Consider the following 57,671-nt stretch of genomic DNA (forward strand, 5'->3'; position numbering starts at 1 on the left):
CTCTGTTCGTTGGCCATCAGTCGCATCACCGCCAACGCCACCAGCGTCAGTGCGACGTCGACCAGACTGTAGATGCCGTCGAACAGGATGGCCTGTGAGCGCGCCAGCATGCCGCCGGAGAAGCCGATCGCAGCGACAACGATGGTTGCCGCGATCGACAGTTGCAACACGCGTTGTTCTTGGCGGGTGCTGGTCATTGGTTGTATGGCAGGGCCTGGGCTGTTTGCTCAAGCCCCTCTCCCGCAAGCGGGAGAGGGGTTGGGGTGAGGGCGCTTCTTGGTGAATGAAGCAGGTATTGAGAAGAGCGGAGCCAAAACCGACAGATCCCCTCATCCGCTCGTTCGGGGCACCTCGCTCCGCAGGCGGGAGCAGCGAAGGCCTGAGTTGCCTTTGCTTCGCGGTCAGAGCTTCAACACCTCCACCTTGTAAGTCGGCTTGTCACCGCTGTTGTCGATGATCAGGCCATGCACATCCGATTCGAAACCGGGGAAGCGTGCGTTCTGCTCGCGGGCGATGCGCAGCGACTGGATGATGGGCTCATCCTGTGCGCCGAAGCGTTCGCCCGGCATGATCGTCGGAATGCCCGGCGGGTAGGGCACCAGCATCGTGCCGGCGACACGGCCGCTGATCTGGTCGATGTCCACGCGCTCGATCTCACCGCGCACCAGATGGTTGTAAGCCTCGGCCGGGGTCATCACCGGTTCGGGCAGGTCCACGTACATCTCGCGCATCACCTCGGCGACGCGGAACTCGCGATTGAAACCATGCAGTGCGTCGCACAGGTCACGCAGGCCCCACTGTGCGTATGCCGCCGGATGGTCCTGGACCAGGCTGGGTAGCGCCTGGCTCAGTGGTGCGTTGGCGTCATACAGATCCTTGAACGCCATCAGCTCGGTGACCAGGGTGCTCCACTTGCCCTTGGTGATGCCCATCGAGAATAGGAACAGCACAGAGTACAGATTGGTCTTCTCCACGGTGATGCCGCGTGACCACAGGAACTTGCTCAGCACGGCGGCGGGGATGCCGAGCTTGCCCATGTCGCCGTCCATCGACAGGCCGGGCGTAAGCAGCGTCACCTTGATCGGATCGATCAGCACGTACTCATCGGCAAGGTTGTCGAAACCATGCCAGCGTGCATCCGGGCGCAGGTACCAGTCCGGGCGCGAGGTGACCAATGGCTTGGCGTCGGTGCCGCCATTGACGAGCGTGCGTTCCACGCCATCAGGCTGCCATACCTTGAACCACCATTCGTCGCGGCCCAGGTCTTCGCTGACATGCAGCATCGCGCGACGGAAGGCGACGGCTTCGTCATGCATTTCCTGCACCAGCGATCTTCCAGCGTCGCCTTCCATCATCTTCGAGGCCACATCGCACGCGGCGATGATGCCGTAGTGCGGGCTGGTCGAGGTATGCATCATGAACGATTCGTTGAACCGCTCCGCATCCAGCTCGCGCGTGGAGGCATTGCGCACGTGGATCATCGAGGCTTGCGAGAACGCGGCCAGCAACTTGTGTGTGGAGTGGGTGGTGAAAATGATCGCGTCCTGCTCGCGCGGTTTGCCCTTGGCCATACCGTAATGATTCTCGTAGAACGGGTGGAACGCGGCGTAGGCGTACCAGGCTTCGTCAAAATGCAGGAAGTCCACCGCCGTGCCGAGGTTGTCGGCAATCTTCTCGGCGTTGTAGCAGAGGCCGTCATAGGTGGAATTGGTGACCACCGCGATGCGCGGTTTGACGCCCGGCTTGGCCGCCTTGCTGGCCAACGGGTTGGCCTGGATCATCTTCTGCATCGCCTGTTCGGAGAACTGCTCCAGGCTGATCGGGCCGATGATGCCGTGCGCGTTGCGGCTGGGAGTGAAGTACACCGGAATGCCGCCGGTCATGATCAGTGAATGCAGCAGCGACTTGTGACAGTTGCGGTCGACGAAGACGATGTCGCCCCGCGCCACGGTGCCATGCCACACGATCTTGTTGGCGGTGGAGGTGCCATTGGTGACGAAGAACGTGTGGTCCGCACCAAAGTTGCGGGCGGCTTCGGCTTCGGCATCACGGATGGGGCCGGTGTGATCGAGCAGAGAACCCAGTTCGGGCACCGAGATCGACAGATCGCTGCGCAGCGTGTTTTCGCCGTAGAACTGGTGCAGCGCACGGCCTACCGGCGATTTGGTGAACGCCACGCCACCGGCATGGCCTGGTGTATGCCAGGAGTAGTTCGACTCGGCCGCATGGTGGATCAGTGCCTTGAAGAATGGCGGTAGCAGATTGGCCATGTAGTCTTCGGCCGCGCGCATCACCTGGCGTGCGATGAAGCTCTTGGTGTCCTCGAACAGGAAGATGTAGCCGTGCACGTATCTGAGCAGTTTGGCCGGCACTTTTTCGATGGTGCGGCGGTCGCCGTACAGGAATACGGGCAGATTCGCACGACGCTGGCTCTGCTCGCGCAGGAAGGCGAGCAGCTGCTGGAACTGGCCGTCGCCCTCTTCAGTCCCGTCGATGGAGATCAGTACCGCCGAGGCGGCGACATAGGTACGTGCTCCGGCGCGGGCATCGTCCAGGGTCAGGCCCGACAGCACGCGCTGGTCATTCTTGCGAAGCTCTTCGGCCAGGGCGCGGATCAGGATGCCGTTGATGCGCGGCGAGTCGTAGTCGGCATCAATGATGACTAGTGGGTAATCCAGGGATTTGAAGTACATGGGCTTTTCCTTCTCTACCGAGCGGGGGAGTCAGTTCGTGGTGGCACGCGCGGTGCCCGAGGGATTGAATTTGGCAAGGCGCTGCTTGCGGCGCTCGTCGCTGAAGAACGGATAGAAGACCGTGATGAACAGGACGAACAGGAAGGCGTACTGGACGATGCTGCCGGACGAGCCAAAGATCGCCCACAGGCAGTAGACGACGGTGATGCTGGTCAGTGCCCAGAACGCACCGGTATGCGCCAGCGTGTGCGAGCGCTCCACGACGAAATAGCAGGCCACGCAGGAGTAGATGTAGGGCAGCAGGGTCAGCACCACGGCGGCCGAGGTGATGATGTCGAACTGTGCCGATGCGGTGGCCGAGGTCGAGGTGACCAACACCGCCAGGGTCATCAGCACCGCGACGATAAGTACCCCCTTGACCGGCACTTCGTCCTTGTTGATCTTGCTGAAAATGCTGGGGAACAGGCCGTCATCCGAGGCGGCCTTGGCGCTCTGCGCGGTCAACAGGATCCAGCCGCCCAGCGAGCCGGCCGCGCCGATGAAGGCACACAGGCTGACCAGTGCGCCGCCCCAGCCGCCGACCGCGTTGGCGGCTGCCAGTGCGAACGGGGCATCGGAGACCTGCAGGTCCGCGTTGGGCACCATGCCCATGATCACCGACGAACTGGCGATGTAGGCGATGGCTGCCAGAAACACGCCGGCCAGCGTGGCACGGGCCACGTTCTTCTCCGGGTTCTCCACCACGCCGGCGGTGACCGATGCCGATTCCACGCCGATGAATGCCCACAGCGTCAAAGCGGCTGCGCTGGACACTGCGCCGAAGTTCGATTCGCCCGACACGTTGTACGCACCCTTGAAGATGGCTGGGTCAAAGAAGAACCAGCCGAAGATGGCGATGCCCAGGATCGGGATCAGCGCGAAGCTGGTGGTCACCGTCTGCACCTTGCTGACGAATGCCGGGCCGATCACGTTGGCGAAACTCAATGCCCATACCAGTGCCAGCACCGCGATGCAGCGCGGCAGCGGATCGGACAGGATCGGGAAGAAGTAACTGAAATAGCCCACCGCTGCGATTGGAATGGCGACGTTGCCGATCCAGTTGGCGAACCAGTAGATGGTGTTGGTCTGGAAGCCCATGTAAGGGCCGAACCAGTCACGCGCGTATGCATATGGACCACCGGCCTGAGGCGAGAGCTTGCCGAGCTTGGCAAATACGAATGCCAGCAACAGCGCGCCAGCGGTAGTGATCAGCCAGCCCCAGATGGATGCGGTACCGATCTTGGCCAGGCTGGAAGGCAGCAGAAACACGCCCGAGCCCATCATGTTGCCGGCCACCAGGAAGGTGGCTCCGACTACACCGATTTTCTTTTGACCTGCCATGGAAGTCTCCTGTCACCGGCAACGCCGGTGCATCGTCGAGGGGAAAGACGTTGCCTGTGCCTCTGCCGTTGCAGGTTGTGGTGCAACGCAGGGGCATTGGGTTACTTGATGAAGCTGTACTGGAGGCTGCCCTGCAGCCGCAACGCATCTGCGCTGCGGCCATCCTGGAGTTCCTGTTGGCCGTAGAGCACTTCCATGCCCATCGTCCATGAGGGCGCGGGGCTCCAGATAAGGTTCAATGCGCCGTAGCGGCTGCGCCGGAACGCATCGCTGGCCAATGCATTGGCATCGTCGACATGCAGCTCGCCGTAGATCAGGTTGGAGCGCCACATCTCCGACCAGTAGTGGGTGTAGCCGAAGAACCCGCCGTACAGCGGCAGTGCTTTGAGTTTTCCGTTGGCGTCGATGGCGGCATCCAGCCCCGAACCGGTCAGGTCGGCGGTGTAACGGCCGATGCCCTTGCCGCCGACCAGCCCGAACAGCAACAAGTCGCGTTCGGCCACGGTGTACGAACCACTCAACTGCGCGCCGCCGCCGAAGGTGCGGTCACTGCGGCCGTCGCCGTCGTATCCCAGGCTGCGTGCCACCGCGCCCAGCTGGAGGTGGCCCCAGCTGCGCTCCATGCGTGCGATCAGGCTGACATCGGGCAGGCGCTCGGTGCTGATGTCCGAGTCGCCGATGTTGGCCAACTGTGAATCCGGGTCCTCGGCAGCGATGGTCAGGCTGTTGCCTTTGCCCAGTGCGAAGCTGTGGTGGATGCCCGCCACCAACAGGTAACCGGCAGCGCCGGGACCGGCGAAATCCAGTGTATCCGGCAGCGAGTCGGCATCCATGAAGGTGGAGTAGCCGTAGCCCGCGTAAGTGTTTCCCAACTGACCATAGGCGTGACGAAGGCGATACTGATAGCTGTCGCTGCTGCCGAAGAAGTCATTCTCCATGTAGAAGCGCAGGTTGCCGTGGGTCGTGGGGCGGCGCGCCTCAAAACTGAAGCGTGTCTGCTTGGCGTGCATGCCGAAGTGCGAGACATCGTGATGGGGGCCGCCGACCGGAATCGATGACGGTATGAACTGTTCGGTATCACCAGCGGCACGGTTGTCGGCGATCGCATCGAGCTTGGCGTAGCCACCCAGACGGATCATGGTTTCGGTGCCGGGGATGGCGAAGAAGCCCTTCAGTTCCGGGTCGGTGGGCGAGGGTGCGTTGTCGGGTCGTGATGCGGCGATGGAAGGATCAGCCACCGAGTCGCGATAAGGGAGAACGGACGGCGAAGACGCCGCAGAGCGAGTGGGCGGGAGTGAGTGTGTCGACGCTGTGTCCTGAGCGAGCGCCGGGTGCTGCGGTGTGGATGCCGGCGTCTGTGCGGCTGCGGGCGGGGTGCTGCCCTGTCCACGCTCCAGCGCGTTCAATCGCTCGGTGAGTGCCTGCAGGTGGCTCTGCACCTGGGTGATCTCCTGACGGAGAGAGGCCACCGAATCCTGTGCACTGGCCCATCCGGGGACCGCTGCCAAGGACAACGCAACAGCAATGTTTCGTGGTTTCATCGCCCGTTCCAACGAGAAAAAGTCCCACGCGCAACCGGCACGAAACCGGTCACGGTGTCTGCATTCGCCTGTCAGTAGTGCGTATCGCCCACCGTTTCCTGAGGTGGACGATGCGACCGGGTTACGTTGTCCGAAAAGTGATGACGGATGTGTGAATCAATCGCTATGCACTGCGAAACAGGCGTGCGGGATCGCGATTTTCATGAGGCCTTGATACAAACGGCGTGATCGGCGTTCGCAACTGTGAGCGTGAGTGATATGTGACGATTGCGGGCCCGGTGCGTGGTCGGGCCACTGTCGCAAATTGCAACACAGGGAACGGGGGCTCAGTCGTCCGCCGCGACCACACCGTCAGCCAACGCTACCCGCGAGCCGTCGAGCAAGCCGCGACTGACCTTTCCGTCCTCGATGAACAGCAACTCGCCGTTCTCGCCGTTCTTGATGCTGCTGTCGATGGCGATGACGCGGCCGCCATGGAAGCTGCTGACATGTTGCATCGAGGTATGGCCCACGACGATGCGCTGCAGGCCCAACTGGTCCAGTACCGACTGCACGCCGGCCGTATCCAACCGGCCGTCGAAATAGCCGCGGTACCAGATCGGGCTGGTCTTGCCGTCATACAGCGGCGCGGTGGCGGGATCCGCCTTCACCTCGGCTTTGGGGGTTCCCAGTGAAGCCTGGTACGCGGCATTGGTGGACGCTGGATCGAGCGCCAGCTGCAACGCTTCCGGTGAAATACCGCCATGCAGGAACAGGGTGTCACCGATGCGCAGCAGCACCGGGCGGGTGCGCAGCCATTGGCCGATCACCGAATCGGCGCCATACAGCTGCGGGTAACTGCGGCCAAGCAGCTGTGCGCTGCGCAGGTATTTGGGATTGACGTAGCGCAGGTCGTCATACAGCACCATCGTCTCGTGATTGCCGAGGACGAAATGCACCGCACCGCCGGCCTCTGCCGCCTGGCGCTGCAGGCTGTACAGCAACCAGAATGCTTCGGTGACCTGCGGGCCACGGTCGAAGACATCGCCCGCGATCACCAGTGTGTCTCCGCCCCGCATCCACCGGTCCTGCGTGTCGATCACCTTGTTGGCACGCAGCAGCTTTCGCAACAGCTCGTACTGCCCGTGGATGTCGGACACCGCAACGATGCGCGGCACTGCCGGCAAGGTGGACGTGGTCACAGCGGCTGGCGGCTGCAATGCCAGTGCATGCGGATAGCCGCATTCGGCGGGGAGCGTGGTGGGTGTTTCCAACAGCTTGTACGCATAGACCTTGTCATCGCAGATCCAGCGTGCCAGCAGTGTGTCGCCGTTGCGGAACACGTAAGGGCCGTCGCTATCGACGTATTCGGCCGGCGCAGGGACTTCCTTGGCCGACGCCACCAATGACAGCACGGACAGGATGCAGATCGAAACGGTACGCAGCAGCGGAAGGCCATGCATCGGAATTGGGTACTCGGTGTAGGTGAGCGAAGCGCGGTCATGGAGCATGCAGCGGACGCCGCCATTGTCCAAGTGCATTGGACCAAGTCATCTGATGTGGCAATGGGAGAGGGAACTCAGCGCAGGTCGCTATCGAGTTTCTGCACGCGGCTGTTGGATGCTTCGAGCGGTTCGCCGTGGCTGCCATGTGGCTGCATGTAAGGCACTGGTCGCCCGGTGGCGCGTTCAAGCAGCGTTGAATGCGCTTCGTCAGCAGCGAAGCAGTGCCGTTCACCCCATTGCCGCAATGCCACCAGCAGTGGGAACAGCTCCTGTCCTGCCTCGCTCAGTACGTATTCCTGGTAGGCCGAGCCATCCGAGGCTGGTTGCTGGAGAAGGATGCCGGCCTCGACCAGGCGTTTGAGTCGATTGCTGAGGATGTTGCGCGCGGCGCCGACGCTGCGCTGGAAGTCGCTGAAGCGACGGACACCGTCGAATGCGTCGCGGATCAGCAACAGTGACCAATGATCACCAAGCAATGCAGCGCTGCGCGCGACGGGGCAGGGGGAGGAGGTCGGCATGGGAAGGTATCCGGGGATTCTGGTTGCATTTTAAGACCGGCTCAGTCATTCTTCATCTAGTTTCGTTTTGAAACCACTTAAGATGCCTTTGCCCCTTCCGTTTTCCCTTTCACTGCGATTGCTGCTGGCCGTAACCGCAGGAGCCGCCGTTGCCAACGTGTATTACGCGCAACCATTGCTGGACCGGCTGGTGGTTGTGTTTGGCATGGGCAGAGCGAGCGCCGGAACGGTGACGTCGGCCACCCAGTTGGGCAGTGTGCTGGCGCTGCTGGTGCTGCTGCCATTGCTGGATGGCCGCGATCGGCGGCACCTGCTGCGACTGCAGTTGCTGGCGCTGGTGATCTCGTTGCTGCTGCTGGCTCTGGCTCAGGGCGTGATGTGGCTGCTGATGGGAATGCTGCTGGCAGGCCTGTTCGGCACCGCGCTTACCCAGGGGCTCATCGCATATACCGCGTCGCTGGCGCCGGCCGCGCAGCGGGGGCAGTGGGTAGGCATGGTGCAGGGCGGGGTATTCATCGGCCTGTTGCTGGCGCGCGTGTTCTCCGGCGTGATCGCACAGGCTTTCGATTGGCAGGCCGTTTACCTCGCCTCGGCGCTGTTGATGGCGGTACTGGCGGGCCTGTTGTGGCGGCGCCTGCCGCCCACCCTGTCAGCGCCGGCGGCTGCATACCCCCGGCTGCTTGCTTCGATGGCCGGCTTGTTGCGATCTGATCGGCAGTTGATCGAGCGCGGTGTGCTGGCGTTGCTGCTGTTTGCTGCACTCAACATGTTCTGGGCAGCGTCACCACTGTTGCTATCCGCGCAACCATTGGCTTGGTCCACTGCTGCAATTGGCAGTTTGGGCTTTGCCGGTGTCGTCGGTGCGCTGCTCGCATCCCGTGTGGGCTACTGGGCTGATCAGGGCTATGTGCAACGGGTAAGCCTGTGCGCATTGATGCTGATGCTGTTTGCCTGGTGGCCGCTGTCCGCGTTGCCGTTCGCAGTGCTGATGCCGCTGTTCGGCATCGTGCTGCTTGATCTGGGCGGGCAGGCATTGCATGTCGGCAATCAGAGTGTGTTGCTGCGACGAAGCCCGGAACTGCATGGCCGTTTGATTGCCTTGTACATGCTGTTCTATGCGGTTGGCAGCGGTCTTGGCGCAGCCATTGGCGTCTGGGTGCAGGCACGCTCCGGCTGGCTTGGACTGTGCCAGCTGGGAGCCGGCACCAGTCTGCTGGCATTGCTGTGGTGGGCGGGTTGGCGCCTGCACGAAGCGCGTTCGCAGCCCACATCGAGCGAATGTCGCAGGTAGCTCAGCGTCGCTGCAGCGGGGACAGACCCGGTGCCGGCGGTAGTGAGTCAGTGCCCAGAATCACGCGGTTGCGGCCCTGCTTCTTGGCCTGGTACATGGCCGCGTCGGCACGCGCCATCACCCGCTCATAGTCGGGATGGCCGTCGTACAGCGCCACGCCGATGCTGGCGGTGATGGACAGGCGTTGCTCGTCGGAGAGTGGTACCGGTGCGTCATGGATGCGTCGGCACAGGCCTTCGGCGATCACCAATGCCTGTTGCTCTTCCACCGCCACCAGCACCACCACGAACTCCTCGCCGCCGTAGCGGAACACGTAATCGCTGCCACGGGTGAACTGGTTGAGGATGCTGGCCACATGCTGCAAGGCGCGGTCGCCAGCTTCGTGGCCGTGTTCGTCGTTGATGGCCTTGAAATGGTCCAGGTCCAGCAGCAGCACCGCGAAGCTGCCGTTGGACTTGTGCGCCAGATCGATCTCACGACGCAGCACCGTTGGCAGGAAGCGGCGGTTGAGCAGGTTGGTGAGCGCATCGCAGCCGGCGTCCAGTTCGCCGATGCGTTCAAACAACATGCCCAGCAGATTACGGATCTGGCTGACCTTCGTGCGCACTTCCTGCAGCTGCAGGGCGCGGCTGCTGGGCTCGCTGTCCCGGTTTAGCGTGTGCTGCAACAGCTGATCGACGCCGCTGACCAAGGCGTTGATCTGCTGGGTCTCGGAACTTTCGCCAAAGCTGGGGATGCCCTTGTGGGTGAACCACAGGCCGAACTCGGATTGCGCCAGCGGCTGGAAACCGGCTACCTCGCCTTGGCTGGCCAAGGCGTAAAGCAGGGTGTTTTCCCAGTCCAGCAGCAGGGCGCGCTGGCGCTCACGCTCGGTGCTGACGTTCTGCACCAGCGAGAACAGGCGGTAAGCCGCATCGGTGCGTGAGGAACGATCGCGTGCGTTGGAGTAGGCCAGTGTCATGCCTTCCAGTGCGATATCGAACGAGGCGGTCAGGCTGGCAATGGCTGCATGCGCGGCTTTGCCGTGCCCGGCGCTTTCGGCGATCAAGGTGAACATGCGTTGCTTCAGCACGCGGGTACCCCGGGTGACCAGATCAACCGGTATGCCCACACGTGCATGGACGTCGCCGACCACGCGCTGGGCGGCGATCAAGCTTTCCACGTTGTCAGGGTTTGCGCGCAGCAGATCGCCCACCCAGCGCTGCATGGCGGGTTGCAGGCGCCCGCGTACCTGATCGTGAGACAGCGAGCGCGATGCGCGCGTGTCGTTCATCATCACTTTGTAGAAGTGCGCGGCCAGCTCGGCGGCATGCTGATCGCCCAGATCAGCCAGCACCTGGCTGGCCTGCGGGCCCGCTGCGGCAAGGCTGTTCTTCCAGTCGATGACGAGCGCAGAGCTTTCTGCATCTGCGTTGTGGGAGGTTACGTTGTTCATGCGTAGGATTGGCCGGCTGCCATGGGGCAGAGGGTGATTATCGGCAAGTATCGTCGTTGTTTGAGGAGAAACTGTGCGGAACATTGTGTTGTCTGTCCCCCTGATTGCTTGTGGGATCGCTGATGCGGGGTGTTGCCGATGATCAGCGCCGGTCCGTTTCCGTTGATGGCATTGGTGGCATTGCTCGCGTTGGGGCTGGGCTGGGGCTTCGCACGCGCGCTGACTCCCGCCGCAGACGGATTGCGCAGCCGTGTTGGCGCGGTGGTGCTGGATGCCTTTCTGCTGGGCCTGTTGGGCGCGCGTCTGGCACATGTGGCCCTGCATTGGCGTGACTATCTGGCGCAGCCGTTGTCGATCATCCGGCTGGGTGATGGCGGTTACTCGATTTGGGCGGGCCTGCTGGTGGCCGTCGGCTATGCGCTGTGGAAAACCCGCAAGCAAGCGCCGCGCAAGCCGGTACTGCTGGGTCTTGCTGCCGGTGCAGCGCTGTGGGCCGTGGGTGGCATGGCATTGTTCGCGGTGCAGCGTTCGGCGATTCCGCTCCCCGACGCGGTACTGGTGGACATGCAGGGCCAGCCGGCGCCGCTGGCCGCCTTTACCGGCAAGCCGGTGGTGATCAACCTGTGGGCCACCTGGTGCGGGCCCTGCCGTCGCGAAATGCCCGTGCTGGCGGCGGCTCAGCAAGCACATCCGCAAGTGCAGTTCGTGTTTGCCAATCAAGGCGAAACCGGCGAAGAAGTCGCCGCCTATCTGGCATCCGAGCGGATGCTGCTGGATAACGTGTTGTTGGACGACGCCTCCAAAGTGATGCAACAAACCGGCGCCAGAGCACTGCCCACTACGTTGTTTTTTGGCGCCGATGGTCGCCTGCGCAACGTGCACATGGGTGAACTTTCACGCGCGACGCTGGAAACGCGTTTGCGCGAACTGCAGTGAATCCGTTTTTTCTGAAGAGGTAAGCAATGATTCGATCGCATTCCATGCTGCTCCTGTTGGCCACCGTCGTGTTGGCTCCGACCGCCTGTGCCCGAGATGGCGAGCAGGCCAAGCCGGCACCCGCTGCAACAACAGCGTCGGCGACCGCCAAGCCCGCCGACGCCAACGAACCAGCGGTGGTGAAAACCCTGCGCACGCAGGGCGTGGAATTCATGGGCACCTTCGAAACGCCAATCGGCCTGACCGGCTATGCCGGCGTGGCCGGGCAGCGTCCGCTGGCGGTGTATGTATCCAAGGACGGCCAGTACGCCGTGGTCGGCACGTTGGTCAATGCCAAGGGCGAAGACGCCAGTGCGGACAAGCTCAAGGAACTGGTCTCCGGCCCGATGGGCGCCCAGGCGTGGACCAAGGTCGAAGCCAGCCATTGGGTGGCCGACGGCAAGGCGGATGCACCGCGCATCATCTACGCCTTCAGCGATCCCAACTGCCCGTACTGCAACCACTTCTGGGAAGCGGCACGGCCATGGGTGGAGTCGGGCAAGGTGCAGATCCGCGAGATCCTGGTCGGGGTGATCCGCGAAGACAGCGCCAACAAGGCCGCCGCGATCCTGGGTGCGGCCTCGCCGGAAGCGGCGTTGCTGGAGAACGAGCGCAACTTCGCCAAGGGCGGCATCAAGCCGCTGGCAACGGTGCCGGCGGATGTCCAGGCCAAGCTGCGCAGCAACGAAATGCTGATGCTGGAGCTTGGCTTCCAGGGCACCCCGGGCATCCTGTTCAAGGACGCCGACGGCACCGTGCAGATGCGCTCGGGCATGCCGCAGGGCAACGACCTGCAGACCGTGCTGGGGCCGCGCTGAACCCACTCCGGGCGTGTGCGGCGATGTAATAGTCTCCGCCGCACACGCCTGACTAAGCTGGCCCCGTTTTCCGGAGCCAGCCCATGAGCCACGACCACAATCATCTGCCCAGCGAAATCCGTCACGAGAAGCCCCTATGGTGGGCACTGGGGCTGACCACTTCCTACCTGGTGGTGGAAGTGGTCGGTGCGTTCTGGACCAACAGCCTGGCGCTGTTGTCCGATGCCGCACACATGGCCACCGACGCACTGGGCCTGATGATCGCGCTGACCGCCGTGCGCCTGAGCCGGCGTCCGCCCGATGCGCGTCGCACCTACGGCTACGCACGACTGGAAGCGCTGGGCGCCGTAGCGAACGGCCTGTTGTTGTTCGGCGTCGGCATTTACATCCTGTGGGAGGCGGCGGAGCGTTTCCGCGAACCGCAGGCCATCGCTTCCACCGGCATGATGTGGGTGGCCGCATTCGGCCTGGTGGTCAACCTGATCGCGATGCGCCTGCTCAGTGCCGGCAGCGGCGAGAGCCTGAACGTCAAGGGCGCGTACCTGGAAGTGTGGAGCGACATGCTCGGCTCGGTGGCGGTGATTCTGGGCGGTTTGATCATCTACCTCACCGGCTGGACGCTGGTTGATCCCATCCTCGCGGTGCTGATCGGCTTGTGGGTGTTGCCGCGCACGTGGGTGCTGCTGCGCGAGGCCATCAACGTGCTGTTGGAAGGCGTGCCCAAGGGAGTGGTGCTGGCCGATATCGAGCAGGCATTGCGCGGTCATGCCGGCGTGGCCGGCATCCATGATCTGCATGTATGGGCACTGGCCTCGAGCACACCGGCGCTGACCGTGCATGTGGTGATGAACGACGGGCACGCGCCGGATGCATTGCGCCGGGAACTGGCCGACCTGCTGCACGAGCGCTTCGACATCGACCATGTGACGCTGCAGGTGGAAACGGATCACTGCGGTGATGACTGCGCGGAAGTGAAGTCGCACGATGGTCACGGTCACGATCACGATCACGATCACGAAGGGCATTCGCACGATTCGGATCGGCAGGGGCATCACGGGCATGTGCATCGTTGAGTAGCGCCAAGCGCTCCCTTCAACTCAAAAAAGCACACACGAATCAATCAAAGAAAAACGGAGCCTAAAGGCTCCGTTTCTCATTCAATCAATCACTAAAGCCCGCTTAAGCCACCGGCTCACGCAGAACTGCCATATCCCATCCCTGGCGCGGCGCAAAACGATCACCATGGCGCGCCTGCAAGGTCTTCAGCTTCTCCACCAGTGAATCAGCACCCGTAGCGCGGATGTGCTGGATCGGACCGCCACGGAACGGCGCAAAGCCGGTGCCGAAGATCACGCCGGCATCCAGCAGGTCGGCATCGGTCACCACGCCATCGTGCAGGCAGGCCACGGCTTCGTTGAGCAGCGGCAGAATCAGGCGATCCTCAAGATCCGACGGTGCCTGGTAGTCCTTGGCGACTTCCGGCTTCACCGCGCGGCCGTTCTCCCACTTGTAGATGCCCTGACCGTCCTTCTTGCCGCGCTTGCCCGGTTCCACGCTGGCCAGCGCCGCCGGGATCTGCAGGCCCAGGAACGGTGCCAGCTCCTTGCCCACGCCAGCGGCGACATCCAGCCCCACGGTATCGAGCAGCTCGATCGGGCCCATCGGCATGCCGAACTTCACCGCGGCCTTGTCGATCACCGGGCCGGGGATGCCCTCGGCATACGCGGTGGCCGCTTCCAGCATGTACGGGAACAGCACGCGGTTGACCAGGAAGCCCGGCGTACCGGCCACCGGCACCGGGAACTTGCCCAGCGCCTTGCAGAACGCCGCCAGGCGCTTCTCGGTCTCTGGCGCCATGCCGTCGTGGTGGATGATTTCCACCAGCGGCATCTGTGCGACCGGGTTGAAGTAATGCAGGCCGGCAAACTGCGCCGGGCGCTGGATGTGGTCACGCAGCTCCACCAGCGGAATCGACGAAGTATTGGTGGTCAGCAGCGCGTCGGCCTTCATCCTCGGCTCCAGCGTCTGGTACAGCTCGCGTTTGGCTTCCGGGTTCTCGATGATGGCTTCGATCACCAGGTCGGCCTGGGCCACGCCGTCACCGGCCAGGTCGGCTTTCAGCCGTGCAGCCACTTCGGGTCGCTTGGCCGGATCCTTCACCTTCTTGTCGAACAGCGCTTGGGCGCGGGTCATGGCCGGGTCGATGAAACGCTGCTCGCGGTCCTGCAGCGTCACGGTGAAGCCCTTGTAGGCCGCCCATGCGGCAATGTCGCCGCCCATCACGCCGGCACCGACCACATGCACATGCTGGATGCCGGAGTCCTTGCCGCCCAGGCCCTTGAGCCGCTCGGTCAGGAAGAAGATGCGGATCAGGTTGCGCGCGGTCGGGCTGCTGGCCAGCTTGACCACGGCACGACGCTCGGCGTCCAGGCGCTTCTGGATGGGGCTGCCGCCGGTGCGTTCCCAGGTGCTGATCAGTGCGTACGGTGCCGGGTACTGGTCCTTCTTGGCCTTGCGCGCGACCTGCTTGGCCATCTGCGGTGCCAGGATCTTGCGTGCCGGCCAGGTGTTGGTCGCCCAGGCGGTGGCGCGCTGCTTGAACGGCCGGGTGACGCCCGACTGCAGCAGCGACACCGCCGCATCCACCAGCACCGCCGGCGCGGCGACCTTGTCGACCAGGCCGATGCTGCGCGCGGCCGAGGCCGACAGGGTGCGGCCGGTCAGCATCATGTCCATCGCCGCCGGGGCGCCGACCAGCTGCGGCAGGCGCGAACTGCCACCCCAGCCGGGGAAGATGCCCAACTGGGTTTCCGGCAGGCCGATGCGGGTGGAGGCATCGTTGGAAGCCACGCGGTAGCGGCAGGCCAGCGCCAGCTCGGTGCCGCCGCCCAGGCAATGGCCGTGGATCGCGGCCACGGTCGGGCAGGGCAGTTCAGCCAGCTTCTGGTAAACATTCTGGCCGCGGCGGATGGCGTCATTGACGGTGCCGCGGCGGTCGAACTCCTGGAATTCCTTCAGGTCCGCGCCCGCAATGAAGCCGGCTGGCTTGGTCGAGCGCACCACCACGCCCTTGGGCGGGTCGATGGCCAGCCGCTCGACGATGTCGCCCAGTTCCAGCAGCACGTCCTGCGACATCGCATTGACGGGGCTGTCCTTGCGGTCGAGGCTGAGCACGGCAATGCCGTCCTCGCGCAGTTCGGAGTGCCAATGATTGAAGCGGAGCCCGTCGAAGCCTGAGAGCATGGGACGTTCCATCCGGTTGTGTATGGAGAAGATCGCTATGATCCAGAGGTTGTTTCCCCGGCGTCAAATCCCAATGCTTTGGAGTGTGATGCGTTCGCGCCGGCAACTGCTTCCCGACAGCCTAGCCGAACGGGAGTTAAAAGCCGGTGCGTCCCCCTCCGGCGAGGGGACTGAACTTTTTCCGCGAGCAGCGGTCTCATTGCCCGACGTCGGTTGGGCTGACAGGAGTGCGGCCCGTTATGGCCGAGGTTGAAACACCACAGGAGCTGGACCTGGAACTGGTCCGGCGAGTGCAGCACGGCGAGAGCGCAGCGTTCGATGTCCTGGTCCGCAAGTACCAGCATCGTGTCGTTGCCCTGGTCGGGCGCTACATCGCCGACTGGAGTGAATGTCAGGACGTGGCCCAGGACACTTTCATCCGCGCTTACCGCGCGATTGGAAACTTCCGTGGCGACGCCCAGTTCTATACCTGGTTGCATCGGATCGCAGTGAACACCGCAAAGAACTATCTGGCTGCACACAACCGGCGCCCGCCGACCGACGATGTCGACATCGGTGACGCCGAGCAGTTCGACAGCGGCATCCGGCTGCGCGACACCGACACGCCCGAGCGTGAGTTGATGCGCCAGGAGCTGGAACAAACCGTGATGAAGGCGGTCGAAGCGTTACCTGAAGAGTTGCGTTCGGCCATCACGTTGCGAGAGGTGGAAGGCATGAGTTACGAGGAAATCGCACAGAAGATGGGTTGTCCGATCGGCACGGTGCGTTCGCGGATATTCCGTGCACGCGAGGCCATCGACGTTCAACTGCGGCCCTTGCTGGATACCGCCAGTGCAACCCGTGAAAGGAGCCGCACATGAAAAGCACAGGTCGTACCCCGGAGAACATGAACAGCACTGCCGACAAGTTTGAACTCCACTACCGGCAGCAGCTGTCGGCATTGGTGGATGGTGAGCTGGCTGCCGACGAGGCACGCTTCATGCTGCGTCGTCTGGAGCACGATGCGGACCTGGCGGCCTGTCAGGAGCGCTGGCAGATGCTGGGCGATACGCTGCGCGGGCAGGCCTGTGCGCCGGCGCCATTGGATTTCAGTGCAAGGGTGCGCGCGGCCATCGCCGCCGACGTGCAGCAAAATGGCCCTGCGCAGGTGACGTTGCAGCGCCCGCCGCGTCGCGGTTGGATGCGTTGGAGTGGTGGCGCGGCGTTGGCCGCTTCGGTTGCCGCCGTGGCGTTGTTCATGGCCCGTGAGCAGTTGCCGGGTGAGGCGTTGCCCGATCCGGTGATCGCCACCACCGCCCAGGTTTCCAGCGCGCCCGTGCAGGCCGCGACCGATTCGGGCCAGGTGGTCGGCGATGCAGCTGCGCTGGTCGCCGCTGCGCCGGCTGTCGCGGTTGCCGTGGCCCGTCGTCAGGATGCCGCGCAGCGCCGTGGCAGCGCTACCCGCACCCAGCAGGCCGCGCGCGCTTCTTCTGTCGCCCGGGCCACCGAGCCGCAACGCGCGCTGGCCGTCGCGCCGGTCCTGCCTGCCGCACAAAATCTGCAGCGTGATCCGTTCGCTGCCGCCGGTGTCCTGCAGGCGCGGCCGTGGCCGCGTTCGACGCTGTCGCCAGCGCTTTCGCAGGGGGGCGCTTTGAATGCCAACTTCCCGGTGCGGGAGCAGGGTGGAGCGACGTTCTACCCGTTCGAGCCGCGCCTGCCAGCCCATGAGGCCGAAAACGCCGAGCTGCCCCGGCTGGCGCCGCGTCACTGAGTTTGCGGTGCCGGTCGGCGTCTGCTCACCGGCACCTCCCGCTGATCCTGCCAACATGCCATTGCCTGGCGTGGCCGCGCAGAACTTCCTTTCCGTATCCCGATGAACCGGAGGCTTGTTGCCGATGAATCACCGTATCCACTCCAAGATTTTTGGCCTGCTGGCGATGACCTTGCCATTGGCGGCGTGCGCCCAGACCACGGCGCCCAACCCCAGTGCACCGGCCGAGCAGGCTGCCGCCGCGCGACCGGCGGCGCCTGCGCCCCAGCTGGTCAGTGGCCTGCCTGATTTCACCCAGCTCGTCGACCAGGTCGGTCCGGGCGTGGTGAACGTGGAAACCATCATCGGTGCGCGCCGCGATCCACGCATGGCCAGTAATCCGGACATGGACCAGATGCCGGAGTTCTTCCGCCGCTTCTTCGGGCCGGATTTCCCCGGGCCGGGACAGCAGGGCCCCGGCCCGCGTGGCCAGGACAATGGTCCGCGCGGTCGTGGCATGGGCTCGGGCTTCATCATTTCCAACGACGGCTATGTGCTGACCAATCACCATGTCGTCGATGGCGCCGAGTCGGTCAAGGTCAAGCTCAGCGACCGTCGTGAGTTCACCGCCAAGGTGGTCGGCAGCGATGCGCAGTACGACGTGGCGTTGCTGAAGATCGACGGCAAGAACTTGCCGACCGTGCGCGTGGGTGACTCCAACACGCTCAAGCCGGGCCAGTGGGTATTGGCGATCGGTTCTCCGTTTGGCTTGGACCACTCGGTCACTGCCGGCATCGTCAGCGCCACCGGTCGCAGCAACCCGTATGCCGATCAGCGCTATGTGCCCTTCATCCAGACCGACGTGGCGATCAACCAGGGCAATTCCGGTGGCCCGCTGTTGAACACCCGCGGTGAAGTGGTCGGCATCAACTCGCAGATCTTCTCCGCTTCGGGCGGCTACATGGGCATCAGCTTTGCCATTCCGATCGATCTGGCGATGAATGCCGTGGATCAGATCAAGAAGACCGGCAAGGTCAGCCGTGGCCAGCTGGGGGTGATGGTTGGCGCGATCACCGCGGATGCCGCGGAAGGGCTGAAGCTGCCTGATGGGCGCGGTGCGCTGGTCAATCAGATGGTTCCGGACAGTTCGGCTGCCAAGGCCGGTATCGAGGTGGGTGACGTGATCCGCTCGGTCAATGGCACCGAGATCAACTCTTCCAGCGAGCTGCCGCCGCTGATCGGCGCCATGCCGCCGGGCAGCAAGGTGCGTCTGGGCATCGTGCGTGACGGCCGGGCGCGGGACATCACCGTGACCCTGAGCGAGCTGGCCGAGGACGCGCAGCGTGGCGGCAACACCGCCGAGGGCGCCGACGCGGGCAAGTCGCAGACCGGTGCCAATGCCCTGCTGGGCCTGGAGCTGGCCGACCTGACCGCCGCGGAGCGCCGTCAGTTGGGGCTCGGGGCGGGCGAGGGCGTGCGCATTACCGGTGTGAACAGCCAGGCGGCCCGCGAGGCGCGGCTGGCCCCGGGCGTGGTGGTGATGCAGGTGGGGCGTACCCCGGTCGGCAGCGTTGCCGCGCTGAATCGCGAACTGGCCGGCGTCAAGAAGGGCGATGTGGTGATGTTGCTGGTCCGCAGCGGCGCCAACAGCGCCTTCGTGGCCCTGCGCGCAGGCGATTGATCCGCTGAAAGCCTGCTGTAGCAACGGGAGCCGCCTTCGGGCGGCTCCTTTCGTTCAGCTCCGCACAACGCCTGTGCGGGGCTGTGTCCGGGCATGCGATAATGCCCCGTTATCCTGTCGACGCCGCGCCGCCGCCGCTACCTATGCCCCACGATTCAATGCGGATGATCCGCAACTTCTCCATCATCGCCCACGTCGACCACGGCAAGTCCACGCTTGCCGACCGCATCATCCAGTTATGCGGCGGTTTGAGCGCGCGCGAAATGGAAGCGCAGGTGCTCGACAACAATCCCATCGAACGCGAACGTGGCATCACGATCAAGTCGCAGTCGGTGTCGGTGCCGTATACGGCCCGCAACGGTCAGACCTATTTCCTGAACTTCATTGACACCCCCGGGCACGTCGACTTCTCCTATGAAGTCAGTCGTTCGCTGGCCGCCTGCGAAGGTGCGCTGCTGGTGGTCGATGCTGCACAGGGCGTGGAAGCGCAGTCGGTCGCCAACTGCTACACGGCCATCGAACAGGGACTGGAAGTGGTCCCGGTGCTGAACAAGATCGATCTGCCGACCGCCGATATCGACCGCGCCAAGGCCGAGATCGAAGCGGTGATCGGTATCGATGCCTCCGACGCGGTGGCAGTCAGCGCCAAGACCGGCCTGAACATGGAAGAGGTGCTGGAAGCCATCGTGCACCGCATCCCGGCCCCGGTCGACCGTGGCAGCAACAAGCTGCAGGCGCTGATCATCGACTCGTGGTTCGACAATTATCTCGGCGTGGTCTCGCTGGTGCGGGTGATGCAGGGTGAGATCAAGCCCGGCGACAAGATCCAGGTCATGTCCACCGGCCGCTGGCATCTGGTCGACAAGGTCGGCGTGTTCACCCCCAAGCGCAAGGAAATGCCGGCGCTGCGTGCCGGTGAAGTGGGTTGGATCAATGCCAGCATCAAGGACGTCCACGGCGCACCGGTCGGCGATACGCTGACCCTGCTGGCCGACCCGGCGTCCGAGCCGCTGCCTGGCTTCCAGGAAATGCAGCCGCGCGTGTTCGCCGGCCTGTTCCCGGTGGATGCCGAGGACTACCCGGACCTGCGCGAAGCGCTGGACAAGCTGCGCCTGAACGATGCCGCGCTGCGTTTCGAGCCGGAAAGCTCCGAAGCGATGGGCTTCGGCTTCCGCTGCGGCTTCCTCGGCATGCTGCACATGGAAATCGTGCAGGAGCGCCTGGAGCGTGAGTACAACCTCGATCTGATCAGCACCGCGCCGACGGTGATCTACGAGGTGCTCAAGAGCGACGGCAGCATCGTGATGATGGACAACCCGGCCAAGCTGCCGCCGATCAATACGATCGAAGAAATCCGCGAGCCGATCATCCGCGCCAACATCCTCACCCCCGAGGAGTACATCGGCAGCATCATCAAGCTGTGCGAAGAGAAGCGTGGCAGCCAGATCGGCATCAACTACATGGGCAGCCAGGTGCAGATCAGCTATGAGCTGCCGATGGCCGAAGTGGTGTTGGACTTCTTCGACAAGCTCAAGTCGGTCAGCCGTGGCTATGCCTCGCTGGAATACCACTTCGTGCGTTTCGAGGCGGGCCCGTTTGCACGTCTGGATGTACTGATCAACGGCGACAAGGTCGATGCACTGTCGCTGATCGTCCACCGCAGCCACGCCGACCGGCGCGGTCGCGAGTTGTGCGAAAAGATGAAGGATCTGATTCCGCGGCAGATGTTCGACGTGGCCATCCAGGCCGCCGTCGGTGCGCAGATCATCGCCCGGACCACGGTCAAGGCGATGCGCAAGAACGTGTTGGCCAAGTGCTATGGTGGCGACATTTCGCGCAAGAAAAAGCTGTTGGAAAAGCAGAAGGAAGGCAAGAAGCGGATGAAGCAGGTGGGCCGCGTGGAAATCCCGCAGGAGGCCTTCCTCGCCGTGCTGCAGATGGACAAGTAACGGTGGATCGGGAACCGGGATCGGGGATCGGGATGAGCTCGCTTGGGCTCCCATCTCCCCTCCCGCGCTCCCTTTTCCCATGCCAAAGGAACACGAATGAAATGGTTTGAAATCGCCCTGGTTGTACTGACGCTTGGCTCGGGTCTGGTGCTGTTGTTGGACAAGCTGTTCCTGGCCAAGCGCCGGGCCGCCAAGGCCAGCCTGCTGGACAGCGAAGAGCCGGTGGTCGTGGATTACTCCCGCGCCTTCTTCCCGGTGCTGGCGGTGGTGCTGATATTGCGCAGTTTCATCGCCGAGCCGTACAAGATTCCGTCCAGCTCGATGATGCCCAACCTGCTGATCGGCGATTTCATCCTGGTCAACAAGTTCTCTTATGGCTTCCGCCTGCCGGTCACCAATACCAAGGTGATTCCCGTGTCCGAGCCGGAACGTGGCGACGTGGTGGTGTTCCAGTTCCCTGGCCATCCGGGCCAACCGGAAGACCCGCAGATCGGTGAGAACTTCATCAAGCGCGTGATCGGCCTGCCGGGTGACCACATCAGCTTCCATGGCGATGCGGTGTCCATCAATGGCCAGCCGGTGTCCTATGAAGTGAAGGGCGAGTACCTGTTCGACGGCAAGCAGACCGGGCAGACCTTGCTGACCGAGAACCTGCCGGGCCGTACCCACACCGTGCTGGAGCAGCTGGGTGTGGCCGACCCGCGCGGACAGGGTGAGTGGGAGGTGCCGCAGGGCCATTACCTGGTCATGGGCGACAACCGCGACAACAGCGACGATGGCCGTTTCTGGGGTGTGCTGCCCGAGCAGAACCTGCGTGGCAAGGCATTCCTGATCTGGCTCAACTGCAGCGGCTGGTTCTGCAAGAACAGCTTTGAGCCGTCCCGCATCGGTAACCGTATTCAATAATCGGCATGCAGCAGCCTGCCCAGCGCCCGCGTGTCAGCGGATGGAAGCGGTTGTTGCTGCTCCTGTTGGTGCTTTGTGCCGGACTGGCGATGCTGGCGGTGTTGGGGCTGGGGGTTGTCTGGAAGCTCTACCGGATGCCAGCCAGCTCCATGGCGCCCACGCTGGATGCCGGGGCGCTGGTCATGGTGGACCGGCTGGCCTACGTCCGCGCGCCGGTGGCCCGTGGTGACGTGGTGGTCTTCACGCCGCCGCATGCCTCCGGGCAAGTCTGGGCCAAGCGGGTGATCGGCCTGCCGGGTGACCGGATCGCCTTTCATGGTGACGTGTTGTCCATCAACGGCCTGCCGGTGCAGTACGACGACCTTGGCCCCGTGGTTCCAGGCTCGGACATCCGCCGGTTGACCGAACGGCTGCCGGGGCGTACCCATACGGTGCTGGAAACGCGGGACGCTGCTGGCCCCGGAGGACAGGGGGAGTGGACGGTGCCGCTGGGCCGGTACTTCGTGATGGGTGACAATCGCGACAACAGCGATGACAGCCGCTTCTGGTCGCCGGAAACCTTCCTGCCCCATGAAAACGTCCTGGGCAGGGCGGTGCGGGCCTGGAATCCCTGTGCAGCGCCGCGCTGCGATGATGGTTCCGAGCCGACCCTGCTGGGGGAGCATATTCAATGATCAACAACGTGTATCTGGGGAGATCGCAATGAAGTACAAGCAACATGGCATGACCTTGACCTCGTTCCTGGCGGTGCTGGCAGTGGTCGGGTTTGCGCTTTACATCGGCATGAAGCTGTTCCCGATGTATCAGGAGTTCTATGCGGTCAAGACCTCGATGAAGGCCCTGGCCAACGAGTCCGGCAGTGCTGACATGGCACCGGCCAAGGCGCAGGAGCTTTTCTTCAAGCGCATGGACATGAATTACTCCGAAAGCGTCAAGCGTGACGACATCAAGTTCGAGCGCATCGACGGCGGTTGGCGCATGAATGTCAGTTACGAAGTACGTCGCCCGCTGGTCGGCAATCTCGATATCGTCGGCCGTTTTGAAAACTCACAGGATCTGACTTCGCGCAGTGTTGAATAAGACGTTCCAACGGGGTGACCTGATCGGTCACCCATTCAAGGACCAGGATCTGCTCAAGCAGGCCCTGACCCATCGCAGTGCCGGCGCTCCGCACAACGAGCGCTTGGAATTTCTGGGTGACAGCATCGTCAACATGCTCATCGCCGAGGCGCTGTTCAGCCGTTGGCCCAAGGCTGACGAGGGCGCGTTGACCCGTGCCCGCGCCATGCTGGTCTGTGAAGGTGCGCTGGCGGTCATCGCGCGTACCCTGCAGCTGGGCGAGCGCTTGACGCTGGGGCCGGGTGAAATGAAATCCGGCGGTCATCGCCGTGACTCGATCCTGGCCGACACCGTGGAAGCGGTGGTTGCGGCCATCTACCTGGACGTCGGCTTTGACGCCTGCCGCGCGCGGGTGTTGCCTTGGTTCGAGGAATCACTGGCCGCCGTGCCGGTGGGCAAGCCCGAAAAAGACCCCAAGACACGCCTGCAGGAGTGGTTGCAGGCCAGGCAGAAGGGGCTGCCGGTGTACGAGCTGGTATCGGAAACCGGCGACGACCACGCCAAGCACTTCCAGGTGCGTTGCCGCGTGGCAGACCCTGCCGTGGCTACCGAGGGCGAAGGTACTTCGCGCCGGTTGGCTGAACAACAAGCGGCTGCGGCCGCAATTGCGCAATTGGAATCCAAGTGAACGACACCTCCCCCCATCGTTGTGGCAGCGTCGCTGTCATTGGCCGCCCGAATGTCGGCAAATCGACGCTGACCAATGCGTTGGTTGGCGCCAAGGTCAGCATCGTCTCCAACCGTCCGCAGACCACGCGTCACCGTCTGCTGGGCATCGCCACGTATCCGGAAGGCCAGCTGGTGCTGGTTGATACACCCGGCCTGCACCGCCAGCAGAAGCGGGCGATGAACCGGGTGATGAACCGTGCCGCGCGCGGCTCGCTGGAAGGTGTCGACGCTGGTTTGCTGGTGATCGAAGCCGGTCGCTGGGACGAAGAAGACACGCTGGCGTTCAATGTGCTGCGCGATGCCAATATTCCGGTGGTGCTGGTGGTCAACAAGGTTGACCGGCTCAAGGACAAAGGCGCATTGCTGCCGTTCCTGCAGGAAATCACCGTCGGCCGTGAGTTCGCCGCCGTGCACCCGATTTCCGCGCTCAAGCGCAATGGTCTGGAATCGCTGGTCCGTGACCTGATCGGCCTGGTGCCGGAGGCGCCGCCGATGTTCGGCGAAGACGAAATCACCGACCGCAGCCAGCGCTTCCTCGCCGGTGAACTGGTGCGTGAGCAGTTGATGCGCCAGCTCGGCGAAGAACTGCCCTATGCCACCACCGTGGAAATCGAACGCTTCGCCGAGGACGGCAACCTGCTGCGCATCGGCGCGGTGATCTGGGTCGAGCGCGAAGGCCAGAAGGCCATCGTCATCGGCAAGGGCGGCGTTCGTTTGAAGGACATCGGTGCCAAGGCCCGCATGCAGATGGAGCGGCTGTTCGGTGCCAAGGTCTTCCTGGAAACCTGGGTGCGTGTGCGCGAAGGTTGGTCCGACGACGAAGCAGCGCTGAAGGCGTTCGGTTACGGCGAGTAAGCACAAGCGGCGGGAATCCGGGAAAGAGAAATATGGGTGGTGTGCCCCTTGGGTTGCGCTGTCCTGTTCCGGTGTGTGGGTGTTGGCGACTGGCTCGCCGCCCGGACTCATTGCCGCTCCCCCGTTCCATTGAAGACTCATGCGCCTAGACGACCAGCCTGCCTACGTCCTGCATGCACGCCCATGGCGTGAGACCAGTCTGCTGGTCGAAGTGCTGACGTGGGAGCACGGTCGCCTAGGTTTGCTGGCGCGGGGCGTGCAAGGGCCCAAGAAACAGGCATTGCGCGCGGCATTGCAGCCGCTGCAGTCCATTCATTTCGATGCGGTGATGGGCGGCGAACTGGCACAGCTGCGGCGTGCCGAAAGTCAGGACGTGGCGCCGCGCCTGCACGGCAACGCGATGCTGGCCGGCTTCTACATGAGCGAACTGGTGATGCGGCTTGCGCCCCGCAACGATCCGTCGCCGGAGCTGTACACGGCTTACGGCACGCTGCGCGATCGTCTGGAGCTGCCAGGGAATCTGGCATGGTCGCTGCGCTGTTTCGAGCGTGACCTGCTGGAAGCCCTGGGCGTGGGTTTCGATTGGACCTGTGCGGCCGACGGCGAGGCCGTCGACCCTGCCGCGCGCTATCAATTGGATCCGACACAGGGGCCGTTGCGTCAGCTCAGCGAACGCAGCAGTGCCGAGCGTCGCGGGCTGGCCACCGGCGCCGCCTTGCTGGCGCTGGCCGAAGACCGGCTTCCCGCGGCGGCCGACCTGGCCAGCCTGCGCCTGCAGATGCGCGCGGTGTTGCTGCACCATCTGGGCGGGCGCGGATTGAAGTCCTGGGAAATGCTGGGCGACCTCAGCCGCCCGGCAGAGTGAAAGGCTGCTCAGCCGAGCAGTGCGCTTACGGCGGAGTCGAAGTTCTGCCGGGCGCTGGTCGAGCTGGGGTTGTTATGCAGCTGGCGGACCGAGCGGGCCAGCTTCAACGCGCCGACAAAACCGCAACTGGCTTGCAGCCGGTGCAGCTGGTTGCGCAGTTCAGCGTCGTCGTGCCGATCCAGCGCACGGCCCACTGCATCGCGCGCGACGGGTAGTTCCGCCAGAAACAGTTCGCGCAGTGCACGCAGATGAGCCTGCTGCCCATTCAGTGCGGTGAGAGCGACCGCTTCATCCCAATGGGGTACATCGGTTCCATCGCGGCTGTCGCCGCTTACGGCCGATTTGGCCAGGGTGCGGCGGATTGCCTTGAGCAGGGTGTCACGGGTCATCGGCTTGATCAGCGTTTCGCTGAAGCCGGCTTGCTGCAGTGCCTGCTGGACCTCGGTGCTTGCATCGGCCGTATGTGCCAGTGCCGATACGCGCGGGTACTTGGCCCGCAGCCGTTGCAGCAGGGTAGGGCCGTCGCCGTCAGGCAGGTTCACGTCGATCAACCAGAGATCGTAGTGCGAGGATTCGGCGCGCTGCATCGCACTGGCAAACGAGTCGGCGATATCCACCGTTGCCGGCAGCGATTCCAGTGCGAACTGGAAGAAACCCTGGCTGGTCATGTCGTCCTCGACCAGTAGCAGGTGCGGGACGGATCCCTGTACGTGCGTATTCATCTGCTGCCTCCATGCCAGCGCGTTTTATGCATATTAGCGAGGGGGCCAGCATCTGCAAGCGGCGGAAGAGGTTCTGTCGCGCATCTGCGACAATACGCCCCCTTTTTGCCCGCAGCCTGTTGCCACGTGGCCCGATCCCGATCCCCCCGCATAGACAAGACTCCGTTCCAGACCGAGATCCTCGACCTGAGCCACGATGGCCGTGGCGTCGCGCGCCGTGATGGCGAGGGCGGCAAGGTCACTTTCATCAGCGGCGCGTTGCCGCAGGAAACGGTGATGGCCGAGCAGACCGGCAAGAGCCGGCATTTCGATGAGGCGCGTACGGTTGAAGTAGTGACTGCCTCGCCGCACCGCGTGGAAGCGCGTTGCCCGCATTTCGGCGTGTGCGCCGGCTGCGTGCTGCAGCATCTGGAAGAGTCACAGCAGATCATCGCCAAGCAGCGCGTGCTGATGGACAACCTGGAGCGTATCGGCCATGTGAAGCCGGGCGCCGTGTTGCCGCCGCTGGCGGGCGACAGCTGGGGTTACCGGCGCAAGGGCCGTTTCTCGGTGCGTCGCGTCGAGAAGAAGGACAAGACGCTGGTCGGTTTCCGCGAGCTGGATCCGCGCTTCGTCGCTGATCTGTCGCAGTGCCTGACGGTGATCCCGGAGATCGGCACCAAGGTGTCGGCGTTGTCCACGTTCATCGAAACGCTGGATGGCAAGCGCGATATTCCGCAGATCGAATTCATCGGTGGTGATGCGGCCATTGCATTGACCGTGCGCCATTTGCAGCCGTTGTCCGATGCTGACGCACAGGCATGGATCGCGTTCGGCCAGGAACACGGGTTTGCGATCTACCTGCAATCCGGCGGCCTGGAAACGGTGAAGCCGCTGTGGCCGGCCGAAGGCGTGGCGCTGTCGTTCGCGCTGCCGCAGTGGAATGTGGAACTGGCGTTCCGTCCGCTGGACTTCATCCAGGTCAACGCCAAGCTCAACCAGCAGATGATCGCGCACGCGCTGACCCTGCTGGATGCGCAACCGGACGAGCGCGTGCTCGACCTGTTCTGCGGTCTGGGCAACTTCACCCTGCCGCTGGCGCGCACCGTGCGCGAAGTGGTCGGCGTGGAAGGCGAGGCCGGACTGGTCGCACGCGCCAAGGAAAACGCCGAGCGCAATGGTTTGAGCAACGCGCAGTTCTTCGCTGCTGACCTCACCCAGGACCAGCGCCACACGCCGTGGATGAAGCAGGGCTTCGACAAGCTGCTGCTGGACCCGCCGCGCTCGGGCGCGATCGACGTGCTGCAGCAGCTGCCGTTGAAGCAGTTCAAGCGCATCGTCTATGTCAGCTGCCATCCGGGCTCGCTGGCGCGCGATGCGGGTTATCTGGTCAACGAGCAGGGCTTCACCCTGGTGTCGGCCGGTGCGATGGATATGTTCCCGCATACCGCGCATGTCGAAAGCATCGCCGTGTTCGAGAAGAAATAAGCCATGGGCATCGAGATCGAGCGCAAGTTCCTGGTCACCAGTGACGCTTGGCGCGCTGCCGCGCACGCCGTCATTCCGATGGCGCAGGGTTACATCAATGACATGGCGGCGATGGACAACGGCACGCAGAAGGCCTCGGTGCGCGTGCGCATCCAGGGCCAGGACGCGTACCTCAACATCAAGTCGCGGGAGCTGGGCCACACCCGCCAGGAGTTCGATTACCCGGTGCCGGTGAACGAGGCCCGCGAGCTGCTGGCGCTGTGCGTGGGCGGCCTGATCGACAAGCGTCGGCACATGGTCAGTTTCGGCGGTCTGCTCTGGGAAGTGGATGAGTTCCTCGGCGACAACGCTGGTCTGGTGGTGGCCGAAGTCGAACTGGAGAGCGCCGGGCAGCGCTTCGACAAGCCCGACTGGGCAGGCGCTGAAGTCACCGATGAGCTGCGTTACTACAATCTGGCACTGGCCTCGCGCCCGTACAGTGCGTGGAGCGCCGAAGAGCGCGGTCAGAACAACGACTGAGTCCGACATGGGCTGGGATGAATTCCCGGCCCAGCGGTCGCAAGCTCGCGCAACGCGTTTGTGGCGCCGGTTGGCGCAGCACACCCGGGGTTGCCTGCCAGTTGCCAAACGATCCGCCGCGATCAACAGCTGCGCGATCCACCTGTTGCTCTCCCCGAATACGCTTGCGCTTACCCGGGCGACGGGGTGCATGTGCGGTGGCGGATTCCGCAGCGTGCGAAGCGGCTTTGGCAGGCATTCCTGTCGCTGCGCGTGACAGTGTGTTCGTACAGGGCACCCAGTGAATCCGCCTTTTCCGAAATACACTGCGCCTCCTTGGCTGCTGCGGCATGCCGGCTTCGCATCTGATGCGTGAGTTGGCTACGGCAGCCCACACGACATAGGAACCTGCTCATGCGCATTGATATCTGGTCCGACGTGGTCTGCCCCTGGTGCTGGATTGGCAAGCACCGTTTCGAGCGTGCGCTGGCGCTGATGGGCGACAGGGCGCCGGAGGTGGACGTGCATTGGCACCCGTTCCTGCTGGCACCGGATGCCGATGCCACGCCGGTTCCGTTGCGCGAGGCTTACGCGGCCAAATTCGGTGGTGTCGAGCGTACCAACCAGATGCTGGCGCAGACCCAGGCAACCGCGCAGGCCGAAGGTCTGCCGATGGATTTCGACCGGGGCCAGGTGAAGGTCACCACGCTGCCGGCGCACCGTTTGATGTGGCTGGCCGGCACCCAGGGCGTGCAGGAGGCCGTAGGCGAGGCGTTGTTCCGCGCGCATTTCGAGCATGGCCGCAATCTGGCCGACCCGCAGGTGCTGATCGAAGCGGCCGCGGCTGGCGGCATCCCCGCCGAACGCGTCACCGCGATGCTCGGCTCCGAGGAGGGGCTGGCCGAGGTCCGTGCCGGGTTGGGCCAGGCGCAGGCGCTGGGCATCCAGTCGGTGCCTACCTTCGTCATCAATGGCCAGTACGCCGTGCAGGGCGCGCAACCGCCGGAAGTGATCGCCCAGGTGCTGGAGAAAGTGGCTGCCGAGGGCGCGCCTGCGGCGCCGGCAGACAATGAACACGGTTGCGGCCCGGACGGCTGCAGCGTCTGACGACAAAGGCGTCATCTGCGACAATGCCGGGCTACGCCGCAACCTGCGGCGACCTGGAGTCCATGCATGCTTTTGATCGGCGTTGCCGGCACCGAACTGACTGCCCAGGAGCGGGACTGGCTGCAGCACGATGCGGTCGCGGGCGTGGTGTTGTTCAAACGTAACTTCGCCTCCCGCGAGCAGGTGGTCGAGCTGACCTCGGCCATCCGTGCCGCCACCGCTCGGCCGCTGTTGCTGGCCGTGGACCAGGAAGGTGGGCGCGTGCAGCGCTTCCGTGAGGGCTATACCGAGCTTCCGCCGCTGGATGGCCTGGGTAGGCTGTATGCAAGCGACCCGGGCGGCGCATTGGCGCTGGCTGAACAGCACGCCTGGCTGATGGCCAGCGAAGTGCGCGCCAGTGGCCTGGACCTGAGTTTCGCCCCGGTGGTGGATGTGGGCCATGGCAACCTGGCCATCGGCAACCGCGCCTTCGGTGAAGACCCGCAGACCGTGGCCGCGCTCACGGCCGCCTATGTGCGCGGCATGCATTCGGTGGGCATGGCCGCCACGCTCAAGCACTTCCCCGGCCACGGCACCGTGCGTGAAGACACCCACGTCGACACCGCCATTGATCCGCGCTCGCTGCAGGAAATGGAAAGCCTTGATCTGGTACCGTTTCGTGCAGGCATCGCCGCCGGCGCCGATGCGGTGATGATGGCCCATGTCATCTACCCGCAGGTCGCGCCGGAGCCGGCCGGTTACTCGTCGCGCTGGATCAACCAGATCCTGCGCCAGGACATGGGTTTCCGTGGCGTTGTGTTCTCCGACGACATCGGCATGGCGGCTTCGTTCGCCGCTGGTGGCGTCAAGGCCCGGGTTGATGCCCACCTGGATGCCGGCTGCGACGTGGTGCTGGTCTGCCACCCGGAGCTGGTCGAAGAATCGCTGCAGGCCGTTGCCGGCCGCAGCCTCAATACCGCTGCGCTGCTGGGCTTGATCACCCGCGGCGCGATGGCCTGGGGCGGCCTGCTGGCCGACAGCCGTCATGGCGATACCCGCAACCGTTTGCTTGAAAACCTTGGAAGAACCGTCTGATGCCCAACCTCACTATCGAACAGGCCCTGGCCCAGGCCGACCTGCTGGTCGACCGCCCCACCATCGACAAGGCCATTGCCGGCATCGCCGACGCGATCGCGCGCGATTACAAGGGTGAAGTCCCGGTCTATCTATCGATCATGCACGGCGCGCTGCCGTTCGCTGGCCAGCTTGCGCTGGAACTGGGCGCACGCGGCCAGGACCTGCAGTTCGACTATCTGCATGCCACCCGTTACCACGGCGAGACCGGCGGCGATCTGGTGTGGAAGCACCGCCCGGCCACCGCGCTGTTCGGCCGTCGCGTGCTGCTGGTGGACGACATCCTCGACGAAGGCTTCACCCTGCAGGGCGTGCGCCAGTGGTGCATGGAGCAGGGCGCCACGGATGTGCGCATCGCCGCGCTGACGGTCAAGAAGCACGACCGCGCTTTGCCGGACGTCAAGGCCGATTACGTCGGCGTCGAGCTGCCGGACCGCTTTGTGTTCGGCTTCGGTATGGACGTCAACGAATCGCTGCGCACGCTGCCTGCCATCTACGCGATGAAGGAATAAGCCACGCCGCACCGGGGTGCCTTAGCGCCCCGGGCTGTCGATGGCAACGATGCGACCCTGGCGCGCCGACAGGCCGCCTTGGGGCGCTGTGCAACACCGCATCAGGAATCAGACATGGAACCTATCGCCCTGGCCGTGATCGGCGGCACCGGCGTTTACAAGCTGGCCGCGCTGGACGATGTCCAGACCCACGACGTGGAAACCATTTACGGCGCGCCCTCTGGCCCGGTCCGCGTGGGCCTGTTGAATGGCCAGCGCGTGGCCTTCCTGGCACGCCACGGTGAGGGTCATTCGATCCCGCCGCACAAGATCAATTACCGGGCCAATCTGGCCGCACTCAAGCAGTTGGGCGCGACCCGGGTGCTGGCGCTGAACACCGTTGGCGGCATCACCGACAATTTCGGTCCGCGCGTGCTGGCCTGCCCGGATCAGCTGATCGACTACACCTGGGGCCGTATCTCCACGCTCAGCGAGGAAGCTGGCAGTGAGGTGCTGCATGTCGATTTCGGCCATCCCTACACGCCATCCTTCCGCGCCAAAGTGCTGGCCGCAGCCAAGGCCAAGGGCGTGGTGATGCAGGACGGCGGCTGTTACGGCGCCACCCAGGGGCCGCGCCTGGAAACCAATGCGGAAATCGCGCGGATGCGCCGGGACGGCTGCGACCTGGTCGGCATGACCGGTATGCCGGAAGCCGGCTTGGCGCGCGAGCTGGGGCTGGAATACGCCTGCCTGGCCATCGTCGCCAATTGGGCCGCCGGCTGTGGCGAAGCGGAGGAGATCACCATGGCCGAGGTGCTGGCAAATGTGGAGGCGGCCTCGGCGGGTTTGCCGACTTTGGTGGGTGAACTGGCGAAGGGGTGATTGTCATCCCGCCTTAAGGTTTGCATACTCCGCCAGTACGCCTCATTCAGCGTGCATCAATCCATTCATCGAACAAGGTCTCGCATCACCATGCCGAACGGTACCGTCAAGTGGTTCAACGACGCCAAGGGATTTGGCTTCATCTCACCGGAGGACGGCAGCGCCGATGTCTTCGCGCACTTCTCCGCGATCAACTCCAAGGGCTTCCGCAGCCTGCAGGAAGGCCAGCGCGTCAGCTATGACGTGACCGATGGCCCGAAGGGTGCGCAGGCTTCGAATATCACGCCGGCCGAGTGATTCACCCGGTTGTGCCGAAAAACCCCGCTTCGGCGGGGTTTTTTTGTTGAATGGTGGGTTGAGAGCCCAGGCTGTCCTCATCCCAGGCCCGGTCCGTTTACCGGAAGGGGGCGGCGAAGGTAGTTGCAGGTACGAAGGAACGCAATGAGCAAACCATTGGATATCGCCATCGTCGGCTATGGCACCGCCGGGCAGGCCCTGGCGGTACTGCTGTCGCGTGACGGCCACCGGGTACAGGTGTTCGAGCAGGCAGCCACGCCGGGGCCGGTGGGGGCTGGCTTCCTGCTGCAGCCCAGCGGGCTGCAGGTGCTGTGGCAGATGCAGCTGTTGCCGCAGGTACTGGAACATGGCGCGGTGGTGCGTCGCTTGTACGGAGAAACACCGTGCGGGCGCGCGGTGATGGACATGCACTACGCCGGGCTGGATGCGCGCCTGTACGGCGTGGGAATGCAGCGCGGCGCCTTGTTCTCGTTGCTGGGCGCGGCATGGCAGGGGGCGGGCACGCTGCATGTCGACAGCCGCATCACCGCCATCGATGACACCCTGCAGCGTGTGCAGGACAGCCATGGCCACTGGCATGGGCCGTTCGACCTGGTGATCGCGACCGATGGCTCGGCCTCGGGCCTGCGCGCGCAGGTGCAGGGCACCCGGCTGGACCGGATCTACCCGTGGGGCGCGTTGTGGTGCCTGCTGCCACGCGGCGATTGGGCATTCGGCGATGAGTTGCGCCAGCGCTATGTCGCCGCGCGCAAGATGATCGGCCTGCTGCCGGTAGGTACCCGGCCCGGCGATGACGAACCCCGCCTGAGTTTTTTCTGGAGCCTGCCGCGCGATGGTTTTGCGGCCTGGGAGCAGAACGGGTTGGCGGCCTGGTTGGACGAGATCGAGACGTTGTGGCCCGAAGCACGACAGCGGCTGGAAGGCATCACCGTGCAGACGCAGCTGGCCCGCGCCAGTTACCGCGACGCGGTGATGGAGCGTTGGTATCGCGGTCGGCTGGTGCTGGCCGGTGACGCGGCGCATTCGATGAGTCCGCAGCTGGGGCAGGGCGTGAACATGGCGCTGCAGGACGCGCTGGCGTTGCGCGATGCCTTGCGTGCCGAAGGCCAGATCGAAGCCGCGTTGGCCCGTTACCAGGCCCAGCGCAAGGCCCATGTCTGGCTGTACCAGTTCTGGAGCCGCTGGCTGACGCCGGTGTTCCAGTCCGACCGCAATTGGGTAGCCGGTGCCCGCGACATGCTGTTCAAGCCGATGGGGCGCATGCCTGGTGGCCGTGGGCACATGCTGCGTGTGCTCAGTGGCACCCAGCACGGGCTGTTCGGCAAGCTGGCGCTGGAGGACGCATTCATCGCCGCGCTGCAGGAACTGCCTGGCGCTCGATGACGGGCGCACAACGGGTGCATGCGGCAGAATCAGGCGTGCCATCCAGGAGCCGCCGTCATGACGCTGCAACTGCCCGCGTTTGAAACCCATGTCGTCGACAACCAGCCGCCGCCATTTGGCGGGCGCAACCTGTGGCGCGATGACCACGCGCTGCAGGAGGCGGTATCGCGTGAGGGGGGCAAGGCGTTCGTGGCCACCTTGTCGCATTACGGCGAGCTTGCCGGCGGCGATCTGTACCGCGCCGGCTTCGATGCCAACCGTCAGCGGCCGCAGCTGCGCACGCATGATGCGCAGGGCCATCGCATCGACACGGTGGATTTCCATCCGGCGTACCACCAGCTGATGTCCACCGCCAAGACGCATGGCGTCGGTGGGCTTTCCTGGCATGCACCGCAGGCCGGTGCGCATGTCGCACGTGCGGCGCTGAGCTATCTGCACCATCAGGCCGAAGCGGGCACGAGCTGCCCGCTGACCATGACCCATGCCGCCGTGCCGGTATTGCGGCAGGAGCCGGCGCTGGCCGAATGGGCCAGCAAGGCGGCGATGCCGTTCTACGATCCGCGCGATCTGCCGATCAGCGACAAGGCCGGCATCACCCTCGGCATGGGCATGACCGAGAAGCAGGGCGGTTCGGATGTCCGCGCCAATACCACCACCGCAAGCCCGCTGGTCACGCCCGGCGAGTACAGCCTGGTGGGGCACAAGTGGTTCTTCTCCGCACCGATGTCCGATGGCTGGCTGGTGCTGGCTCAGGCGCCGGGCGGTTTGACGTGTCTGTTGATGCCGCGTCGGTTGCCTTGCGGCCGGCGCAACGCGTTCCATCTGATGCGGCTGAAAGACAAACTGGGCGATTGGGCCAATGCCTCCAGCGAGGTCGAGTTCTGTGGTGCCTGGGCGCGCCGCGTCGGCGAGGAAGGGCGCGGCGTGGCCACCATCATCGAGATGGTGATGCTGACGCGCCTGGACTGCATGCTCGGTGCCGCTGCGGAAATGCGCATGGCGCTGGCGCAGGCACTGCATCACACGCGGCACCGGCGCAGCTTCGGCAAGTGTCTGGTGGAGCATGCGTTGATGGCCAACGTGCTGGCGGACCTGGCCGTCGAATCGGAAGCGGCCACCGCGCTGGCGATGCGGGTCGCACGTGCGGTGGATGCCGCACCGCAGGATCCGCGCGAAGCGGCGTTCGCGCGCATTGCCACCGCCATCGGCAAGTTCTGGGTCTGCAAGCGCGCCCCGGCATTCGTCAACGAGGCGCAGGAATGCCTGGGTGGCGCGGGCTATGTCGAGGAGTCGATGCTGCCGCGCCTGTACCGGCAGGCGCCGCTCAATTCGATCTGGGAGGGCAGCGGCAACGTGCAGTGCCTGGACGTGCTGCGCGCGCTGGCACGCGAACCACAGGCGCGTGCGGCGCTGCTCGAGGAACTGCAGCAGGCCAGTGGTCGGGCGGATGTTTACGATCGTGCGCTTGCCGCGGTGTCACCCGCATTGTCAGCGGCCGCGACACCCGAGGCCGATGCGCGCAGCTTGGTCGCGCGATTGGCTGTGCTGTTGCAGGCCGCCACGTTGTTGCGTGTTGGCAGCCCGCTGGCTACGACCTTCGTGCAGTCGCGGCTCGGTGGCGCAGGCCATGTTTACGGCGTGCTGGATGCCACAACGCCGTTTGCCGACGTCCTGGCGCGTGCGCTGCCGGCCAACTGATCAGCCGGCACCATCGAGGTTGGCGTCGAACGGCAGCACGCGGTTGCGGCCGCTGCGTTTGGCGCGATACAACGCCGCATCGGCTTTGCGTAGCAGCGTGATGCCGGCCACGCCATCCACCGGGTAGGTGGCCACGCCCAGCGACACCGTGATCGGCGGCAGCGTCTTGCCTGAGAAGGGCACGCTCATCTGCGACAGCGCGATGCGCAGTTCCTCGGCATGCCGCAGCGCCGAAGCGCGATCGGATTCGGGCAGGATCACCGTGAATTCTTCACCGCCATAGCGGCAGGCAATGTCTTCGCCGCGCAAGCGTGAGGACAGTAGCTGGCCGACCGCTGCCAGCAAGGCATCGCCGCCGCCATGGCCGTGGGTATCGTTGAACTGTTTGAAGTGGTCCACGTCCAACATCAACACCGACAGGGGGAAATCCCGGCGCCCGCAACGGGCGATCTCGCGTGCCAGCGACTCTTCCAGATAGCGGCGGTTGTACAGGCCGGTCAACGGGTCGCGGATGGATTGCAGGCGCAGCGATTCGCGCAGGCGCAGGTTGCTCAATGCCAGCGACAGCTGCTCCACCGCCGACTCGGCCACGGTGAGTCGCGGCAGGGGACCGGGGCCGGCGCCACTGAGGAACAGGAAGCCGATCTGCACGCCCTGCGCCGACATCGGGATGCAGGCCGTCGCCACGCTCAGTCCTTCATCCGGACGGCCGATATGCGGACAGCCCGCGTCACGGTGCAGGTCGTCGCTCAGGTGTGGTTGGCCACGACGGATGGCCCAGCAGTCACTGGGTACCAGGAACGCGCTGGTTTCCACCAGCGGCACCCCCCAATTGACGATGTTCTCTGCGCGGTCATTGGAAGCGCGCAGCAGGTAGACCGAACCGGCAGCTTCGGGCAGCAGTACTTTCAGCGTGCGCGCGGTGATCTCCAATGCTTCTTCAGGATTGGCGCAGCTCTGCAACAGGCCGGTATAGCGGCCCAGCGTCTGCAGGTCGGCGCTGGAACGCTCCAGCTGTTCCAGATTGATGGCCAGCTGCTGGCCGGCACTGGCCGCACGTTTTTCCGCGCGCGAACGCCGGCGCAGTTCCGACAACAGAATGCCGTACACCGAAGCCACCACCGCCAGGCCGAACGGAATGCCGGCGAAGGCCAGGCCGAGCAGCAGGTCGGCACTGCGACGCGAGCTGGCCGCACGCTCCACCAGCAATGCATGCTCGGCCTGCACCATCAGCCGCACCTGTTCGCGTATGGCGCTGGTGGTGCGGAACGCATTCTGGTTGATGGCCGCGCGTGCCGGTTCCAGGCCCTGGCTGTCGTAGATGCCGACGACATGCTGGATCTGTCCCAAACGGTGGTTGACCAGCTTCTCAAGCTTGCGTGCGTTTCCAGCCTGCTCGGGGTTGTCGGCAACAGAGCGGGAGAGGGTGGCCAGCACCAGTGGAAGGCGCTCCACGCTCATCTGGTAATCGATCAGATACGCCTGGCTGCCGGTGAGCAGATAGCCGCGTTCGGCGGATTCGGCATCGAGCACCATCGACTGGATTTCATCGATGCGGCCGATGACTTCGTGGGTATGCGCGACCAGGCGGGCATCGGCAATGAACCAGCGGGCGCCGGCAAATACGCCAATGCCGATGGCAACGAAGACCAGTGCGGAGAACGTCAGTGCGATCTTGCTGCGAGTGCGTTGTTGCATCGCCACCTTGGGTGCGTAGTGGAAGAAGCCGGTGCAATCCTGCGCCAGCTTTTCTGACCAATTTATTCGTGGGATCCCTCTCCCAATGGCAACGCATAAACGTTGCGAGCCACGCAGCCACCGCGTGAACGGTGGCTGCGTGGCTGAGTCTATCAATGCTTGGCCTGGTCCGCCTTCTCGCGTGCGTCTTTTGCGACGTCATGCGCATGGTCGGCGACCTTCTGTGCGGCATCGGCGCTGGCGGCACTGGCATCGGCGGCAGCCTGTTTGGCCGAGACCGACGCATCTCTGGCGGCCTCGCTGGTGGCATCTACCGCGTTGTCCAGCGCCTGTTGGGATTCGGCGGCTGCATTGCGGGTGGCCTCGGCGGCCTGGCTGGCAGCATCACGGGTGGCATCGGCGGCGGAGTGCGCAGCTTCCTTGGCGGCTTCGGCGGCGGTAGCGGCATCACGCTTGGCTTGCTCAGCGGCGTGGTCGTTGCAGCCGGCCAGTGCCAAGACCAGGCTTCCTGCGAGTAGGGGTACAAACAGCTTCATTGCGTTTCTCCTGGTGGGAACCCACGCGTGCAGCCTAGGCGCAGGCGTATTCACGCCGCGTCAAAGCGTGCGCCGACGTGATGTGCCACATCGATGCGAGCGCGGCTGAAGCAAGTGCGGCAAGGGAGATCACGCAACGGACAGGCAATAAAAAAGCCGCTGGCGAACCAGCGGCTTTCGAGACTTGCGTCGAAGAAGAAGTTATTACTTCTTGGCTTCTTCAGCAGCGTCCTTGGCTTCGGTTGCGACGTCCTTAGCGGCTTCGGCAACGTCAGCAGCGGCGCCAGCAGCGGCGTCGGTAGCAGCGCCGGCGGTAGCAGCAGCGGCTTCGCCAGCAGCGTCAGCAGCGGTGGCGGCGGTGTCAGCAGCAGCCTGGGCAGCGTCAGCGGTAGCAGCGCCGGCGGTGGCAGCAGCGTCAGCAGCGCCCTGGGCTTCGGTAGCGGCAGCGTCGGCGGTAGCGGCGGCGTCAGCAGCCTGCTCCTGCTTGGAGCAGGCGGTCAGGGCCAGGCCCAGGGCCATCGCGATCAGCAGCTTGTTGATGCTCATTGTGTAATCCTCGTCGTGGAAATTTGGCAACGCGCCATTGCGCGCCGGGAACATGATGACAAGCCCATTTCGACTGTCAAGCGATCCCGCATTCATATTTCAGAAATTCTTAAATTTCCAAATCAAATCAATTCGATGGCGATAGCGGTTGCTTCACCGCCGCCGATACAAAGAGACGCAACGCCACGCTTGAGGCCGCGTGTGCGCAATGCGTTTACCAGCGTAACCACCAGTCGCGCACCTGATGCACCGATCGGATGGCCCAATGCACAGGCGCCACCATTCACGTTGATCTTTTCGTGTGGGATGCCCAGTTCGCGGATCGGGGCCATGGCCACCACGGCGAAGGCTTCGTTGATTTCAAACAGGTCGACGTCCTCGATTTTCCAGCCGGCCTTGTCGAGCACTTTCTTCATCGCGCCGATCGGGGCGGTGGTGAACCATTCCGGTTCCTGGGAGAACGTGGCATGGCCGGCGATGCGGGCCAGCGGCGTCACCCCGCGACGTGCGGCTTCATCGGCCGAGAGCAGCACCACTGCGGCGGCGCCGTCGGAAATGCTGGAGGAGCTGGCGGCGGTGACACTGCCGTCCTTCTTGAATGCCGGGCGCAGGGTCGGGATCTTGGCGATGTCCGACTTGCCCGGCTGCTCGTCCTGGTTGAACTCGACCTCGCCCTTGCGGGTGGCAACCTTGACCGCAACGATCTCGTCATTGAACGCGCCATTGGCCTGTGCGGCCTGGGCGCGCTTGACCGACTCGATCGCGTAGGCGTCCTGCTCTTCGCGGGTGAAGCCGTATTTGGCCACGGTGCCTTCGGCGAACACGCCCATGGCCTGGCCGTCGTAGGGGTTGGTCAGGCCGTCCCATGCCATGTGGTCGACCGCCTGGAAGTTGCCATAGCGGTTGCCGGTGCGCGAGTTGGGGAGCATGTGCGGGGCATTGGACATGGATTCCATGCCGCCGGCGACGACGATGCTGGCCGAACCGGCCTTGATCAGGTCATGGCCGAGCATGATGGCCTTCATGCCAGAACCGCAGACCTTGTTGAGCGTGGTGGCACCGGTGCTGGTCGGCAGGCCGGCAGCCAATGAAGCCTGGCGAGCTGGTGCCTGGCCCAGGTTGGCCGGCAGAACGCAGCCCATGATTACCTCGGAGACGTCGGCGGCGGGAACGCCGGACTGCTCCATGGCCGCGCCGATGGCGGCTGCGCCCAAGGTGGGAGTGGGTACACCATTGAACTGACCCAGGAAGGAGCCAATGGCGGTACGTTTGGCGGCGGCGATGACGATGTCGGACATGAGCAATCTCGGTTATACCTTGCGGCAATTATCGAACGTCGCCGGCGCGGGGCCCATTGGACCAACGGCACATCCGGCGGACTGTGGATTGTCGTTGCAGTATAGAAGGTCGGTACCACGGAGCTGGTTGCCGGTAATACCTGAATTGGCAGAAGTACCCAACAAGGAAAGGAGAACGGTATGGGCAGGCATGCATGTGTGCAGGGGGCGCTGGCCAGTTCGCTGGCATTGGTGTTGAGCGCGTGTGGTGGCGGTGGTGGATCGAAGTCCAATCCACCGCTATCGCCACCGCCCACCACGCCACCACCCGTCACACCGCCACCAATCCCGCAGCCGGCCGTTGACGCGCACCTGGCACTGACCAATGCCCGCGCAGCACAGGCGCTGGGCCTGACCGGTGCGGGGTTCCGCATCGGTGTGGTCGATTCGGGGGTGATGCGCAATCACCCGGCTCTGGCGGGACGCGTGGTGGCCAACTATTTCTATCTGGACCCCGCCAGGAACAACGCCAACGTTGATGATGTGGTCGGCCACGGCACGGCAGTGGCCGAGCTGGCGGCGGGTGCGGCGGTCGGTACGTGGCCGGGTGGCATCGCGCCGGGGGCGCAGATTGTCTCGGCACGCATCATCAGCGACACGCGGCCCACCGATGATGGTTCCGGGCAGGGCAATGAAGTAGATGGCGCACTCGGTTTCGCACCGATCCACGACGACCTGATCCGCGCTGGCGTGCGCATCATGAACAACTCCTGGGGCGGCCTGTACTGGAGCAAGCCCACGGCCACGGCGCCCATTGCGGCCGAGTACCGGCCCTTCATCATCAGCAATGACGGCCTGGTGGTGTTTGCCACCGGCAATGAGTCACGCACCAACCCGTCCAGCATGGCGGCGTTGCCAAGCCAGCCCGGCCCCAATGGCACCTTGCCGGCAGCGGACCTGGAGCGCGGTTGGCTTGCGGTGGCGGCTTTGGATACCGCCAATCCCACGCAGTTGGCGTCCTATTCCAACGCCTGTGGCGTGGCGAAGAACTACTGCCTGGTCGCGCCGGGTACGGCGGCCTATGTCAGCGCGCAAAGCACCGCGGGCAACCTGAGTTATCAGTACAACAGCGGCACTTCGTTCTCGGCACCGTTGGTGTCCGGTGCCGCGGCGTTGGTGTGGCAGGCGTTTCCATATTTCAACAATGATCTGGTGCGGCAGACGCTGCTTGGTACCGCCACGGACCTGGGGACACCAGGCCCGGATGCGCAATTTGGTTATGGCCTGCTCAACGTCGGCAAGGCGGTGAAGGGGCCGGCGAAGTTCGACTGGGGCGATGCGGTGGTCAACGTCAATCAGTTCGGATTGGGATCGGTGTGGAGCAATGACATCAGTGGCAGTGGCGGGCTGGTGAAGCAGGGGGATGCCGCGCTGAGTCTGTCGGGAAACAACACCTATGCCGGCGCCACCCGGATTGAGCGCGGAACCCTGGCGCTGCGCGATGGTGGCTCGATCCGCTCCAACGTCACCATTACCCCGCAGTCCAACCCAACCACGGCGGGCCTGCAATTCCTCAACGGCGATACGCGGGTGGTGGGCAATGTCGATAATGGCGGCAGCGTCATGCTGCTGGGGGCGGACAGCAGCGGCACCATCGAGGGCAACTACGTGCAGCGGGCCGGTGCGCAGTTGATGATCGCCTTGGGGACGAAGGCGCTGCAGGTGAGTGGGACGGCGACACTGGACGGCGGCGTATTGATCAACGGCATGGTCAATGGCTACGTCCCACAGGACGGCAAGCGTCAGGATCTGATCCATGCCGGCAGCGGCGTGAGTGGAGTATTCGCCGCGCCCGCCACGGTGACGCAGAACACCGGCCTCAGTCTGCTGCAGAGCCACTACGGCTACGACCCCAACAATGCATGGCTGGTGCTGGACCAGGTGAGCGTGACCAGCGCGGCACGTTCGGCAGGGCTGGGCATACAGGCGATGTCGGTGGCGCAGCGCGTGGAGCAGGCGTTCGAGCTGCTGGATGGAAACATCGCCTTGCAGGGCAGTACGTTCGGTGCTGCGGCGGCTGCCATGCAGCAGGTTGGTGGCGGCTTCAACGGACTGGGCAACAGCCTTGAAAGCCTGTCAGGCAAGGCGCATGCGGCAGCGACGGCGATGACTTTCGACAGCGTTGACATGAACCGTCGTGCGCTCTCTGCGCAGTTTGCCGATACCTCGGCTGGACCGTTGCAGGGCCGCAGCTGGACGCGCGCGCTGGGCGGCGGCGGGCAGGGTGGTTACCTCGGCAGTGACTACAACGTGGGCGGCTGGATGATGGGCGGCGAAGTGGCCGTGGCAGGCAATGGCGTGCTCGGGTTCGCGTTCGGCGAGACCCGTGCCAACACCACCGTCGGTGTGGCCCAGGACCGAAGCCGTGACCGGCAGGCCCAGTCGCAGTTGTACGCAGGTTGGCGCATGGGCGGCGCCTATGTGCTGGGGCAGGCAGGGTTTGGCCAGTACCAGCGCGAACTGGACCGCGGCCTGTTGCTCGGTAGTGAGCGTGCGGGCGTGCAGTCGCGTTACGGCGGCAACTTCCTGTCCGGCAGCGTGGAAAGTGGCTATCGCCTGGGGCATGGTGCAGCCACACTCACGCCTTACCTGGGGGCGGAGTACACCCGTATCGATAACGATGCTTTCCGCGAACAGGGCGGCTATGGATTCGGTCTGCGGGCTGATGACTGGAGCAGCAGTCGCACCCAGGCCTTGGCAGGTCTGCGCGGGCAGTATCTGTGGAAGCACTTCGCGTTCAACGGTTACGCCGAATGGCAGCAGACGCTGGATGGCAGTGGCCTGACCCTGGACGCCGGCTTCGTCGGTGTGGATGCATGGGCCCCGCTCGCAGGGTTGCAGCCTACGCGCTCGGGTGGTCTGCTCGGGATGTCGGCGGACGCATGGTTGTCGCGTACGACACGGCTGTCGTTGGGCTACGACCAGCGCTTCGGCCCGCGCGGCGATAATCGTCAGGTGTCGCTGCGGTTGCAGCGTGAGCTTTGATGCGGGAGTGAGTGCTGATAGGTGAGGGAAGGGCGGTAGCGGCCTTCTCTCATTCCTGCCCCTGCTCGCGTGTTCTGCAGGTGTTAGAGACAAAAAAGTGAGGAGAGCGAGGGAGCAGTGTCGCTCCTCTCGCACGCCTCGCTTGTACTGACCTGCTTCCGCTTACTCGCCGCGCAGACGATTCATGCGCGGGGTGGCGCGGCCCATCGGCAGCTTCAGTTTGCCGATGGCTTCCAGACGGCCTTCAGCGATGCGATCGGCTGCACGCTGCGGGGAAATGTCGTCGCGTTCGGATTGGTCGAAGATCTTGCCGAGGTTGTGATAAATGCTGCGGATCAGGCGCATCGCGCGTTCGCGGTTGTAGCCGTCGATTTCCAGCGACACGTTCATCACGCCGCCGGCATTGACCGCGTAATCCGGTGCCCACAGCACGCCGCGCTTGTACAGCTCATCACCCACCGCGTGGCTGGCCAGCTGATTGTTGGCGGTACCGCAGATGACCTTGGCCTTGAGCCGGTCAAGCGTGTCCATGCCGATGCCGCCTTCCATCGCGCACGGCGCGAATACGTCGGCAGCCACGTCGTAGATCGCATCGGGCTTGACGGCCTCGCAGCCGTATTCGCTGACCGCGCGCTGCACCAGCACCGGATCCAGGTCGGTCACGTAAAGCTTGGCGCCGCGTTCGCGCAGCAGCTTCACCAGTTCCATGCCGATGTGGCCCAGGCCCTGTACGGCGATGCTGACCTTGCCCACTTCCTCATGGCCGAACTTGCGCTTGATGGAGGCCATCAGCGCCTGCAGCGCACCGTAGGCGGTGAACGGTGCCGGGTCGCCGGAACCGCCATGCACCTGGTGCACGCCGGTGACATAGCCGGTTTCCAGGTAGATGTTCTCCATGTCGTTGACGTCGGTACCCACGTCCTCGGCAGTGAAGTAGCGCCCGCCCAGTGCCTCGACCTGCCGGCCGAAGGCGCGGAACAGGACTTCGCTCTTGTCGGTTTTCGGGTCGCCGATGATGACGGCCTTGCCGCCGCCTACGTTCAGCCCTGCCAGGGCGTTCTTGTAGGTCATGGTCCGGCTCAGGCGCAGGACATCACGCAGCGCGTCATCGGTGTTGGCGTAGGGGCGCATCCGCACGCCGCCCAGGGCCGGGCCCAGGGTGGTGTTGTGGATGGCGATGATCGCCTTCAGGCCTGCTTCGCGGTTCTGACAGAACACGACCTGTTCATGGCCGGAAGTCTCGAGGGTTTCGAAAAGCATGGAAGCTCCGATGGCGGTTTTTGCCACAACGTCAGTGATCTTGCAGCCAAATGGCGGCCCATAAAACAAAAATGCGACTTCGTCGTTGGGGTGACGGGTCGCGAGGGCGCCATTCTAAAGCATTCCTGGTAGGGGAAGTGTTCAGGCAAGCATGCCGGATAAGGGGCTTCACCCATCCTCACGGGCCTTCACGGCTGCCACCGATAGCGCAAACCCCGAAAAGGTCACGCTGCGCTGCAACCTGACCTCCCGCGCACGCGGTTCTATGATCGGTTGCAACAGAAACCGGATGTTGCACGGCCCATGAGTACCCCCGCCTCCCAGCTCCCGCAGACGCAGCCGGAAACTACCCCGCTGCGCTTCGTCACCGCCGCAAGCCTGTTTGACGGCCACGATGCGGCCATCAACATCATGCGTCGCCTGATCCAGGCGCAGGGCGCGGAAGTGATCCACCTGGGCCACAACCGCAGCGTCGAGGACGTGGTGCGCGCTGCGCTGCAGGAAGATGCCGATGCGATCGCGCTGTCGTCGTATCAAGGCGGTCATGTCGAGTACTTCAAGTACATGGTGGACATGCTCCGGGAGCGGGGTGCCGGCCATATCAAGGTGTTCGGCGGTGGCGGCGGCACCATCACTCCGGAGGAAATTCGCGAGCTGCAGGCCTATGGCGTGGAACGCATCTACCACCCCAACGACGGCATGAAGATGGGGCTGGTGGAGATGATCGAGGATGTGGTCGCGCGTGCCGGCAAGGCGCGTGATGCCCGCGCGCTTGATGCCGACAACGACACACCGGCCATCGAGGATGAGATCGGCATCGGTCGCGTGCTGTCGCAGCTGGAAGACGGCAATCACTCCGAAGCCGAGTTGGGCCACCTGCGCAAGCAATGGCAGCTGGCCGCCGGCAAGACGCCGGTCATCGGCATCACCGGTACCGGTGGCGCCGGCAAGTCGTCGGTGACCGATGAACTGCTCAACCGCTTCCTGGCCAGCTTCCCGCAGATGCGCATTGCGGTGATCTCGGTGGACCCGACCCGTCGCCGCACCGGCGGCGCACTGCTCGGCGACCGCATCCGCATGAACTCGCTGCGCTCCAAGCGCGTGTACATGCGTTCGATGGCGACCCGCCGCCAGCACGCTGCGATCAATACGGTACTGCGCGATTGCATCGGCTTCCTGAAGTCGCTGCATTTCGATATGGTGATCGTCGAGACCGCAGGTATTGGCCAGAGTGATTCGGAGATCGTCGACCTGGTCGATTTCCCGATGTACGTGATGACCAGTGATTTCGGTGCGCCGAGCCAGCTGGAAAAGATCGACATGCTCGATTACGCCGAGCTGGTGGTGCTCAACAAGTTCGACAAGCGCGGTGCAGAAGATGCGCTGCGTGACGTGCGCAAGCAGTGGAAGCGCAACCGCGTCGCTTTCACGATGAAGGACGAGGATGTGCCGGTTTATCCGACCATCGCCAGCCAGTTCAACGATCCGGGCATCAGCTGGATGTTCGCCAACCTGTGCCGCCTGCTGCGCGAAAAGGTGAAGGCCGATGCTGGCCTGCAGCCGCAGATCGACACCACGCTCAAGGAGCCGCGCGCGACGGTGCTGATCCCGGGCAGCCGCGTGCGTTACCTGGCCGAGATTGCCGAGCAGGGACGTGGCATCAATGCGCGCATCGACTCGCAGGCTGAAGTGGCCGAGCGCGCGCAGAGCTTGTGGCAGGCCCTGAAGGAGTTGGGTGAGGCGGCATTGCCTGGCGCGCTGGATCTGTATCCGGCCGACGCCCTGACCGATGCTGCTGCCGACAACAGCATCCGCACCCTGCGCCAGCGCTACAACGACGCCGTGCAATCGCTGGATTCCGAAGCGCTGCGCCTGCTGCGCGAATGGCCCGCGCGCCTGAAGTCGATCACCGAGCCGGTCAACGAATACCAGGTGCGCGGCAAGACCATCCGCGTGGAGAACTACCGCGAGTCGCTCAGCCACCAGCAGATCCCCAAGATCGCCGCGCCCACCTACCGCAGCTGGGGCGAACTGCTGGTGTTCCTGCAGAAGGAGAACCTGCCGGGCTCGTACCCGTACACCGGCGGCGTCTATCCGTACCGCCGCACCGGCGAGGACCCGATCCGCATGTTCGCCGGCGAAGGTACGCCCGAGCGCACCAACCGCCGCTTCCATTACCTGAGCGTGGGTCAGCCGGCCGCGCGCCTGTCCACCGCCTTCGACAGCGTCACGCTGTATGGCGAGGACCCGGCGCCGCGCCCGGACATCTACGGCAAGATCGGCAACTCCGGCGTCAACATCCCCACGCTGGACGACATGAAGAAGCTGTACTCCGGCTTCGACCTGTGCGCGCCGACCACCTCGGTGTCGATGACCATCAACGGCCCGGCGCCGATGATCCTGGCGATGTTCATGAACACCGCCATCGACCAGCAGATCGAGAAATACCTGCAGGAAGATTCCGCGCGCTGGGCGGAGGCCGAGGCGAAGATCGCGAAGATCTTTGAAGGCCGCGCCCGCCCGCAGTACCACGGCGAGCTGCCGCCGACCAACAACGGCCTGGGCCTGGCACTGCTGGGCGTGACCGGCGACCAGCTGGTCGATGCCGACACCTACGCGCGCATCAAGGCCGAGACGCTGTCCACCGTGCGCGGCACCGTGCAGGCGGACATCCTCAAGGAAGACCAGGCACAGAACACCTGCATCTTCTCCACCGAGTTCGCGCTGCGGATGATGGGTGACATCCAGCAGTACTTTGTCGACAACAAGGTGCGCAACTTCTACTCGGTGTCGATCTCCGGTTATCACATCGCCGAGGCCGGCGCGAACCCGATCAGCCAGTTGGCTTTCACTCTGTCCAACGGTTTCACCATCGTCGAGTACTACCTGGCGCGTGGCATGAAGATCGACGACTTCGCGCCCAACCTGTCGTTCTTCTTCTCCAACGGCATGGACCCGGAGTACACCGTGATCGGCCGCGTGGCGCGCCGCATCTGGGCGCGCGCGATGCGTGAGCGTTATGGCGCCAACGAGCGCAGCCAGATGATGAAGTACCACATCCAGACTTCGGGCCGTTCGCTGCACGCGCAGGAAATCCAGTTCAACGACATCCGCACCACGCTGCAGGCGCTGTATGCGCTGTTCGACAACTGCAACAGCCTGCACACCAATGCCTATGACGAGGCGATCACCACGCCGACCGAGGAGAGCGTGCGCCGCGCGGTGGCGATCCAGATGATCATCAACAAGGAGCTGGGGCTGAACTTCTGCGAGAACCCGTGGCAGGGCAGCTTCATCGTCGACAAACTCACCGATATCGTCGAAGAAGCGGTGTACAAGGAGTTCGAGGCGATCAGCGAACGTGGCGGTGTGCTCGGTGCGATGGACACCATGTACCAGCGCGGCAAGATCCAGGAAGAGTCGCTGTACTACGAGCACAAGAAGCACGACGGCAGCCTGCCGCTGGTCGGCGTCAACATGTTCCTGCCGAAGGAGCATGCGGGCGAAGTGGCGACCGAGATCGAGTTGATCCGTTCGACCGAGGAAGAGAAGGGTCAGCAGATCGAGAACGTGCACACCTGGCAGCGCAACCGCAACGCGCTGGCACCGGCCGGCGAGACCTCCCATTCGCATGAGGTTGAAGGCGCACCTGCCAACGAAGGTGACGCACATGACGGGCACGGCCTGGCGTACCTGCAGAAGACCGCGCGTGACCGCCGCAATGTGTTCGAGGCGTTGATCGAAGCAGTCAAGACCCACAGCCTCGGCCAGATCAGCCACGCGCTGTACGACGTGGGTGGCGAGTACCGCCGCAACATGTAAACCAGTCCGCTGGATTGTCCGGCCAGGGAAGCGGTTGCTACTCTGGGCCGGACATTCAACGACAGGCGGCATCATGGACAGACGGCGTTTCATCGGTGGTACCGCCTTGGCAGCAACGCTGCCGTTGATCGGCCTGCAGGGCGTGGCGGCTGCGCCGCGCGGGCGCTTGTTGCCGCCAGCCTTGAGTAAAGGCGACACGGTGGGACTGGTCAGCCCGTCTTCGGCGACCAGCGACCGGCTCAGCCTGCAGCTGGCGCGCGAGGCGATGGAAGCGTTCGGGCTGAAGGTGAAGACCGGTGCGCATTACGACGCGCGCTATGGCCACCTTGCCGGCACCGATGCCGAGCGGGCCGGTGACATCAATGCGATGTTCGGTGACAAGCAGGTCAAGGCCATCGTCTGCGTGCGCGGCGGTTCCGGTGCCGCGCGCCTGCTGCCATTGCTGGACTACGAACGCATCCGCGCCAATCCCAAGATACTGCTGGGCTACTCCGACATCACCGCGCTGCACAGCGCGATCCAGGCGCGGACCGGGTTGGTGACCTTCCATGGGCAGATCGGTTCGGGGACCTGGAACCGCTTCAATGCCGACCAGTTCGACCGCCTGTTCTTCAAACGCGAACTGATGCATTACCAGAACACGGTGGTGGACGCCGACGACGAACTGGTGCCGCGAAGCAACCGCACGCTCACGCTGCGTGGCGGCGTCGCCCAGGGCGAACTGGTTGGCGGCAACCTCACCGTGCTGACGGCGCTGGCCGGTTCGCCGTACCTGCCGGACTTCACCGGCAAGATTCTGTTCCTGGAGGACGTGGAAGAGGCGCCTTACCGCATCGACCGCATGTTCAGCACGTTGAAGCTGATGGGGGCGTTGGACAAGATCGCCGGTTTCATCTTTGGCGAATGCACCGACTGCAAACCGGGTGACGGCTACGGCTCGCTGACGCTGGACCAGATATTCGATGACTACATCGTGCCGTTGAAGATTCCGGCGTACCGCGGGGCGATGATCGGCCATATCCGCGAGCAGTTCATCGTGCCGGTCGGGGGCAGGGTGGAGATGGATGCCGATGCAGGCAGCTTCCGCCTGCTGGAACCGGTATTCGCCGGCGTGTGAGTATCGATGGGCGCGGTGCTGCTGCCGCGCCCGTCTATCCGTTTACGTTTCTTCGTTTTCGGCGCTTTCTTCATCGTCTTCTTCGCCTTCATCTTCGTCCTCGAGTGACATCCACCAGCTGCCACCTGGAACGCAGGCCGGTGGCGTGTGTTCGCGGGTTTCGATGGCGTCGACATGACGCCCGGCATGGCCGCTGGCCCAATCCTTGAGCAGTTTCTCCACCGACTTGCGGCTCTGCGCGGCGATGCCGAGGTTGCGCTCCGTCTGCCAGTCGCTTTCCTTGTCCTCTTTGTGGTCGTGGCGGTGTGGTGCACCGTAGCTGCAGCGCATGCAGTAGTGGCGGATGCTGCGCGTCCAGTCCTCGGCATAGCCGATGCCGGGCGCCGTTGCCTTCAGCAGTGCATCAAGCTCGCCTTCGCTGTCGGCGCGCACGAACACGACGAAGGTCTGGAACTCCGACGGCACCAGCCGGCCCAGTTGGTTGAAAACATGCACCTCGCGCTCGCCATCGAAGCGGCTGCCGGTCGAGGCGCCATCGTGCAGCACGATGTCACCGAAACGGTGGCCACTTTCCGGTAGCGGTACGTTGAGCAGGCGCGCGCGCACCGGATCGATGCGGCGCATGAACACCGTCTCGCTGCCCTGCCACGGATTCAAGCGGACCGCAGCGACACCGAAATCGCCGTCGATGGGGCCGTCACCCTCGGGCAGGGCGATGTCACAGGCCGACCATAGCTCGCGAACGGTTTTCCATTCGCCCAAAGCGGTCGCTGCGATGGCCGCATTCCAGTGCTGGGCCTGGCTGAACTCTTCGGACAGTTCAATGGCCTGCAGGTTGTGGCGGAGCGAGACCGGCCAGTCCAGCAGGTATTTGTGCACCAGCCCCTGCATGTAGTGGTAGTACGGGTTTTCCGGAACCTGCTCCAGCAGTGCGGTGAAATCATGCGCGGCGTTGCTCAGTTCGCCTTCGTCCACGGCTGCATAGGCGCGTTCGTGCAGCTGTTGCAGTGCTTCGTCTTGCTCGGTCATCACGTTTGCTTCCATTGCGGCATCGCTGGGTTCGCCGGGCCGTCATGGCTCAGCGGATGGGGATGTACAGCTCCATTTCCGAGGCGGAATCGAACGGGTCATCGAAGCGCTGGTCGTAACGCTCCAGGTCCACGCCCTCACAGGGTTGGAACCCATGCTGGTCCAGCAGGTGATCCATGATCGCTTCGAAGCTCGCGCCGATCTGCGCGGCCGTGCCGACGTGGGTGAAGACGGCATAGCGTTGCGCCGGCACCTGGATGCGGACCATGCCTTCCGGAACTACCGCGTCCTCATCGACCTCGAAGCCGGCCACATATTGCAGCCAACCATCGGTGTGCGGAGCGCAGACGCCGTAGCTGACCGCAGGCTCGCGCTTGCCGGTGACTTCGTTTTCGCGGGGAATGAAGCGTTCCCACAGTTGGCCGAAACCGTTGTCGCCTTCGCGGAACAGGTACTCCATGCCGACGACGGTGAAGCCGGGGAGTTCGATGATGCGTGACTGCATGGTGGTGGTTCTCGAAGGTCGTCGCGTCGAGGGTGCGAGCGATGGCTGGTGTTGACGGTGTGGGGTGCGCGACGGCTCAGCTGCCGTTCTGCGCGCGGTGGTAGGCGACCAGTGCATTGGCGTGGCCATGGCCGATCTTGTGTTGTTCCTTGAGGAAAGCGACCTGTTCCATGTGCTTCTGGTCCTTCACCTTGTTCAGCAGCGCGAACCAGTGCGCGACCGGCTTTCCGTAAGTCTTCTCGATCGACGGGAAGTACGAGGCGGGGCCCTGGACTTTGTCGCTGGTGCTCATGCGCTGCTCCTGCTGGATGAGATTGGGGGAATGATCGCTGAAATGGGGTGCGCTGGCGATTCAGTCCTGCGCTTGCAGCAAGGCGGTGATCTTGGCCTTGGCGAAATGAATGAACTCCGCCAATGCCGCATCCGGCGCAGTGGTTTCGTCTGCGCCGAGATGGATTCGCCGGGCCTTCGCGACAACGGGGTGATACGAGGCAGGAATGCGTGGTAGCAGCCAGTCGACGGCAACGTCCTTGGCTGCGATGTCGCCGGTCTGCGCGCTGTACCAGATACGCGCCAGCGCGAGCACGATATTGGTTTCGTCGCCTTGCCAATCATCGGGCGTGTTCCATTGCATCAGCGTATCGGCCAGCGCCTGGATGAAATCGCTGCGTGGGACAGCGTCCAACAACGTCGTGATGTCGGGGCCGGACAGCGCGAGGCTGTGCAGACGCGCCTTGGTCAGCAGGATGGCCAGGTCGGGGTCGGTCGTGGGCGGTTCGAGTACGTCGGCAAGCACGTCCTGTCGCAGCCATTCGCCGAACTGCAGTTCGCGCCGTGCCGGGTGGCGCCAGGGCACGACTTCACCACGGGCGATGACGGTGACTTCCAATGCGCGCAGGGTGGGGTGCTGGCCGGGCGGGGCGGAGATGTTCAACAACTCGCGTTGCAGCGTGCGCAGCGTGGCTGCGTCGGGCCGTTCGGCTACGGTCACCAGCAGATCGATGTCGCTGAAGGGTTTCAGGCCGCCATCCACTGCAGAGCCGTACAGATGGATGCCGAGCAGATTGTCTGCCAGTCGCTGTTCGATGACATCACACGCGAGCGTGGCTTGTCTGGCGATGGTCTCGGGAACCTGCGTGGTCATGGCGACGGGTAATCAGCGGTGAGGGGCCGATTGTGCCGCAAACAAAACGGGCGCCGTGAGGCGCCCGTTCCTTTGCAAGCCTTCCCTCACCCCAACCCCTCTCCCGCCATGGCGGGAGAGGGGCTTGAGCAAAAGCAGATGGCTTGTCGATCAGTAGCGGTAGTGTTCCGGCTTGAACGGGCCTTCCACCGGCACGCCGATGTAGTCGGCCTGTTCCTGGGTCAGGGTGGTCAGCTTCACGCCGATCTTCTCCAGGTGCAGACGCGCCACTTCTTCATCCAGCTTCTTCGGCAGCAGGTACACCTTGTTCTCGTAGCTGTCCTTGTTCGCCCACAGGTCGATCTGCGCGAGCGTCTGGTTGGCGAACGAGTTGGACATCACGAAGCTCGGGTGGCCGGTGGCGCAGCCCAGGTTGACCAGGCGGCCTTCGGCCAGCAGGAAGATCGCGTTGCCGTTCGGGAAGATGTACTTGTCCACCTGCGGCTTGATGTTGACGTGCTGCACGCCCTTGAAGCCCACCAGCGCATCGACCTGGATCTCGTTGTCGAAGTGGCCGATGTTGCAGACGATGGCCTGGTCCTTCATCGCGCTCAGGTGCTCGATGCGGATGATGTCCTTGTTGCCGGTGGTGGTGACGTACAGGTCGGCACGGCCCAGGGTGGATTCGATGGTGTTGACCTCGAAGCCTTCCATCGCGGCCTGCAGGGCGCAGATCGGGTCGATTTCGGTGACCACGACGCGCGCGCCGTAGGCACGCAGCGAGGCGGCGCAGCCCTTGCCCACGTCACCGTAGCCGCAGACCACGGCCAGCTTGCCGGCCAGCATCACGTCCATGGCGCGCTTCAGGCCGTCGGCCAGCGACTCGCGGCAGCCGTACAGGTTGTCGAACTTGCTCTTGGTGACCGAGTCGTTGACGTTGATGGCCGGGATCAGCAGGGTACCGGCCTGGGCCAGCTGGTACAGGCGGTGCACGCCGGTGGTGGTCTCTTCGGAGACGCCCTTCCAGTCCTTCACCACGCGGCCCCAGTAACCCGGGCGCTCGGTGGCAACGCGCTTGAGCAGGTTCTTGATGACCTGTTCTTCGTGCGAGGAGGCCGGTTCGTTGACCCAGTTGCTGCCGTTCTCGAGCTCGTAGCCCTTGTGGATCAGCAGGGTGACGTCGCCGCCGTCGTCGACCACCAGCTCCGGACCGGTCAGGGTGCCGTCGGCCAGGGTGAAGGTCAGCGCGTCGAGGGTGCAGTCCCAGTATTCTTCCAGTGACTCGCCCTTCCAGGCGAACACCGGCGTGCCGGAAGCGGCGATCGCAGCGGCGGCGTGGTCCTGGGTCGAGAAGATGTTGCACGAGGCCCAGCGCACGTTGGCGCCGATGTCCTTCAGCGTTTCGATCAGCACCGCGGTCTGGATGGTCATGTGCAGCGAGCCGGTCACGCGCACGCCCTTCAGGGGCAGCTCGGCCTGGTACTTGCGGCGGATCGACATCAGGCCCGGCATCTCGTGCTCGGCGATGTCCAGTTCCTTGCGGCCCCAATCGGCCAGCGAGATATCAGCAACCTTGTAATCGCCTTCCTGCGAGAAGGTCTTGGCAGCAACGTTCATTCATAGCTCCGGTGTGGTGCGAGCAGGCTCGCGTTCGCCGGGCGCCGTTGTTGCATGAAAGCCGTCCGAGCCTGGCCGTTGTGGAGGGGGTCCACCCAACGGTCGCAGCGCCCCTCGGAACGGGCCGGTGATTATATCGCGGCGGCGGGGCAACACCCGCTGCCCAACCAAAGGCAGGGGAGATTGTCGACAGAGATTGTTAAGTTGGTCGATTGCCCCGTTGTTGAGGATTGCCATGACCCAGTTTCCCGCCCGTCGCGCCAAGCGGACCTCCGCCGTCCTGGTGCTGTGCGCCGGCCTGTTGCTGTCGGTGCCGCCGGTACTTGCGCTGACCCCGCCGCCAGCGGCAAAGGCCAGCCAGGGCGAGGGTTACCGCCTGCCTTCGGCGGCGCTGCAGGCGGTGGTGGATGCGCCGCGTGCGCCCAGCCTGTCCCTGTCGCCCCGGCGCGATCTGACCGCACTGCTGCAGACCCCTGCGCTGCCGTCCATCGCCCAGGTGGCGGCACCGGAGCTGAAGCTCGCCGGGCTGCGGATCAACCCGAAGACCGTATCCGACAGCCGTTTCTCGTTCGGCAACAAGCTGTGGCTGGTTTCCAACAGCGACGGCGCCGAGCGCCAGATCACGGGTCTGCCGCAGCCGTTGTCGGTGGCGTCGTTGGCATGGTCACCGGATCAGAAGTACCTGGCCTTCAATCAGCTGGATCCGGCCACCGGTGCCAACGAGCTGTGGTTGGTGGATGTGGAGTCCGGCAGCGCCCGCCGCGTTGCCGAAAACCTGAACAGCATCGTCGGCAACGGTTATGCCTGGTTGCCGGGCGGCGACGCGCTGCTGGTGCTGCAGCGTCCCGCCGGGCAGGGTGAGCCGCCGAAGGGTGACGGCATCCCGACCGGCCCGGCCGTGCAGGAAACCATCGCCGGTCAGGGCGTGCGCACGGTGCGTACCTACCAGGACCTGCTGAAGAACGAAGACGACGCGCGCCTGTTCGAGTACTACCTGAAGTCTCAGCCGGTTCGCGTTGCCATCAATGGCCAGGCCACGCCGATCGGTGCGCCGGGCCTGTTCCTGGGGCTGTCGTCCTCACCGGACGGCAACTACCTGCTCAGCCAGCGGGTGGAACGGCCGTTCTCCTACGCGGTGCCGGTGAGCCGTTTCCCGCGCCACATCGAAGTGCTGGATACGCAGGGCAAGGTGGTGCACACCGTTGCCAAGCTGCCGCTGGTGGATGGCCTGCCGACCGGCAACGACGCCGTGCCAACCGGCGTGCGTTCGATCGCCTGGCGCGCCGATGCGCCGGCCATGCTGGTGTGGGCGGAAGCACAGGACGGCGGTGATCCTTCGCGTGAGGCGGCCATCCGTGACGCCGTACTGGTGCAGGCCGCACCGTTTGAAAAGCCGCCGGTCACGCTGGCGCAGCTGGGCTCGCGCTATGCCGGCATCACCTGGAGCAGTGGCGACGTCGCGTTGCTGGACGAATACTGGTGGAAGACCCGCCAGGTGAAGCAGTGGAAGATCAGCCCGGACAATCCGCAGCAGGCACCGACGCTGTTGTCCGAGCGCTCCGAGGATGACCGTTACAGCGATCCGGGTGAGCCCCTGTTGCGGGCCGATGATGCAGGCCGTGTGCGCCTGCAGCTCAGCGCCGATGGTGGCAGCTACTACCGCATTGGCGATGGTGCCTCGGCGGAAGGGGATCGTCCGTTCCTGGACCGCATCGACCTGGCAAGCGGCAAGAGCGAACGTCTGTTCCACTCGCAGGCGCCGTACTACGAAATGCCGTTGACCATCATCGAAGGTGACAACGCGCGCATCCTCACCTACCGCGAATCCAACGATGTACCGGCCAATCTGTTCGCACGTGGTCTGGCCGCCGATGCCACCCCGGTCGAGCTGACGCATTTCGCGCATCCGCTGCCGCAGCTGCGCGGAGTCAAGAAAGAGCAGATCCGCTACAAGCGCAATGATGGCGTTGAACTCACCGCCGACCTGCTGCTGCCGCCCGGCTATGACCCGAAGAAGGATGGTCCGCGACCGGTGTTGATGTGGGCCTATCCGGCCGAGTTCAAATCCGCTGAAGATGCCAGCCAGGTAACCGGTTCCAAGTACCGTTTCAACGCGGTCAGCTACTGGGGGCCGCAGGCGTTCCTGGCCAAGGGCTACGTCGTGCTCAACAACCCGACCATGCCGATCATCGGCGAGGGCGATGCCGAGCCGAATGACACCTATGTCCCGCAGCTGGTCGCCAGCGCCGAGGCAGCGGTGGATGAAGTGGTCAAGCGTGGCGTGGGTGACCGCGAACGCATCGCCGTGGGCGGGCATTCCTACGGTGCCTTCATGACCGCCAACCTGCTGGCGCACACGCGCCTGTTCAAGGCCGGTATCGCCCGTTCGGGCGCCTACAACCGCACGCTGACACCGTTCGGTTTCCAGGCCGAGGAGCGCAATTACTGGCAGGCGCAGGATGTCTACCTGAAGATGTCTCCGTTCAACTATGCGGACAAGATCAAGGACCCGATCCTGTTCATCCATGGCCAGGACGACAACAACTCCGGCACGTTCCCGGTCCAGAGCGAGCGCATGTTCGCAGCGGTAAAGGGCTTGGGCGGCACCTCGCGCCTGGTGATGCTGCCCAACGAATCGCATGGCTACCGCGCACGCGAATCGATCATGACCATGCTGGCGGAGAGCGAGTCGTGGCTGGACAAATGGCTGGCCGCACCGAAGGCGGGTGAAGCAAAGAAGCGTTGATCCAAGCCTCCTCCCTTTCGCGCAGCGGAGGGGAGGGTTGGGGAAGGGGCGCTTCCGCTTCAGCAGGATCAACTGGTGCCAATGCATGTCCACAACGGGGCGATTTCGCCCCGTTGTGCTGTCCGCTTGGACAAGCGCCAGACAACATGCAAATGCAACTATCCGCAGGTTTGATGCACTGCAAAAACCAATTGTTTTTTCGGGTAGGCTTGGTCCGTTTCCGCTCTCAAGGCTTGTGCGTCGTAGATGAACGAGTACCGTAGCAGCGTAGTCTTTGCCACCCCCGACCTGCCGTTGCGCGACGATGTACGCCGCCTTGGCACCTTGGTCGGCGATCTTCTTTCCGAACAGGTTTCGCCCGACTTCCTCGATGAAGTGGAAGACGTGCGCACGGCCGCCATCGCACGCCGCGAAAGCAATGCGCCGCTGGTTACGCTGAGCACGCAGCTTGCGGGTCGTTCACCGCGTGAGGCCGAAGCCTTGGTGCGTGCATTCAGTACCTATTTCCAGGTAGTGAACATCGCCGAGCGCGTGCACCGCATCCGGCGTCGCCGTGATTACCAGCGTGCAGGCACCAAACGCCCGCAACCCGATGGTCTGCATGACGCCCTGCTTGCGCTCAAGGCGCAGGGCGTGTCGCTCGAAGAGCTTGCGCAGTGGTTGCCGCGCATCGACATCGAGCCGGTATTCACCGCGCATCCCACCGAGGCGGTGCGTCGTGCGCTGCTGGAAAAAGAACAGTTGATGGTGGCCTCGCTGGTCGACAACCTCGACGGTCAACGCACGCCTGGTGAACAGGCCGCCGATGCCGCGCGTTTCCGCATGGCACTCACCGCATCCTGGCAGACCACCGATTCCTCACCGGTACGTCCCACCGTCGATGATGAGCGCGAACATGTGGGCTTCTATCTCACCCGCGTGTTGTACCGGGTGATCCCTGTGTTCTATGAATCGCTGGAACAGGCGCTGCTTGATACCTGGGGGCGCACGCTGCCGTTGCCACGGTTGTTGCGTTTCGGTACGTGGGTGGGCGGGGACATGGACGGCAATCCCAACGTGGATGCCAGCACCATCACCGCCACGTTGAACGCGCAGCGTGCGGCAGTGCTGGAGCTGTATCTCAAGGACATGCTCGCGCTTGCCAGTCTGCTCAGTCAGTCCACCGAACTGGTCGGGGTCAGCGATGCGGTCGTGGCGCGGGTGGCCGACTATCGGCAGCTGCTGCCGGACGTGGAGTCGCGCCCGCGTCATGCCGACATGCCGTACCGCTTGCTCAATGACCGCATGCGCGCACGCCTTCAGGCCACCCTGGCCGATGCACCCGGGGCATATGCGTCACCGGAAGAATTCAGCAGCGACATCCAGCTGATCCTCGACAGCCTGGAAGCAAACAAGGGCAAGCATGCCGGCTGGTTTTCGGTGCGGCGTTTGCTGTGGCGCGTGCGTACCTTCGGTTTCCACCTGGCACGGTTGGATGTCCGCCAGGAATCAAGTGTGCATTCGCGCGCGCTGGCCGAAGTGCTGGGCGGGCAGGAAGCGTTCGACGCATTGGGTGATGCGGCGCGTGCGCAGACGCTTTCGCCCTATGCATCGGGCGAGGCGGTGCTGGCGCACGGGGCCGATGAGGTCGGCCAGCGTCTGGACAACGTATTTGGCGCACTGGCCGATGCTCGCCGCCGCCATGGTGCGGATGCGCTGGGCAGTTACATCATTTCGATGGCGCATGACCGTGGTGACGTACTTGCGGTGTTGGCGCTGGCGCGGCGTGGCGGTTTGCTGGACGCCGGCAACGCAGTGCCGCTGGATATCGCGCCGTTGTTCGAGACGGTGGACGACCTGCGGCGCGGTACCGCCACGCTGCGCGACCTGTTGGCCGATCCGGTCTATCGCGCGCATCTGACCGCACGCGACGACGTGCAGATGGTGATGCTGGGCTATTCGGACAGCGGCAAGGACGGTGGCATTGCCGCATCGCGCTGGGGGCTGCAGCAGGCGCAGGTGGAACTGCTGGAAGTGGCCAATGAATTCGGGGTGCACCTGACCTTCTTCCACGGCCGTGGGGGCTCGATCAGCCGCGGTGGCACCAAGACCACCCATGCCGTGAACGCATCGCCGCGCGGCAGCATCGACGGGCGCCTGCGCGTGACCGAACAGGGCGAGGTGATCCATCGCAAGTACGGCATCCGCGCCTTGGCGCTGCGCTCGCTGGAGCAGTCTGCCGGTGCGGTGCTGCGCGCCAGCCTGCGTCCGCGTGCGACCGAACCGCGCGAGGAGCAGTGGAAGCCGGTGATGGCGGTGGTGGCGGAGCACAGTTCACGTGCCTACCGTGCCTTTGTCGGCGATGCGGAGTTCATGAACTACTTCCGCCAGGCCACGCCGATTGATGTGATCGAGCGCATGACACTGGGCTCGCGTCCCTCGCGTCGGCTCGGCGAGAACGCTGCGCTGACCAACCTGCGTGCGATTCCATGGGTATTCGCCTGGAGCCAGGCGCGTGCGGTGATTCCCGGTTGGTTCGGGGTGGGTAGCGGCCTGCAGGCT

At 64.3% G+C, this 57,671-nt stretch carries 47 protein-coding genes and 1 riboswitch (1 of these 48 running past the window's edge); of the genes, 28 read left to right on the plus strand and 19 right to left on the minus strand.

The annotated features are described in order from the left end of the window. From ABB26_RS19565 to ABB26_RS17815, 6 genes are all read right to left on the minus strand, one after another. On the minus strand, positions 1-197 hold a 197-nt coding region (locus ABB26_RS19565), incomplete at its 3' end, for a cation efflux transmembrane domain-containing protein (RefSeq protein WP_161809073.1). A gap of 204 nt (positions 198-401) precedes the next feature. Next, entirely contained in the window at positions 402-2,693 is a 2,292-nt protein-coding gene (locus ABB26_RS17795) for an Orn/Lys/Arg family decarboxylase (RefSeq protein WP_057636053.1), read from the minus strand. A 30-nt stretch (positions 2,694-2,723) separates the two neighbouring features. Then, positions 2,724-4,073, minus strand: coding sequence for an arginine/agmatine antiporter (gene adiC, locus ABB26_RS17800; RefSeq protein ID WP_057636054.1), 1,350 nt, complete (start codon positions 4,071-4,073; stop codon positions 2,724-2,726). 101 nt (positions 4,074-4,174) lie between these two features. After that, entirely contained in the window at positions 4,175-5,614 is a 1,440-nt protein-coding gene (locus ABB26_RS17805; RefSeq protein WP_057636055.1) for a DcaP family trimeric outer membrane transporter, read from the minus strand. 326 nt (positions 5,615-5,940) lie between these two features. Continuing rightward, positions 5,941-7,104 (minus strand): metallophosphoesterase, encoded by a 1,164-nt coding sequence (locus ABB26_RS17810; protein ID WP_245626267.1) that lies wholly within the window; start codon positions 7,102-7,104, stop codon positions 5,941-5,943. 68 nt (positions 7,105-7,172) lie between these two features. Next, positions 7,173-7,616: a winged helix-turn-helix transcriptional regulator gene (locus ABB26_RS17815; protein WP_057636056.1), complete on the minus strand. Its 444-nt coding sequence runs from the start codon at positions 7,614-7,616 to the stop codon at positions 7,173-7,175. A gap of 82 nt (positions 7,617-7,698) precedes the next feature. Here ABB26_RS17815 and ABB26_RS17820 point away from each other — a divergent pair, with 82 nt between their 5' ends. After that, on the plus strand, positions 7,699-8,907 hold the full coding sequence (locus ABB26_RS17820; protein WP_057636057.1) for an MFS transporter: 1,209 nt from the start codon (positions 7,699-7,701) through the stop codon (positions 8,905-8,907). A gap of 1 nt (position 8,908) precedes the next feature. On the opposite strand, the gene ABB26_RS17825 is transcribed toward ABB26_RS17820, so the two are convergent. Next, positions 8,909-10,342, minus strand: a complete 1,434-nt coding sequence (locus ABB26_RS17825) for a GGDEF domain-containing protein (RefSeq protein ID WP_057636058.1) — start codon at positions 10,340-10,342, stop codon at positions 8,909-8,911. A gap of 138 nt (positions 10,343-10,480) precedes the next feature. On the opposite strand from ABB26_RS17825, the gene ABB26_RS17830 reads away from it, so the two are divergent. From ABB26_RS17830 to ABB26_RS17840, 3 genes are all read left to right on the plus strand, one after another. Further along, complete coding sequence (locus ABB26_RS17830) at positions 10,481-11,278, plus strand: TlpA family protein disulfide reductase (RefSeq protein WP_057636059.1); 798 nt, start codon at positions 10,481-10,483, stop codon at positions 11,276-11,278. 44 nt (positions 11,279-11,322) lie between these two features. Continuing rightward, entirely contained in the window at positions 11,323-12,135 is an 813-nt protein-coding gene (dsbG, locus tag ABB26_RS17835; protein WP_245626268.1) for a thiol:disulfide interchange protein DsbG, read from the plus strand. Positions 12,136-12,218: 83 nt separating this feature from the next. Beyond that, on the plus strand, positions 12,219-13,208 hold the full coding sequence (locus ABB26_RS17840; protein ID WP_057636061.1) for a cation diffusion facilitator family transporter: 990 nt from the start codon (positions 12,219-12,221) through the stop codon (positions 13,206-13,208). Between the two features lie 106 nt (positions 13,209-13,314). Here ABB26_RS17840 and ABB26_RS17845 read toward each other — a convergent pair whose 3' ends face one another. Then, complete coding sequence (locus ABB26_RS17845; protein WP_057636098.1) at positions 13,315-15,378, minus strand: 3-hydroxyacyl-CoA dehydrogenase NAD-binding domain-containing protein; 2,064 nt, start codon at positions 15,376-15,378, stop codon at positions 13,315-13,317. Between the two features lie 239 nt (positions 15,379-15,617). Here ABB26_RS17845 and rpoE point away from each other — a divergent pair, with 239 nt between their 5' ends. The 10 genes from rpoE to recO all read left to right on the plus strand — a co-directional run bounded on the left by rpoE (position 15,618) and on the right by recO (position 25,151). Then, complete coding sequence (gene rpoE, locus ABB26_RS17850) at positions 15,618-16,238, plus strand: RNA polymerase sigma factor RpoE (protein WP_057636062.1); 621 nt, start codon at positions 15,618-15,620, stop codon at positions 16,236-16,238. After that, positions 16,235-17,128 (plus strand): sigma-E factor negative regulatory protein, encoded by an 894-nt coding sequence (locus tag ABB26_RS17855; protein ID WP_057636063.1) that lies wholly within the window; start codon positions 16,235-16,237, stop codon positions 17,126-17,128. The genes rpoE and ABB26_RS17855 overlap by 4 nt, the downstream gene beginning before the upstream one ends. A 124-nt stretch (positions 17,129-17,252) precedes the next feature. Next, the gene (locus ABB26_RS17860; RefSeq protein ID WP_057636064.1) at positions 17,253-18,788 is read left to right on the plus strand and encodes a DegQ family serine endoprotease; all 1,536 of its coding nucleotides are present in this window, start codon (positions 17,253-17,255) and stop codon (positions 18,786-18,788) included. Positions 18,789-18,946: 158 nt separating this feature from the next. Beyond that, positions 18,947-20,737, plus strand: a complete 1,791-nt coding sequence (gene lepA, locus ABB26_RS17865; RefSeq protein ID WP_057636065.1) for a translation elongation factor 4 — start codon at positions 18,947-18,949, stop codon at positions 20,735-20,737. Positions 20,738-20,833: 96 nt separating this feature from the next. Further along, on the plus strand, positions 20,834-21,643 hold the full coding sequence (gene lepB, locus ABB26_RS17870) for a signal peptidase I (protein ID WP_057636066.1): 810 nt from the start codon (positions 20,834-20,836) through the stop codon (positions 21,641-21,643). Between the two features lie 53 nt (positions 21,644-21,696). After that, a complete protein-coding gene (gene lepB / locus ABB26_RS17875; RefSeq protein WP_161809074.1) occupies positions 21,697-22,317 on the plus strand; it encodes a signal peptidase I in 621 nt (206 codons plus the stop codon). 28 nt (positions 22,318-22,345) lie between these two features. After that, on the plus strand, positions 22,346-22,723 hold the full coding sequence (locus ABB26_RS17880; RefSeq protein ID WP_057636068.1) for a DUF4845 domain-containing protein: 378 nt from the start codon (positions 22,346-22,348) through the stop codon (positions 22,721-22,723). Further along, positions 22,713-23,390: a ribonuclease III gene (gene rnc / locus ABB26_RS17885; protein ID WP_057636069.1), complete on the plus strand. Its 678-nt coding sequence runs from the start codon at positions 22,713-22,715 to the stop codon at positions 23,388-23,390. The genes ABB26_RS17880 and rnc overlap by 11 nt, the downstream gene beginning before the upstream one ends. After that, positions 23,387-24,286, plus strand: coding sequence for a GTPase Era (gene era, locus ABB26_RS17890; protein WP_057636070.1), 900 nt, complete (start codon positions 23,387-23,389; stop codon positions 24,284-24,286). The genes rnc and era overlap by 4 nt, the downstream gene beginning before the upstream one ends. A 139-nt stretch (positions 24,287-24,425) precedes the next feature. After that, positions 24,426-25,151 carry a DNA repair protein RecO gene (gene recO, locus ABB26_RS17895; protein ID WP_057636071.1) on the plus strand — a complete coding sequence of 242 codons (726 nt, stop codon included), beginning with the start codon at positions 24,426-24,428 and terminating at the stop codon, positions 25,149-25,151. An 8-nt stretch (positions 25,152-25,159) separates the two neighbouring features. On the opposite strand, the gene ABB26_RS17900 is transcribed toward recO, so the two are convergent. Then, on the minus strand, positions 25,160-25,873 hold the full coding sequence (locus ABB26_RS17900; RefSeq protein WP_057636072.1) for an Hpt domain-containing response regulator: 714 nt from the start codon (positions 25,871-25,873) through the stop codon (positions 25,160-25,162). 126 nt (positions 25,874-25,999) lie between these two features. On the opposite strand from ABB26_RS17900, the gene rlmD reads away from it, so the two are divergent. From rlmD to ABB26_RS17945, 9 genes are all read left to right on the plus strand, one after another. Then, positions 26,000-27,340: a 23S rRNA (uracil(1939)-C(5))-methyltransferase RlmD gene (rlmD, locus tag ABB26_RS17905; RefSeq protein ID WP_057636073.1), complete on the plus strand. Its 1,341-nt coding sequence runs from the start codon at positions 26,000-26,002 to the stop codon at positions 27,338-27,340. 3 nt (positions 27,341-27,343) lie between these two features. Further along, the gene (locus tag ABB26_RS17910; RefSeq protein ID WP_057636074.1) at positions 27,344-27,859 is read left to right on the plus strand and encodes a CYTH domain-containing protein; all 516 of its coding nucleotides are present in this window, start codon (positions 27,344-27,346) and stop codon (positions 27,857-27,859) included. Between the two features lie 393 nt (positions 27,860-28,252). Continuing rightward, positions 28,253-28,945: a DsbA family oxidoreductase gene (locus tag ABB26_RS17915; protein ID WP_057636075.1), complete on the plus strand. Its 693-nt coding sequence runs from the start codon at positions 28,253-28,255 to the stop codon at positions 28,943-28,945. Positions 28,946-29,011: 66 nt separating this feature from the next. After that, a complete protein-coding gene (gene nagZ, locus ABB26_RS17920) occupies positions 29,012-30,019 on the plus strand; it encodes a beta-N-acetylhexosaminidase (protein WP_057636076.1) in 1,008 nt (335 codons plus the stop codon). Next, positions 30,019-30,570 (plus strand): hypoxanthine-guanine phosphoribosyltransferase, encoded by a 552-nt coding sequence (locus tag ABB26_RS17925; protein WP_057636077.1) that lies wholly within the window; start codon positions 30,019-30,021, stop codon positions 30,568-30,570. The genes nagZ and ABB26_RS17925 overlap by 1 nt, the downstream gene beginning before the upstream one ends. Positions 30,571-30,684: 114 nt before the next feature. Continuing rightward, complete coding sequence (locus ABB26_RS17930) at positions 30,685-31,431, plus strand: S-methyl-5'-thioinosine phosphorylase (RefSeq protein ID WP_057636078.1); 747 nt, start codon at positions 30,685-30,687, stop codon at positions 31,429-31,431. Positions 31,432-31,521: 90 nt separating this feature from the next. Then, a complete protein-coding gene (locus ABB26_RS17935) occupies positions 31,522-31,728 on the plus strand; it encodes a cold-shock protein (protein WP_057636079.1) in 207 nt (68 codons plus the stop codon). Between the two features lie 144 nt (positions 31,729-31,872). Beyond that, a complete protein-coding gene (locus tag ABB26_RS17940; protein ID WP_057636080.1) occupies positions 31,873-33,111 on the plus strand; it encodes an FAD-dependent oxidoreductase in 1,239 nt (412 codons plus the stop codon). Positions 33,112-33,168: 57 nt separating this feature from the next. Further along, positions 33,169-34,809 (plus strand): acyl-CoA dehydrogenase family protein, encoded by a 1,641-nt coding sequence (locus ABB26_RS17945; protein WP_083490919.1) that lies wholly within the window; start codon positions 33,169-33,171, stop codon positions 34,807-34,809. On the opposite strand, the gene ABB26_RS17950 is transcribed toward ABB26_RS17945, so the two are convergent. The 4 genes from ABB26_RS17950 to ABB26_RS17965 form a co-directional block, all read right to left on the minus strand. After that, on the minus strand, positions 34,810-36,507 hold the full coding sequence (locus tag ABB26_RS17950; RefSeq protein ID WP_057636081.1) for a diguanylate cyclase: 1,698 nt from the start codon (positions 36,505-36,507) through the stop codon (positions 34,810-34,812). Positions 36,508-36,659: 152 nt separating this feature from the next. Then, complete coding sequence (locus ABB26_RS17955) at positions 36,660-37,043, minus strand: hypothetical protein (protein ID WP_057636082.1); 384 nt, start codon at positions 37,041-37,043, stop codon at positions 36,660-36,662. Positions 37,044-37,247: 204 nt separating this feature from the next. Continuing rightward, the gene (locus tag ABB26_RS17960; RefSeq protein WP_057636100.1) at positions 37,248-37,589 is read right to left on the minus strand and encodes a hypothetical protein; all 342 of its coding nucleotides are present in this window, start codon (positions 37,587-37,589) and stop codon (positions 37,248-37,250) included. A 122-nt stretch (positions 37,590-37,711) separates the two neighbouring features. Continuing rightward, positions 37,712-38,887, minus strand: coding sequence for a thiolase family protein (locus tag ABB26_RS17965; RefSeq protein WP_057636083.1), 1,176 nt, complete (start codon positions 38,885-38,887; stop codon positions 37,712-37,714). A gap of 180 nt (positions 38,888-39,067) precedes the next feature. Between ABB26_RS17965 and ABB26_RS17970 the strand changes: the two genes are divergently transcribed. Then, the gene (locus tag ABB26_RS17970; RefSeq protein ID WP_057636084.1) at positions 39,068-41,911 is read left to right on the plus strand and encodes an autotransporter serine protease; all 2,844 of its coding nucleotides are present in this window, start codon (positions 39,068-39,070) and stop codon (positions 41,909-41,911) included. Between the two features lie 162 nt (positions 41,912-42,073). On the opposite strand, the gene ABB26_RS17975 is transcribed toward ABB26_RS17970, so the two are convergent. Beyond that, positions 42,074-43,171, minus strand: coding sequence for a Glu/Leu/Phe/Val family dehydrogenase (locus ABB26_RS17975; protein ID WP_057636085.1), 1,098 nt, complete (start codon positions 43,169-43,171; stop codon positions 42,074-42,076). Positions 43,172-43,474: 303 nt separating this feature from the next. On the opposite strand from ABB26_RS17975, the gene ABB26_RS17980 reads away from it, so the two are divergent. Next, entirely contained in the window at positions 43,475-46,993 is a 3,519-nt protein-coding gene (locus tag ABB26_RS17980) for a methylmalonyl-CoA mutase family protein (RefSeq protein ID WP_057636086.1), read from the plus strand. Between the two features lie 73 nt (positions 46,994-47,066). Further along, the gene (locus ABB26_RS17985) at positions 47,067-48,110 is read left to right on the plus strand and encodes a S66 peptidase family protein (protein ID WP_057636087.1); all 1,044 of its coding nucleotides are present in this window, start codon (positions 47,067-47,069) and stop codon (positions 48,108-48,110) included. Between the two features lie 42 nt (positions 48,111-48,152). On the opposite strand, the gene ABB26_RS17990 is transcribed toward ABB26_RS17985, so the two are convergent. The 5 genes from ABB26_RS17990 to ahcY all read right to left on the minus strand — a co-directional run bounded on the left by ABB26_RS17990 (position 48,153) and on the right by ahcY (position 52,384). Continuing rightward, positions 48,153-49,139, minus strand: a complete 987-nt coding sequence (locus ABB26_RS17990) for a hypothetical protein (protein ID WP_057636101.1) — start codon at positions 49,137-49,139, stop codon at positions 48,153-48,155. A 49-nt stretch (positions 49,140-49,188) separates the two neighbouring features. Continuing rightward, positions 49,189-49,644, minus strand: a complete 456-nt coding sequence (locus ABB26_RS17995) for a GyrI-like domain-containing protein (RefSeq protein ID WP_057636088.1) — start codon at positions 49,642-49,644, stop codon at positions 49,189-49,191. Between the two features lie 76 nt (positions 49,645-49,720). After that, the gene (locus tag ABB26_RS18000) at positions 49,721-49,936 is read right to left on the minus strand and encodes a DUF4287 domain-containing protein (protein ID WP_057636089.1); all 216 of its coding nucleotides are present in this window, start codon (positions 49,934-49,936) and stop codon (positions 49,721-49,723) included. Positions 49,937-49,996: 60 nt separating this feature from the next. Next, positions 49,997-50,788, minus strand: a complete 792-nt coding sequence (locus ABB26_RS18005; RefSeq protein ID WP_057636090.1) for an aminoglycoside adenylyltransferase family protein — start codon at positions 50,786-50,788, stop codon at positions 49,997-49,999. 150 nt (positions 50,789-50,938) lie between these two features. Next, positions 50,939-52,384: an adenosylhomocysteinase gene (gene ahcY, locus ABB26_RS18010; RefSeq protein WP_057636091.1), complete on the minus strand. Its 1,446-nt coding sequence runs from the start codon at positions 52,382-52,384 to the stop codon at positions 50,939-50,941. Positions 52,385-52,416: 32 nt separating this feature from the next. Further along, positions 52,417-52,506, minus strand: a riboswitch (S-adenosyl-L-homocysteine riboswitch). A gap of 113 nt (positions 52,507-52,619) precedes the next feature. Between ahcY and ABB26_RS18015 the strand changes: the two genes are divergently transcribed. Next, a complete protein-coding gene (locus ABB26_RS18015) occupies positions 52,620-55,130 on the plus strand; it encodes an alpha/beta hydrolase family protein (RefSeq protein WP_057636092.1) in 2,511 nt (836 codons plus the stop codon). 246 nt (positions 55,131-55,376) lie between these two features. Then, on the plus strand, positions 55,377-57,671 hold the 5' portion of the coding sequence (gene ppc / locus ABB26_RS18020) for a phosphoenolpyruvate carboxylase (RefSeq protein WP_057636093.1). The gene runs 417 nt beyond the window's last position; 2,295 of the gene's 2,712 nt are visible here — the first part of the coding sequence; its start codon is at positions 55,377-55,379; its stop codon lies off the right edge, out of view.

It is taken from the genome of Stenotrophomonas humi (assembly GCF_001431415.1).
Classification (GTDB): domain Bacteria; phylum Pseudomonadota; class Gammaproteobacteria; order Xanthomonadales; family Xanthomonadaceae; genus Stenotrophomonas; species Stenotrophomonas humi.

Excerpts from the sequence above, each read along its gene's own strand:
- ABB26_RS17825 (WP_057636058.1), bottom strand. The coding sequence starts at position 10,342 with ATGAACAACGTAACCTCCCACAACGCAGATGCAGAAAGCTCTGCGCTC.
- ABB26_RS17900 (WP_057636072.1), bottom strand. The coding sequence starts at position 25,873 with ATGAATACGCACGTACAGGGATCCGTCCCGCACCTGCTACTGGTCGAG.
- lepA (WP_057636065.1), top strand. The coding sequence starts at position 18,947 with ATGCGGATGATCCGCAACTTCTCCATCATCGCCCACGTCGACCACGGC.
- ABB26_RS17795 (WP_057636053.1), bottom strand. The coding sequence starts at position 2,693 with ATGTACTTCAAATCCCTGGATTACCCACTAGTCATCATTGATGCCGAC.
- ABB26_RS17960 (WP_057636100.1), bottom strand. The coding sequence starts at position 37,589 with ATGAGCATCAACAAGCTGCTGATCGCGATGGCCCTGGGCCTGGCCCTG.
- ABB26_RS17950 (WP_057636081.1), bottom strand. The coding sequence starts at position 36,507 with ATGCAACAACGCACTCGCAGCAAGATCGCACTGACGTTCTCCGCACTG.
- ABB26_RS17830 (WP_057636059.1), top strand. The coding sequence starts at position 10,481 with ATGATCAGCGCCGGTCCGTTTCCGTTGATGGCATTGGTGGCATTGCTC.
- ABB26_RS17815 (WP_057636056.1), bottom strand. The coding sequence starts at position 7,616 with ATGCCGACCTCCTCCCCCTGCCCCGTCGCGCGCAGCGCTGCATTGCTT.
- ABB26_RS18015 (WP_057636092.1), top strand. The coding sequence starts at position 52,620 with ATGACCCAGTTTCCCGCCCGTCGCGCCAAGCGGACCTCCGCCGTCCTG.
- ahcY (WP_057636091.1), bottom strand. The coding sequence starts at position 52,384 with ATGAACGTTGCTGCCAAGACCTTCTCGCAGGAAGGCGATTACAAGGTT.
- ABB26_RS17845 (WP_057636098.1), bottom strand. The coding sequence starts at position 15,378 with ATGCTCTCAGGCTTCGACGGGCTCCGCTTCAATCATTGGCACTCCGAA.
- ABB26_RS17930 (WP_057636078.1), top strand. The coding sequence starts at position 30,685 with ATGGAACCTATCGCCCTGGCCGTGATCGGCGGCACCGGCGTTTACAAG.
- ABB26_RS17935 (WP_057636079.1), top strand. The coding sequence starts at position 31,522 with ATGCCGAACGGTACCGTCAAGTGGTTCAACGACGCCAAGGGATTTGGC.
- ABB26_RS17990 (WP_057636101.1), bottom strand. The coding sequence starts at position 49,139 with ATGACCGAGCAAGACGAAGCACTGCAACAGCTGCACGAACGCGCCTAT.
- adiC (WP_057636054.1), bottom strand. The coding sequence starts at position 4,073 with ATGGCAGGTCAAAAGAAAATCGGTGTAGTCGGAGCCACCTTCCTGGTG.
- ABB26_RS17975 (WP_057636085.1), bottom strand. The coding sequence starts at position 43,171 with ATGCTTTTCGAAACCCTCGAGACTTCCGGCCATGAACAGGTCGTGTTC.
- ABB26_RS17985 (WP_057636087.1), top strand. The coding sequence starts at position 47,067 with ATGGACAGACGGCGTTTCATCGGTGGTACCGCCTTGGCAGCAACGCTG.
- ABB26_RS18000 (WP_057636089.1), bottom strand. The coding sequence starts at position 49,936 with ATGAGCACCAGCGACAAAGTCCAGGGCCCCGCCTCGTACTTCCCGTCG.
- ABB26_RS18005 (WP_057636090.1), bottom strand. The coding sequence starts at position 50,788 with ATGACCACGCAGGTTCCCGAGACCATCGCCAGACAAGCCACGCTCGCG.
- ABB26_RS17980 (WP_057636086.1), top strand. The coding sequence starts at position 43,475 with ATGAGTACCCCCGCCTCCCAGCTCCCGCAGACGCAGCCGGAAACTACC.
- lepB (WP_057636066.1), top strand. The coding sequence starts at position 20,834 with ATGAAATGGTTTGAAATCGCCCTGGTTGTACTGACGCTTGGCTCGGGT.
- ABB26_RS17820 (WP_057636057.1), top strand. The coding sequence starts at position 7,699 with ATGCCTTTGCCCCTTCCGTTTTCCCTTTCACTGCGATTGCTGCTGGCC.
- ABB26_RS17810 (WP_245626267.1), bottom strand. The coding sequence starts at position 7,104 with ATGCTCCATGACCGCGCTTCGCTCACCTACACCGAGTACCCAATTCCG.
- ABB26_RS17940 (WP_057636080.1), top strand. The coding sequence starts at position 31,873 with ATGAGCAAACCATTGGATATCGCCATCGTCGGCTATGGCACCGCCGGG.
- ABB26_RS17955 (WP_057636082.1), bottom strand. The coding sequence starts at position 37,043 with ATGAAGCTGTTTGTACCCCTACTCGCAGGAAGCCTGGTCTTGGCACTG.
- ABB26_RS17805 (WP_057636055.1), bottom strand. The coding sequence starts at position 5,614 with ATGAAACCACGAAACATTGCTGTTGCGTTGTCCTTGGCAGCGGTCCCC.
- ABB26_RS17925 (WP_057636077.1), top strand. The coding sequence starts at position 30,019 with ATGCCCAACCTCACTATCGAACAGGCCCTGGCCCAGGCCGACCTGCTG.
- rpoE (WP_057636062.1), top strand. The coding sequence starts at position 15,618 with ATGGCCGAGGTTGAAACACCACAGGAGCTGGACCTGGAACTGGTCCGG.
- ABB26_RS17910 (WP_057636074.1), top strand. The coding sequence starts at position 27,344 with ATGGGCATCGAGATCGAGCGCAAGTTCCTGGTCACCAGTGACGCTTGG.
- ABB26_RS17965 (WP_057636083.1), bottom strand. The coding sequence starts at position 38,887 with ATGTCCGACATCGTCATCGCCGCCGCCAAACGTACCGCCATTGGCTCC.
- dsbG (WP_245626268.1), top strand. The coding sequence starts at position 11,323 with ATGCTGCTCCTGTTGGCCACCGTCGTGTTGGCTCCGACCGCCTGTGCC.
- ABB26_RS17855 (WP_057636063.1), top strand. The coding sequence starts at position 16,235 with ATGAAAAGCACAGGTCGTACCCCGGAGAACATGAACAGCACTGCCGAC.
- ABB26_RS17860 (WP_057636064.1), top strand. The coding sequence starts at position 17,253 with ATGAATCACCGTATCCACTCCAAGATTTTTGGCCTGCTGGCGATGACC.
- ABB26_RS17915 (WP_057636075.1), top strand. The coding sequence starts at position 28,253 with ATGCGCATTGATATCTGGTCCGACGTGGTCTGCCCCTGGTGCTGGATT.
- ABB26_RS17880 (WP_057636068.1), top strand. The coding sequence starts at position 22,346 with ATGAAGTACAAGCAACATGGCATGACCTTGACCTCGTTCCTGGCGGTG.
- nagZ (WP_057636076.1), top strand. The coding sequence starts at position 29,012 with ATGCTTTTGATCGGCGTTGCCGGCACCGAACTGACTGCCCAGGAGCGG.
- ABB26_RS17995 (WP_057636088.1), bottom strand. The coding sequence starts at position 49,644 with ATGCAGTCACGCATCATCGAACTCCCCGGCTTCACCGTCGTCGGCATG.
- ABB26_RS17970 (WP_057636084.1), top strand. The coding sequence starts at position 39,068 with ATGGGCAGGCATGCATGTGTGCAGGGGGCGCTGGCCAGTTCGCTGGCA.
- recO (WP_057636071.1), top strand. The coding sequence starts at position 24,426 with ATGCGCCTAGACGACCAGCCTGCCTACGTCCTGCATGCACGCCCATGG.
- ABB26_RS17840 (WP_057636061.1), top strand. The coding sequence starts at position 12,219 with ATGAGCCACGACCACAATCATCTGCCCAGCGAAATCCGTCACGAGAAG.
- ABB26_RS17945 (WP_083490919.1), top strand. The coding sequence starts at position 33,169 with ATGACGCTGCAACTGCCCGCGTTTGAAACCCATGTCGTCGACAACCAG.